Source organism: Mobilicoccus massiliensis (assembly GCF_000826525.2).
Taxonomy (GTDB): Bacteria; Actinomycetota; Actinomycetes; order Actinomycetales; family Dermatophilaceae; genus Mobilicoccus; species Mobilicoccus massiliensis.
This window is the reverse complement of sequence record NZ_LN651329.1, coordinates 1-56,199: the sequence shown is the minus strand read 5'-3', so window position 1 is coordinate 56,199 and position 56,199 is coordinate 1. Positions and strand designations below refer to the sequence as shown.

The 56,199-nt window shown below is 70.7% G+C and carries 52 protein-coding genes (1 of these 52 only partly in view); 25 read left to right on the top strand and 27 right to left on the bottom strand.

What is annotated here, in order from left to right; genetic code table 11:
* The 3 genes from BN1197_RS08100 to BN1197_RS08090 form a co-directional block, all read right to left on the bottom strand.
* Positions 1 to 19, bottom strand: the beginning of a protein-coding gene (locus tag BN1197_RS08100) for a MarR family winged helix-turn-helix transcriptional regulator (RefSeq protein WP_040158245.1). It extends 509 nt beyond the left edge of the window; only the first 19 of its 528 coding nucleotides appear in the window; the start codon lies at positions 17 to 19; its stop codon lies beyond the left edge, outside the window.
* A 93-nt stretch (positions 20 to 112) separates the two neighbouring features.
* Complete coding sequence (gene meaB / locus BN1197_RS08095; RefSeq protein WP_040158247.1) at positions 113 to 1,072, bottom strand: methylmalonyl Co-A mutase-associated GTPase MeaB; 960 nt, start codon at positions 1,070 to 1,072, stop codon at positions 113 to 115.
* A gap of 138 nt (positions 1,073 to 1,210) precedes the next feature.
* A complete protein-coding gene (locus tag BN1197_RS08090; protein ID WP_040158249.1) occupies positions 1,211 to 2,419 on the bottom strand; it encodes an acetyl-CoA C-acetyltransferase in 1,209 nt (402 codons plus the stop codon).
* Positions 2,420 to 2,655: 236 nt separating this feature from the next.
* Between BN1197_RS08090 and mce (BN1197_RS08085) the strand changes: the two genes are divergently transcribed.
* Both mce (BN1197_RS08085) and ccrA (BN1197_RS08080) read left to right on the top strand, forming a co-directional pair.
* A complete protein-coding gene (gene mce / locus BN1197_RS08085) occupies positions 2,656 to 3,093 on the top strand; it encodes a methylmalonyl-CoA epimerase (protein WP_040158252.1) in 438 nt (145 codons plus the stop codon).
* A gap of 222 nt (positions 3,094 to 3,315) precedes the next feature.
* The gene (gene ccrA, locus BN1197_RS08080; protein WP_040158254.1) at positions 3,316 to 4,653 is read left to right on the top strand and encodes a crotonyl-CoA carboxylase/reductase; all 1,338 of its coding nucleotides are present in this window, start codon (positions 3,316 to 3,318) and stop codon (positions 4,651 to 4,653) included.
* A gap of 347 nt (positions 4,654 to 5,000) precedes the next feature.
* Here the strand turns inward: ccrA (BN1197_RS08080) and BN1197_RS08075 are convergent, their stop codons facing one another.
* On the bottom strand, positions 5,001 to 5,297 hold the full coding sequence (locus BN1197_RS08075; protein ID WP_040158779.1) for a hypothetical protein: 297 nt from the start codon (positions 5,295 to 5,297) through the stop codon (positions 5,001 to 5,003).
* Between the two features lie 56 nt (positions 5,298 to 5,353).
* Here BN1197_RS08075 and BN1197_RS08070 point away from each other — a divergent pair, with 56 nt between their 5' ends.
* Positions 5,354 to 7,537: a twin-arginine translocation signal domain-containing protein gene (locus tag BN1197_RS08070; RefSeq protein WP_040158257.1), complete on the top strand. Its 2,184-nt coding sequence runs from the start codon at positions 5,354 to 5,356 to the stop codon at positions 7,535 to 7,537.
* Positions 7,538 to 7,633: 96 nt separating this feature from the next.
* On the opposite strand, the gene BN1197_RS08065 is transcribed toward BN1197_RS08070, so the two are convergent.
* Positions 7,634 to 9,409: a 3-hydroxyacyl-CoA dehydrogenase family protein gene (locus BN1197_RS08065; RefSeq protein WP_040158260.1), complete on the bottom strand. Its 1,776-nt coding sequence runs from the start codon at positions 9,407 to 9,409 to the stop codon at positions 7,634 to 7,636.
* 143 nt (positions 9,410 to 9,552) lie between these two features.
* Here BN1197_RS08065 and nucS (BN1197_RS08060) point away from each other — a divergent pair, with 143 nt between their 5' ends.
* Positions 9,553 to 10,257: an endonuclease NucS gene (gene nucS, locus BN1197_RS08060; RefSeq protein ID WP_040158781.1), complete on the top strand. Its 705-nt coding sequence runs from the start codon at positions 9,553 to 9,555 to the stop codon at positions 10,255 to 10,257.
* A gap of 233 nt (positions 10,258 to 10,490) precedes the next feature.
* Positions 10,491 to 12,041, top strand: a complete 1,551-nt coding sequence (locus BN1197_RS08055) for a gamma-glutamyltransferase (RefSeq protein ID WP_040158262.1) — start codon at positions 10,491 to 10,493, stop codon at positions 12,039 to 12,041.
* A gap of 57 nt (positions 12,042 to 12,098) precedes the next feature.
* Here BN1197_RS08055 and BN1197_RS08050 read toward each other — a convergent pair whose 3' ends face one another.
* The 3 genes from BN1197_RS08050 to BN1197_RS08040 form a co-directional block, all read right to left on the bottom strand.
* The gene (locus BN1197_RS08050) at positions 12,099 to 12,425 is read right to left on the bottom strand and encodes a hypothetical protein (RefSeq protein WP_141397248.1); all 327 of its coding nucleotides are present in this window, start codon (positions 12,423 to 12,425) and stop codon (positions 12,099 to 12,101) included.
* A complete protein-coding gene (locus BN1197_RS08045; RefSeq protein ID WP_040158267.1) occupies positions 12,422 to 13,426 on the bottom strand; it encodes a hypothetical protein in 1,005 nt (334 codons plus the stop codon). Before BN1197_RS08045 ends, BN1197_RS08050 begins: the two co-directional genes overlap by 4 nt.
* Before the next feature lie 126 nt (positions 13,427 to 13,552).
* On the bottom strand, positions 13,553 to 15,619 hold the full coding sequence (locus BN1197_RS08040; RefSeq protein WP_082043733.1) for a protein meaA: 2,067 nt from the start codon (positions 15,617 to 15,619) through the stop codon (positions 13,553 to 13,555).
* A gap of 124 nt (positions 15,620 to 15,743) precedes the next feature.
* Between BN1197_RS08040 and BN1197_RS08035 the strand changes: the two genes are divergently transcribed.
* Entirely contained in the window at positions 15,744 to 16,385 is a 642-nt protein-coding gene (locus BN1197_RS08035; RefSeq protein ID WP_040158270.1) for a cob(I)yrinic acid a,c-diamide adenosyltransferase, read from the top strand.
* Between the two features lie 111 nt (positions 16,386 to 16,496).
* Here the strand turns inward: BN1197_RS08035 and BN1197_RS08030 are convergent, their stop codons facing one another.
* The 4 genes from BN1197_RS08030 to BN1197_RS17750 form a co-directional block, all read right to left on the bottom strand.
* A complete protein-coding gene (locus tag BN1197_RS08030; protein WP_040158273.1) occupies positions 16,497 to 16,961 on the bottom strand; it encodes a DUF2550 family protein in 465 nt (154 codons plus the stop codon).
* Between the two features lie 10 nt (positions 16,962 to 16,971).
* Complete coding sequence (locus tag BN1197_RS08025) at positions 16,972 to 17,232, bottom strand: F0F1 ATP synthase subunit epsilon (protein ID WP_040158275.1); 261 nt, start codon at positions 17,230 to 17,232, stop codon at positions 16,972 to 16,974.
* Positions 17,233 to 17,381: 149 nt separating this feature from the next.
* The gene (locus BN1197_RS08020; RefSeq protein ID WP_040158278.1) at positions 17,382 to 18,038 is read right to left on the bottom strand and encodes an isochorismatase family protein; all 657 of its coding nucleotides are present in this window, start codon (positions 18,036 to 18,038) and stop codon (positions 17,382 to 17,384) included.
* 121 nt (positions 18,039 to 18,159) lie between these two features.
* The gene (locus BN1197_RS17750) at positions 18,160 to 18,747 is read right to left on the bottom strand and encodes a DUF5996 family protein (protein ID WP_052466249.1); all 588 of its coding nucleotides are present in this window, start codon (positions 18,745 to 18,747) and stop codon (positions 18,160 to 18,162) included.
* Between BN1197_RS17750 and BN1197_RS17060 the strand changes: the two genes are divergently transcribed.
* From BN1197_RS17060 to BN1197_RS07990, 5 genes are all read left to right on the top strand, one after another.
* Complete coding sequence (locus BN1197_RS17060; protein ID WP_141397249.1) at positions 18,707 to 19,318, top strand: hypothetical protein; 612 nt, start codon at positions 18,707 to 18,709, stop codon at positions 19,316 to 19,318. The two genes, BN1197_RS17750 and BN1197_RS17060, sit on opposite strands and share 41 nt — an antisense overlap.
* A gap of 343 nt (positions 19,319 to 19,661) precedes the next feature.
* Complete coding sequence (locus tag BN1197_RS17745) at positions 19,662 to 20,249, top strand: DUF5996 family protein (protein ID WP_052466249.1); 588 nt, start codon at positions 19,662 to 19,664, stop codon at positions 20,247 to 20,249.
* A 121-nt stretch (positions 20,250 to 20,370) separates the two neighbouring features.
* On the top strand, positions 20,371 to 21,027 hold the full coding sequence (locus BN1197_RS08000) for an isochorismatase family protein (protein WP_040158278.1): 657 nt from the start codon (positions 20,371 to 20,373) through the stop codon (positions 21,025 to 21,027).
* Between the two features lie 149 nt (positions 21,028 to 21,176).
* Positions 21,177 to 21,437, top strand: a complete 261-nt coding sequence (locus BN1197_RS07995) for a F0F1 ATP synthase subunit epsilon (RefSeq protein WP_040158275.1) — start codon at positions 21,177 to 21,179, stop codon at positions 21,435 to 21,437.
* Positions 21,438 to 21,447: 10 nt separating this feature from the next.
* Positions 21,448 to 21,912, top strand: coding sequence for a DUF2550 family protein (locus BN1197_RS07990; protein ID WP_040158273.1), 465 nt, complete (start codon positions 21,448 to 21,450; stop codon positions 21,910 to 21,912).
* Positions 21,913 to 22,023: 111 nt separating this feature from the next.
* On the opposite strand, the gene BN1197_RS07985 is transcribed toward BN1197_RS07990, so the two are convergent.
* Positions 22,024 to 22,665 (bottom strand): cob(I)yrinic acid a,c-diamide adenosyltransferase, encoded by a 642-nt coding sequence (locus BN1197_RS07985; RefSeq protein ID WP_040158270.1) that lies wholly within the window; start codon positions 22,663 to 22,665, stop codon positions 22,024 to 22,026.
* Positions 22,666 to 22,789: 124 nt separating this feature from the next.
* On the opposite strand from BN1197_RS07985, the gene BN1197_RS07980 reads away from it, so the two are divergent.
* The 3 genes from BN1197_RS07980 to BN1197_RS07970 all read left to right on the top strand — a co-directional run bounded on the left by BN1197_RS07980 (position 22,790) and on the right by BN1197_RS07970 (position 26,310).
* A complete protein-coding gene (locus BN1197_RS07980) occupies positions 22,790 to 24,856 on the top strand; it encodes a protein meaA (protein ID WP_082043733.1) in 2,067 nt (688 codons plus the stop codon).
* 126 nt (positions 24,857 to 24,982) lie between these two features.
* Positions 24,983 to 25,987, top strand: coding sequence for a hypothetical protein (locus BN1197_RS07975; RefSeq protein ID WP_040158267.1), 1,005 nt, complete (start codon positions 24,983 to 24,985; stop codon positions 25,985 to 25,987).
* Positions 25,984 to 26,310: a hypothetical protein gene (locus tag BN1197_RS07970; RefSeq protein WP_141397248.1), complete on the top strand. Its 327-nt coding sequence runs from the start codon at positions 25,984 to 25,986 to the stop codon at positions 26,308 to 26,310. The genes BN1197_RS07975 and BN1197_RS07970 overlap by 4 nt, the downstream gene beginning before the upstream one ends.
* 57 nt (positions 26,311 to 26,367) lie before the next feature.
* On the opposite strand, the gene BN1197_RS07965 is transcribed toward BN1197_RS07970, so the two are convergent.
* Positions 26,368 to 27,918 (bottom strand): gamma-glutamyltransferase, encoded by a 1,551-nt coding sequence (locus BN1197_RS07965; RefSeq protein WP_040158262.1) that lies wholly within the window; start codon positions 27,916 to 27,918, stop codon positions 26,368 to 26,370.
* 233 nt (positions 27,919 to 28,151) lie between these two features.
* The gene (gene nucS, locus BN1197_RS07960; protein WP_040158781.1) at positions 28,152 to 28,856 is read right to left on the bottom strand and encodes an endonuclease NucS; all 705 of its coding nucleotides are present in this window, start codon (positions 28,854 to 28,856) and stop codon (positions 28,152 to 28,154) included.
* Positions 28,857 to 28,999: 143 nt separating this feature from the next.
* Between nucS (BN1197_RS07960) and BN1197_RS07955 the strand changes: the two genes are divergently transcribed.
* A complete protein-coding gene (locus BN1197_RS07955) occupies positions 29,000 to 30,775 on the top strand; it encodes a 3-hydroxyacyl-CoA dehydrogenase family protein (RefSeq protein ID WP_040158260.1) in 1,776 nt (591 codons plus the stop codon).
* A 96-nt stretch (positions 30,776 to 30,871) separates the two neighbouring features.
* On the opposite strand, the gene BN1197_RS07950 is transcribed toward BN1197_RS07955, so the two are convergent.
* Complete coding sequence (locus BN1197_RS07950) at positions 30,872 to 33,055, bottom strand: twin-arginine translocation signal domain-containing protein (protein ID WP_040158257.1); 2,184 nt, start codon at positions 33,053 to 33,055, stop codon at positions 30,872 to 30,874.
* A gap of 56 nt (positions 33,056 to 33,111) precedes the next feature.
* Between BN1197_RS07950 and BN1197_RS07945 the strand changes: the two genes are divergently transcribed.
* Complete coding sequence (locus BN1197_RS07945; protein ID WP_040158779.1) at positions 33,112 to 33,408, top strand: hypothetical protein; 297 nt, start codon at positions 33,112 to 33,114, stop codon at positions 33,406 to 33,408.
* Between the two features lie 347 nt (positions 33,409 to 33,755).
* Here the strand turns inward: BN1197_RS07945 and ccrA (BN1197_RS07940) are convergent, their stop codons facing one another.
* Positions 33,756 to 35,093, bottom strand: a complete 1,338-nt coding sequence (ccrA, locus tag BN1197_RS07940; RefSeq protein ID WP_040158254.1) for a crotonyl-CoA carboxylase/reductase — start codon at positions 35,091 to 35,093, stop codon at positions 33,756 to 33,758.
* 222 nt (positions 35,094 to 35,315) lie between these two features.
* Entirely contained in the window at positions 35,316 to 35,753 is a 438-nt protein-coding gene (mce, locus tag BN1197_RS07935; protein ID WP_040158252.1) for a methylmalonyl-CoA epimerase, read from the bottom strand.
* Between the two features lie 236 nt (positions 35,754 to 35,989).
* Between mce (BN1197_RS07935) and BN1197_RS07930 the strand changes: the two genes are divergently transcribed.
* The 3 genes from BN1197_RS07930 to BN1197_RS07920 all read left to right on the top strand — a co-directional run bounded on the left by BN1197_RS07930 (position 35,990) and on the right by BN1197_RS07920 (position 38,917).
* Entirely contained in the window at positions 35,990 to 37,198 is a 1,209-nt protein-coding gene (locus BN1197_RS07930; RefSeq protein ID WP_040158249.1) for an acetyl-CoA C-acetyltransferase, read from the top strand.
* 138 nt (positions 37,199 to 37,336) lie between these two features.
* The gene (gene meaB, locus BN1197_RS07925; protein ID WP_040158247.1) at positions 37,337 to 38,296 is read left to right on the top strand and encodes a methylmalonyl Co-A mutase-associated GTPase MeaB; all 960 of its coding nucleotides are present in this window, start codon (positions 37,337 to 37,339) and stop codon (positions 38,294 to 38,296) included.
* A 93-nt stretch (positions 38,297 to 38,389) separates the two neighbouring features.
* Positions 38,390 to 38,917: a MarR family winged helix-turn-helix transcriptional regulator gene (locus BN1197_RS07920; RefSeq protein WP_040158245.1), complete on the top strand. Its 528-nt coding sequence runs from the start codon at positions 38,390 to 38,392 to the stop codon at positions 38,915 to 38,917.
* 68 nt (positions 38,918 to 38,985) lie between these two features.
* Here BN1197_RS07920 and BN1197_RS07915 read toward each other — a convergent pair whose 3' ends face one another.
* The gene (locus tag BN1197_RS07915; protein ID WP_040158242.1) at positions 38,986 to 39,927 is read right to left on the bottom strand and encodes a cation diffusion facilitator family transporter; all 942 of its coding nucleotides are present in this window, start codon (positions 39,925 to 39,927) and stop codon (positions 38,986 to 38,988) included.
* A gap of 50 nt (positions 39,928 to 39,977) precedes the next feature.
* Complete coding sequence (locus BN1197_RS07910; RefSeq protein ID WP_315969806.1) at positions 39,978 to 40,307, bottom strand: ArsR/SmtB family transcription factor; 330 nt, start codon at positions 40,305 to 40,307, stop codon at positions 39,978 to 39,980.
* Positions 40,308 to 40,538: 231 nt separating this feature from the next.
* Between BN1197_RS07910 and icmA the strand changes: the two genes are divergently transcribed.
* The 3 genes from icmA to BN1197_RS07895 all read left to right on the top strand — a co-directional run bounded on the left by icmA (position 40,539) and on the right by BN1197_RS07895 (position 44,286).
* Positions 40,539 to 42,278, top strand: a complete 1,740-nt coding sequence (icmA, locus tag BN1197_RS07905; protein WP_040158235.1) for a coenzyme B12-dependent isobutyryl-CoA mutase large subunit — start codon at positions 40,539 to 40,541, stop codon at positions 42,276 to 42,278.
* 113 nt (positions 42,279 to 42,391) lie between these two features.
* A complete protein-coding gene (locus tag BN1197_RS07900; protein ID WP_141397247.1) occupies positions 42,392 to 43,288 on the top strand; it encodes a M15 family metallopeptidase in 897 nt (298 codons plus the stop codon).
* 80 nt (positions 43,289 to 43,368) lie between these two features.
* Complete coding sequence (locus BN1197_RS07895; RefSeq protein ID WP_040158233.1) at positions 43,369 to 44,286, top strand: co-chaperone YbbN; 918 nt, start codon at positions 43,369 to 43,371, stop codon at positions 44,284 to 44,286.
* A 193-nt stretch (positions 44,287 to 44,479) separates the two neighbouring features.
* Here the strand turns inward: BN1197_RS07895 and BN1197_RS07890 are convergent, their stop codons facing one another.
* A complete protein-coding gene (locus BN1197_RS07890) occupies positions 44,480 to 45,370 on the bottom strand; it encodes a LysR family transcriptional regulator (protein ID WP_040158229.1) in 891 nt (296 codons plus the stop codon).
* Between the two features lie 62 nt (positions 45,371 to 45,432).
* On the opposite strand from BN1197_RS07890, the gene BN1197_RS07885 reads away from it, so the two are divergent.
* Positions 45,433 to 46,497, top strand: a complete 1,065-nt coding sequence (locus tag BN1197_RS07885; protein ID WP_052466241.1) for a YeiH family protein — start codon at positions 45,433 to 45,435, stop codon at positions 46,495 to 46,497.
* A gap of 41 nt (positions 46,498 to 46,538) precedes the next feature.
* Here the strand turns inward: BN1197_RS07885 and BN1197_RS07880 are convergent, their stop codons facing one another.
* From BN1197_RS07880 to BN1197_RS07870, 3 genes are all read right to left on the bottom strand, one after another.
* A complete protein-coding gene (locus tag BN1197_RS07880) occupies positions 46,539 to 47,372 on the bottom strand; it encodes a maleylpyruvate isomerase family mycothiol-dependent enzyme (protein ID WP_052466240.1) in 834 nt (277 codons plus the stop codon).
* 79 nt (positions 47,373 to 47,451) lie between these two features.
* A complete protein-coding gene (locus tag BN1197_RS07875; protein WP_217991171.1) occupies positions 47,452 to 47,976 on the bottom strand; it encodes a hypothetical protein in 525 nt (174 codons plus the stop codon).
* 75 nt (positions 47,977 to 48,051) lie between these two features.
* Entirely contained in the window at positions 48,052 to 49,080 is a 1,029-nt protein-coding gene (locus BN1197_RS07870; RefSeq protein WP_082043767.1) for a cation diffusion facilitator family transporter, read from the bottom strand.
* A gap of 230 nt (positions 49,081 to 49,310) precedes the next feature.
* On the opposite strand from BN1197_RS07870, the gene BN1197_RS07865 reads away from it, so the two are divergent.
* Positions 49,311 to 50,537 carry an alanine racemase gene (locus BN1197_RS07865; RefSeq protein WP_176489728.1) on the top strand — a complete coding sequence of 409 codons (1,227 nt, stop codon included), beginning with the start codon at positions 49,311 to 49,313 and terminating at the stop codon, positions 50,535 to 50,537.
* Positions 50,525 to 51,892: a D-arabinono-1,4-lactone oxidase gene (locus BN1197_RS07860; protein WP_040158224.1), complete on the top strand. Its 1,368-nt coding sequence runs from the start codon at positions 50,525 to 50,527 to the stop codon at positions 51,890 to 51,892. The genes BN1197_RS07865 and BN1197_RS07860 overlap by 13 nt, the downstream gene beginning before the upstream one ends.
* Positions 51,893 to 52,165: 273 nt before the next feature.
* Here BN1197_RS07860 and BN1197_RS07855 read toward each other — a convergent pair whose 3' ends face one another.
* The 3 genes from BN1197_RS07855 to BN1197_RS07845 form a co-directional block, all read right to left on the bottom strand.
* Entirely contained in the window at positions 52,166 to 52,498 is a 333-nt protein-coding gene (locus BN1197_RS07855; RefSeq protein WP_040158220.1) for an SH3 domain-containing protein, read from the bottom strand.
* A 252-nt stretch (positions 52,499 to 52,750) separates the two neighbouring features.
* On the bottom strand, positions 52,751 to 54,154 hold the full coding sequence (locus BN1197_RS07850) for a YcaO-like family protein (RefSeq protein ID WP_141397246.1): 1,404 nt from the start codon (positions 54,152 to 54,154) through the stop codon (positions 52,751 to 52,753).
* Positions 54,147 to 56,199, bottom strand: a 2,053-nt coding sequence (locus BN1197_RS07845) for a YcaO-like family protein (protein ID WP_052466239.1), incomplete at its 5' end; no start/stop codon positions are given. The genes BN1197_RS07845 and BN1197_RS07850, both read right to left, overlap by 8 nt.

Sequence of the window (56,199 nt, the reverse complement as noted above, 5' to 3'; positions counted from 1 at the left end):
GCGTGCGAGATGACTTCATGCAGGTCAGCCTACTGTTCACCGGACCCACGACGATCCCGGGCCCGGCGTCGTCGCCGTGCGCGACGCCCCGCGAGCCAGGCCCGGCCGACGATCAGGTGAGGGCGGCGAGCACCTCGTCGGCGGCCCGATAGGTGTCGGTGCGGCCGGCGACGACATCGCCCGCCAGGTCGTCGATGCCGTGGCCGTCGCGCAGGTCGCCCATACGCGCCCGCAGCTGGGCGAGGACGATCGACTCGATCTCCTCGGTGGCGCGGGCGCGACGGCGACGGTCGAGTTCGCCGTGTTCGGCCATCCACGCCTGGTGCTTCTCGATGCCCTCGATGACCTCCTCGACCCCCTGCATGCGGTCGGCGATGGTCTTGAGGACCGGCGGGCGCCACAGGTTGGGCTCGGTGCGATCGCCGAGGCTGATCATGTGGCGGATGTCGCGCACCGTCGCGTCGGCTCCGTCGCGGTCGGCCTTGTTGACGACGAACACGTCACCGATCTCGAGGATGCCCGCCTTGGCGGCCTGGATGCCGTCGCCCATGCCCGGGGCGAGCAGGACGAGGGTGGTGTCGGCCATGCCGACGATCTCGACCTCGCTCTGACCGACACCGACGGTCTCGACGAGGATGACGTCGCAGCCCGCGGCGTCGAGCACGCGCATCGCCTGGGGGGTCGCGGCCGAGAGGCCACCGAGGTGGCCGCGGCTCGCGAGCGAGCGGATGTAGACCTCGGGGTCGAGGGCGTGATCCTGCATGCGGACCCGGTCACCGAGCAGGGCTCCCCCGGAGAACGGCGAGCTCGGGTCGACCGCGAGCACGCCGACCCGCTTACCCTGCTTGCGCAGCGCGGTGACCAGCGCGTTCGTCGACGTCGACTTGCCGACGCCCGGGCTGCCGGTGATGCCGATGATGTGCGCGTGCCCCGTGTGCGGCGCGAGCGCGGCCATGATGTCGCGCAACGCCGGGTGCCCGTCCTCGACGAGCGAGATGAGCCTCGCCACGGCACGCGGCGAACCCTTTCGCGCGTTCTCCACGAGTGCGGGGACGTCGACCTGACGGGCCATCGGTGAACTACCTCATTCGGGGTCTCGAGTGCGGACTACAGCGACCGGCGTCGGCAGTGGATGTGCGGAAGGTACGGAAGATGCGGAGGCCGGACCGGTGAGCAGGAACCTGCCCACCGGTCCAGCATGCCCCAGCGATCAGTTCTTCGGGACCCGGACGATCAACGCGTCGCCCTGACCGCCGCCACCACACAGCGAGGCGGCACCCACGCCGCCGCCGCGGCGCGCGAGCTCCTTGGCGACGTGCAGCGTGATGCGCGCACCCGACATGCCGATCGGGTGGCCCACCGCGATGGCCCCGCCGTTGACGTTGACCTTGTCGTCCGACAGCCCGAGCGCACGCGCCGAGGCGACGCCGACGGCGGCGAACGCCTCGTTGATCTCGACGAGATCGAGGTCGCCGGGCTCGATGCCCTCCTTGCGGCAGGCCTCGACGATCGCGTTCGACGGCTGCAGCTGCAGCGTGGAGTCGGGCCCGGCGACGACGCCGTGCGCACCGATCTCGGCGAGCCACTGCAGGCCGAGCTCCTCGGCCTTGGCCTTGCTCATGACGACGACCGCGCACGCGCCGTCGCTGATCTGCGAGGCCGAGCCGGCCGTGATCGTGCCGTCCTTGCCGAAGGCCGGACGCAGCTTGCCCAGGCTCTCGGCCGTGGTGTCGGGGCGGATGCCCTCGTCCTTGGTGAACTGCACCGGGTCGCCCTTGCGCTGCGGGATGGAGACCGGCACGACCTCGTCGTCGAAGACCCCGTCCTCCCAGCCCTTCGCGGCGCGCTGGTGACTCCGCGCCGAGTAGGCGTCCTGCTCTTCGCGGCTGACCTCGGCGTCACCGCTGTTGCCGCTCTCGGTGAGGTTGCCCATGCCCTGGTCGGTGAAGGCGTCCCACAGACCGTCGTAGTCCATGTGGTCCTTCATCGTGACGTCGCCGTACTTGAAGCCCGAACGGCTCTTGGCGAGCAGGTGCGGGGCCTGGGTCATCGACTCCTGGCCGCCGGCGACGACGATGTCGAACTCACCCGCACGGATGAGCTGGTCGGCGAGCGCGATCGCGTCGAGCCCGGAGAGGCACACCTTGTTGATCGTGAGCGCGGGAACGTTCATCGGGATGCCCGCCTTGGTGGCGGCCTGGCGGGCGGGGATCTGACCCGCGCCTGCGGTCAACACCTGGCCCATGATGACGTAGTCGACCTGCTCGGGCTTCACCCCGGACTTCTCGAGTGCGGCCCGAATGGCGACGCCGCCGAGATCGGCACCGGTGAATCCCGCGAGCGAGCCGAGGAGCCGACCGATCGGGGTGCGCGCCCCATCGACGATGACGGTGGTCGGACGGTTGGATGAATCGGTCATGTGCGATGGCCTCCGTGTCGTGCCTGACTGGGTCGTCTTTGACTGGGTCGTCGGTGACAGCGCCCCCACTGTAGGGGTGTGCTCCGACAGCCTCGACGCACTGCCCGGCCCACCGGCCGGCTGTCTCGCGGTTCGGGCGGGCACGGGCGGGCACGGGCGACGTGCGGGGCGGGCCGTTCGTCCCCGATCCGCCCGCGATCGCCCTGCGCGGACGCCGGCGCTCCTACCCTGGAGACATGAGCGCACAGGGACTGTTCACGCACATCGACCATGTCGGCATCGCCGTCCGCGACCTCGACGAGGCCATCGCCTTCTACGAGGAGAAGTACGGCATGAAGATGGCCCACCGCGAGATCAACGAGGAGCAGGGCGTCGCCGAGGCGATGATGGAGGTCGGCGACTCGACCTCGTGCATCCAGCTCCTCGCCCCGCTGAACGAGAACTCCACGATCGCCAAGTTCATCGACAAGAGCGGCGTCGGCATCCAGCAGATGGCCTACCGCGTCGAGAACATCGACGAGGTCTGCGAGACGCTCAAGGAGCGCGGTCTGCGTCTGCTCTACCCCGAGCCCAAGCGCGGCACCGCGGGCAGCCGCATCAACTTCATCCACCCCAAGGACGCGGGCGGTGTGCTCGTCGAGCTCGTCGAGCCCAACCCCGAGGGCATGCACTGACCCCACCCGATCGACGCGCCGAGCAGGCGGCTCGTCCCGGCCGAGGAGGCGGGGGACGGGCCGCCTGTTCGCACCCCGGGGCGGGGCGTCGGCAGTGCTGGTGATGAAGCTCACCCGCTCCCCTACTCCCGCCTCGGCCCCCGTGCCGGGAAGGTGAACCTGAGGATCCGGCCCACGTGCCGGTCCACGTCGTTGACTCGAGGACGAGCCGAAGGAGAGGCCATGCAGGAGATTCTCGACGCCATCATGTCCGGCGACCGGAGCGAGGAGACCTACGCGGGCCTCTCGGTACCGGAGTCGTTCAAGGCCGTGGTCGTCCGCAAGGACGAGGTCGACATGTTCGAGGGGGTGCCCAGCAAGGAGAAGGACCCCCGCAAGAGCCTCCACGTCGACGAGGTTCCGCTGCCCGAGCTCGCGCCCGGTGAGGCGCTCGTCGCGGTCATGGCGAGCTCGGTCAACTACAACACCGTGTGGACCTCGATCTTCGAGCCCGTACCCACGTTCGGGTTCCTCGAGCGGTACGGCCGGTTGTCGGACGTCGCCAAGCGGCACGACCTGCCCTACCACATCGTCGGTTCCGACCTCTCGGGCGTCGTGCTGCGCACGGGCCCCGGCGTGCACCTGTGGAAGCCCGGCCAGGAGTGCGTCGCGCACTGCCTCAGCGTCGAGCTCGAGCACCACGACGGCCACAACGACACGATGCTCGACCCCGAGCAGCGCATCTGGGGCTTCGAGACGAACTTCGGCGGGCTCGCCCAGCTCGCGATCGTCAAGGCCAACCAGCTCATGCCCAAGCCCGAGCACCTCACGTGGGAGGAGGCGGCGAGCCCCGGCCTCGTCAACTCCACTGCCTACCGTCAGCTCATCAGCAAGAACGGCGCCGGCATGAAGCTCGGCGACCGCGTCCTCATCTGGGGCGCCAGCGGCGGCCTCGGCTCCTACGCCACCCAGATGGCCCTCGCCGGCGGCGCCACCCCGGTGTGCGTCGTCTCCTCGCCCGAGAAGGCCGAGATCTGCCGCCGCATGGGCGCCGAGCACGTCATCGACCGCAACGAGATGGGCTACCGGTTCTGGAAGGACGAGAAGACCCAGGACCCCAAGGAGTGGCGCCGGTTCGGCAAGGACATCCGTGAACTCACCCGCGGGCACGACGTCGACATCGTCTTCGAACACCCGGGGCGCGAGACGTTCGGTGCGTCGGTCTACGTCGCTCGCAAGGGCGGCACGATCGTCACGTGCGCGTCCACCTCGGGGTACATGCACGAGTACGACAACCGGTTCCTGTGGATGAACCTCAAGCGCATCATCTCCAGCCACTTCGCCAACTACCGCGAGGCCTGGGAGGCCAACAGCCTCATCCGCCGCCGGCTCATCCACCCGACCCTCTCCAAGACCTACCCGATGAACGAGGTCGGTCAGGCCGCGCAGGACGTGCACCGCAACGCCCACCAGGGCAAGGTCGGTGTGCTGTGCCTGGCCCCCAAGGAGGGCCTCGGCGTGACGATGCCCGAGCGCCGCGAGCCGCACCTCGACGCGATCAACCGCTTCCGCAACATCTGACGGATCGGCGATCGCCCCGACCGCCACGACCGGCCCGCCTCCCGCACTCGCGGGCGGCGGGCCGTCGTCGTCTCTCCCGTCGTCTCGTCGTCTCGTCGTCTCCCGCCGTGACCCCGGCGTAATCCTCACGTGAGCTCGCCCACTGCCTCGTGCGCGAGGGGCGTCGAGTGGCTCACCCTCGCCGAGTCGGGCACATGACCAGGACGTGCGGCGTAGTAGGCTCGGCCGGAGCCGCGCGGCGACGGGCCTTCGCCCACGACCCGGGGCCCGCGCCGCCGATCGATCGACCGGCGCGAATCTTCACGAGTTCTGAACGGCCCGGGGGTGGACGAGTGCGACCACGCGCGTCAGCGGTAGGAGCCTCGCGGTGGTCGTCGATGACGGGCGCGCCAGCACGACGTGTGCCAGTGTCGGCGTCCCGAGACACCCGCTCCGAGGCCGCTCTCGGGCCACACGACGACGTGCGACGACCCTCCGGAGAAGCTCTGCTGGCACCCCGGGCACACGTACCGGCGCCCGGGATCACGGCCCGTCACCTCTCGCACGACCCACGTCGTGCCGTCGAACTGCTCGCGCAACTCTCGGACGAACAGTCCGGGATGCAGGCCCCGCTCGTCGCGGCGGCGTCGGTTGGCTCGTGGCACGACCACATTCTGCCCACCACGGCCCACCGCTCGATCAGCCGTGTCAGGAGGACCCGATGACCGACCCCCGCCTCCCCTCGCGTCGCGACTTCATGCGGACGAGCGCTCTCGCGGCCGGGGCCGTCGCGTTGTTCTCCGGGTGCACCGGGCAGTCCCCCGCGCCGGCCACGTCGACGACCTCCACGACCTCCGCCAGGCCGACCACACCGGCGAGCCCGACGGGTTCTCCCACCCTCGACAACGACTCCTGGGCGCCCAACCCGACGAAGGTCGGAAAGCTGTCGGTCACGGCCTCCCAGCAGGGCGAACAGCTGCTGCTGCACACCCTCGACGGCGATCGGTCGTTCCTCGCCGGCGTCGGTCTCACGGCGGTGCTGCCCGGGCACCTGCCCGAGGACTTCGCGCCCAAGGCCGCCGACTACCGCCGGTGGTTGACGATGATGGGCGAGACCGGCATCCGGGCCGTGCGTCTGGACTCACTGCAGGCGCCCGCCCTCTACGACGAGCTGCTCGCCTACAACAAGGCCCACCCCGACGCCCCGCTCTACCTCGTGCAGGGGGTCACGATCGATGCGCTGCGGGCGCCGGTGGACAAGCCCGCACCCCTCGGCTCGGCGGTGCGCCGGGCCCTCAGCGCCGAGATCGCCGACACGAGTGCGGCGATCCACGGCGACCTCAGCCGCGCGTCCTCGGCGACCGGACCGACGGGGCGATGGCGCAGCGACGTGTCGCGCTGGGTGGCGGCCTGGGTCGTCGGCTCACCCTGGGATCCACGGGTCGTCCTCGCGACCGACCGCGAGAACAAGGCCCGACCGTTCTCCGGCACCTACTTCATCTCGACACCGCAGGCGAGTGCCACGGAGTCGTGGATCGCCGCCCGCATGGACGAACTCGCCACGCACGAGGCGAAGCGGGGCTCGTGTGCCCCCATCGGCGCGGCCAACCACGCCGCCACCGATCCCCTGTCCCACCCCGAGGAGCCGGTCGCGACCGACGACCAGGTGGGCGTCGACGTCAACAACATCGGGGCACGCACGGCGTGGCCTGCCGGAACGTTCGCGGCCTACCGGGCGATGCCGTACGCGCCGATGTTCCTGCGCTACCAGGCCTCCTATCAGACCGGTGACCCCTATCGCGCCTACCTGCTCGACCTGCGCGCGCATCACCAGGGCATGCCGCTGCTCATCACGGAGTTCGGTGTGCCGGCCTCGCTCGGCCAGAGCAGTACCGGCGCCAACGGGCGCACCGAGGGGTTCCTCTCCGAGCAGCAGGCGATGCGCGCGAACGCCGACATGCTGACGATGTTCCGCGAGATCGGCATCGCCGGCGGCCTCCTGCCGTCGTGGACCGACGACTGGTCGGCCACCTCGCCCCCGACCGAGCCGCGGTCGCGCCTCGTCGCCCCGGCGCGACGCGCGCTGTTCCACGACCCGCTGACGAGCGGACAGTGGTTCGGTCTGCTCGCGCACGACTCCGCGCTCGGAGGCACGAAGGTCGTGCACGAGGCGCCGGAGGACGAGATGACGAAGGTCGCCGTCGACCACGACGCCTCGTACTTCTACATCACGTTCTACTTCACACGCCGCGTCACCTCTCCGGTCGACGTGGGCTTCAGCCTCTACGACACGAGCGGTCTGCGCCTGCCCGGCGGCTCGGGCGACGCCGACTACGACGTCGCTCTGCGCCTCGTCCCCACGATGAGCACCGTGACGATGTACGTGCGCCGCACCCTCGACCCGGCGCGTCTCGACGGTCTGCCCACGCTGTACCTTCCCCGCGCCAACCTGCGCGGATGGGTCGTCGAGCAGCTCACCCTCGCGCCGCCGATGGAGGTCCCGGGCCGCCGCAACGCCGTCCCCGCGGAGATGCAGAAGGTCGGCGAGCTCGTCATGGGAACGTGGGACTCCGCGAGCCCGGCGTACACCTCGCTGGCCACGTGGCAGCTCGTGCGCCCCGACCCCGCCCTGCCGATGGAGTGGCGCCTCCGGCTGCCGTGGTCGATGCTCACGTTCGCCGACCCCGCCGGGCGCCAGGGACTCGTCCCCGACCTGGGCGAGCCCTCGCTCGTCCCCGTCACCGGCATGGACGTGATGATCGAGTCGAGCACCCCCGGCAGCCCCGCGAACTTCCACGTCGACGTGCCGGGGTGGAAGTCGGTGCCGCGCACGACCGAACGTCTCAAGAGCGGCATGGACGCCCTGCGCGACGCTCTCGCCGCCACCTCGCGCGCCACGCCCTGAACCGGTCTCGCGCCGGCCGCGCGCGAGAACGTCGACGCCCCGCCACCTCCTCGGAGGTGGCGGGGCGTCGGCATTCCGTGAGCGCGACGGCCCGGCTCAGGCGTACGTGCGGAACCCCCGCTTGGACTTGCGACCGAGATACCCGGCCTTGACCAGGTGCTCGAGCAGCGGGGCCGGAGCGAAGCCGCGCTCGCGGAACTCGAGGTACAGCTCCCTCTGGATGGCGAGCGAGACGTCGAGGCCGACGATGTCGAGCAGCTCGAACGGACCCATCGGATAACCACATCCGGCCTTCATCGCCAGGTCGATGTCGTCGGTGGTCGCGTAGTGCGCCTCGAGCATCTTGATCGCGTCGTTGAGGTAGGGGAACAACAGCGAGTTGACGATGAACCCCGAACGGTCGGCGCACTCGACGCCGCGTTTGCCGATCTTGTCGCACAGGTCGACGATCGTGGCCTCGACGTCGGCGGCGGTCGCGACCGTGGAGACGATCTCGACGAGCTTCATCACCTGCGCCGGGTTGAAGAAGTGCATGCCGATGACGTCGGCCGGGCGGGAGGTGGCGACGGCCACCTCGATGACCGGCAGCGACGAGGTTGTCGTCGCGAGGATCGCACCGGGCTTGCAGATCTCGTCGAGGTTCTCGAACATCGCCTGCTTGGTCGAGAGCTCCTCGCTGATGGCCTCGTCGACGATGTCGACGTCGGCCAGGGTCTCGAGGGAGTCGCTCGTCGTGATCGACGCGATCGCCTTCTCGCGCACCTCGTCGGTGAGCTTGCCGCGCTGCACGGCCTTGGCGAGCGACTTCTGGATCGCGCCGTAGGCCTCCTCCACGCGTCCCTTGTGCCGCGAGACCATCTGCACCGGGTAGCCGGCCTTGGCGAAGACCTCGGCGATCCCGGTGGCCATCGTGCCGCTGCCGACCACGCCGACCTTGTGAATCGGGCGGATGCCCTTGCCGTCGGCTGCGGGCCTGGGCGTCTGCGGGTCGTCGACCACCTTGCCGGAGCCGGGCTTCTCGTAGGTGTAGAACCCGCGACCGGTCTTGCGGCCCAACAGACCCGCGGTGATCATCTGCTTGAGCATCGGCGCGGGCGCGTGGAGCTTGTCGCGCCCCTCCTTGTAGATCGTGTCGAGCACGGCGTACGCCACGTCGAGACCGATGAGGTCGAGCAGCGCGAGCGGCCCCATGGGCAGGCCGCAGCCGAGCGTCATCGCGGCGTCGATGTCCTCGCGGCTCGCGTATTTATTCTCGTACATCATGACGGCCCGGTTGAGGTAGGCGAGCAGCAGACGGTTGGCGATGAAGCCGGCCTGGTCGCCGACGACGACGGGCTCCTTGCCGAGCTTCTCGGCGAGCGCACGCACGTCTTCGAGCACGTCGGGCGAGGTGATGACCGTCGCGATGATCTCGACGAGCTTCTGCACCGGGGCGGGGTTGAAGAAGTGGAGGCCGATGACACGGCTCGGGTCCTTCGTCGCCGTCGCGATGTCGGTGACCGAGAGGCTGGAGGTGTTCGTCGCGAGGATCGCGTCGTCTCCGACGATGCCGTCGAGCGTGGTGAACACCGACCGCTTGATGTCGAGGCTTTCGGGCACCGCCTCGATGACCAGCCCGCAGTCGGCGAGCGCCGACATGTCGTCGGTCGTCGTGACCCGGCCGAGCAGCGCCGCCTGATCCTCCTCGGACATCTTGCCGCGCTGCACCGCGCGGCCCGTGGAGTTCTCGAGGTGGCCCCGCCCGCGCTCGACGGCCGCGGCGTTCATCTCGACGCCGACCACCTCGAACCCGCTGCGGGCACACACCTCGACGATTCCGGCACCCATCGTGCCGAGTCCGATCACACCGATCTTCGTGATTTCGCGAGCCATGCCCGGAGTCTTCCAGACCGCGCGACGTCGTGGCCCGGTTCCGCTCCTGTGGCACTCGGCACGTCAGTCGATCGCCACCGGTCGATCGCCACCGACCGATCGCCACCGCCCCCGCGGTGTCGCCGGGGGTTAGGGTGTGCGGCGTGCGTCTGGTCATCGCGAAGTGCAGTGTCGATTACGAGGGCCGTCTGGCGGCCCACCTTCCGCTCGCGACGCGGTTGTTGCTGGTCAAGGCCGACGGGTCGGTGCTCGTCCACAGCGACGGCGGCTCCTACAAGCCGCTCAACTGGATGTCGCCGCCGTGCGCGACGGCCGAGATCGAGCCCGACGAGAGCGAGCGGGCCGACGGGGTCGAGACGGTGTGGGTCGTGCAGCACGCCAAGAGCGACGGACGGCTGCGCATCCGCATCCACGAGGTGCTCCACGACTCCAGTCACGAGCTCGGCGTCGATCCCGGCCTGGTCAAGGACGGCGTCGAGGCCCACCTGCAGAAGCTGCTCGCCGAGCACATCCACACCCTCGGCGACGGCTACCGGCTCGTGCGCCGCGAGTACATGACCGCGATCGGGCCGGTCGACATCCTCTGCCGCGACGCCGACGGCGTCCACGTCGCCGTGGAGATCAAGCGGCGGGGAGAGATCGACGGGGTCGAGCAGCTCACGCGCTACCTCGAGCTCATGAACCGCGATCCGCACCTCGTCACCGGCGGCCCGGTGCAGGGCGTCTTCGCCGCCCAGGAGATCAAGCCCCAGGCCAGGACTCTGGCCACCGACCGCGGCATCCGCTGCGTCACCCTCGACTACGACGCGTTGCGCGGCATCGACGACGTCACGGGCCGCCTGTTCTGAGATCACGAGTCCCCCTCCTCGCCGAGACAGGCGCTTTCGTCGTCTGCCGACACCGGCGAGGACAGGTCGCGCCGAAGGGGACCTGAGAAGCAGAAGCCGTCTCCGGCGCCGGTGAAGAACCGTCGTCCCCCGCACCGTCGTATCCCGCTGCTGGTGGCACACTGGCGTCCACCCGCCACGCGGGAGCCCCTCCCACCGCTTGGACACCGGGGTCGGAAGAACGAGGAAACACGATGACACGTCGGCAGGTCGCCGTCGCCACGCCGGCACACGAGGCCGCGGAGGCCGCCATGGCCGTCGTCGAGGCGGGTGGCAACGCCGTGGACGCGGCGATCGCGGCGATCTGCGTCGCGTGCGTCACCGAGGTCGGCATCGTCAGCCCGATGGGCGGCGCGTACGTCAACATCTGGGCTCCCAGGGAGCAACCGATCGTGCTCGACGGGTACGTCGAGATGCCGGGCCGCGGACGTCCGGCCGAGTGGTTCGGCACCGGACTGCGCGAATTCTGGATGGACTACTACGGCGGGATGACGGTCAACGGCGGTCATGGCTCGGTGGCGACTCCGGGGATGTTCGCCGCCCTCGACGAGGCGTCGACGCGGTGGGGAGCGCTGCCCTGGCGCGAGTTGGTCGCGCCCGCGGCCCACGTGGCGCGCAACGGGTGGGCCGCCGGGCCTTCCGCCGTGTTCTACCTCGAGGCCTCCGGCGGCAACCTCTTCGCGTTCGATCCCGGCACACGCGCGTTCATGACCCAGGGCGGCGGGGAGTACCCCGAGCTCGGCGACATCGTGCGTTCGAGCGAGCTCGCCGACTCCCTCGACACCATCGGCCGCGACGGTGCCGCCACCCTCTACACCGGCGAGATCGCGCACGTCATCGCCGCGGACATGGACGCCAACGGTGGTCTGCTCGGGCTTGAGGACCTGGCCTCCTACCGCACCGTCGCTCGCCCACCCCTGCGCACCCGGCTGCTGGACTGGGACGTGGCCGCCAACCCCGCCCCCTCGATCGGCGGCCCGGTGCTCACCGCGATGCTGCGCCTGCTCGCCGACCGGCGCGCGACGCGCGGACGTACCGACGCCTCCGACATCATCGACATCCAGTACGCCGTGCTCGACTACCGGCGTCGCGCCATCGACGCGGCCGAGGACCTCGAGATCGCCGGCCAGGAACTCCTGCGCGCGCTGCACGAACTCGGGCCGGAGGGCCTCGCGGCGGTGTCGAGTTCCCCGGAGACCATCCACGTCTCGGCGATCGACGACACGGGCCTCGCGTGCTCCATCACGACCTCGGCGGGGTACGGCTCGGGGGTCACCGTGCCGGGTACCGGGCTCATGCTCAACAACGCACTCGGCGAGCCCGAGCTCAACCGCCGCGGTCTGCACGCGCTCGCGCCGGGCACGCGGCTCGCGTCGAACATGACCCCGACGACCGCACGGCGCGACGACGGCACCCGACTCGCGATCGGCAGTCCCGGCGCCGACCGCATCACCACCGCGCTCATGCAGGTCATCGGCGGCGTGTGCCTCGACCAGAAATCGCTGCAGGAGGCGATCGACCAGCCCCGCCTGCACGTGGCGTTCGACGACGCCGGTGACGCCCGGGTGGAGTACGAGGCGGGCCCCGGTGTCACCCCAGCGGTCGAGGCAAGCCCGTTCCCGGGTGCCGCTCATGACCGGATCGCCATGTACTTCGGCGGGGTCGGCGCCGCCGGTCTGCGTCCCGACGGCACCCTGGTCGCCGCCGGTGACCCCCGGCGCACCGCCGCCACCGCGATCGGCTGACGCGGACCGGCTCGAGCGGCCGGGTGGTCGCGTGGTCGCGTGGTCAGGGTGGTCGGGCTACCGGCGGTCCACCCGCTCGATGCTGCGGCCGTCGGCGTCGATCCGGACCACGAGCTCGTCGCTCGGGTCGTGCACCGGTGGCGAGACCACGCCGGGCAGGACGAGGACGTGAAGTCCTCGGTAGAGATCCGAGAGCTCGACGAGCACGACGTCGAGGGGTCGGTCCTCGTCGAGCTCCGCCACCTCGACGTTCGCTCCCTCCGGGCGCCGTTCGGCGGCCGCATGCACGGCGGCGATCGGTGCTCCGTGGACGAGGTCGTGACGCTCCGGTGTCACGCCGGGCCCGACGACGTGGAACGTCGCCGGGCATTGGAGGTCACTCACGAAGTCCGCACCCCCGTCGCCGGGACGACGGTGGCGCGCACCGAGTCGGCCCACGCGGGCTGCCGCACCACCGGCTCCACGACATCTGCAGCCACCTGCGCGCGCGAGCGCGTGGCCATCCGGTCGGCCTCGGCCAGCACCTCCGGCGAGACGTCGGGGGCGATCTTTCGTGCGAACGGCGCCGCGGACGTGCGTCGGATCCGCTCGAGCGCCTCGAGGTCGAGCCACCGTGGACTCGGGCTCCAGGGCTCCCACACCTTGGCCGTCGTCGCCGCGAACGCGACCCGCAGCGACGGGTCGTCGCAGACGATCGACGGCACGGTCCACTCGTCGGGGATACGCACACCGCGGAAGTACTCCCCCACCCGGGGGTCGGCGTGGTCACGATGCAGGAGCGCGTCGATCGCCATCGCGCTCAACGTGATCCACTGGGCGCACTTCACCGGCAACAGAGGGGGACGCTGCGACCCGCGAGGGACGCCGACCCAGATCCTCGGCTCGCCGGGCTTGACGAGGACACGCGCGGGCGAGAAGGCGCCGAGGCGTACGGTCGCGCGCCGGAGGAGCGCTTCGTCGCCCCGCAACGCCGCGGGCGGCGTGATGATCGACCAACGAAGCTCGTGATCCGCGGGCTGCTCGGCCGACGCATCGAGCAGCGCGTCGGCGCCGAGGGCATCGACCTCGGCCTCCCAGTCCGCCAGATCGCGGATCGGGTAGTCCTGCCCCGAGACGAGCACGGCGTGGTCGCACCCGGTCAACGCCCTGGCCACGGAGAATCCCTCGAGCGCCGCGTCGACGAGGGACTGGTCACCCCACCTCGTGGGAATGCGGCTGACGAACCGCCGCCCACCGGCCTCGGTGACGGATGCGGCGTCGAGGAATTCCGGATCCCGAAAGCGGACGAGCACCTCGCTCCCCGGGCTCAGGCTCCTGACACGGCGGACGAGCCGAAGCACACCCGCGGGGTCGGTATGGCACATGAGCACGTAACAGAACGACATGGGATCTCTCCGGCGTGCGGTAGCGAGGGCCGGTGTCGAGGCGCACCGGCACGGTCAGAGCGTAGGCGCATCGAGGCGGTCGCGCGTCAAGGACGACGATGGGCGCGGCCAGCCAGTGTCGCGGAGTCAGCCGCTGAGGGCCGGTGCCGTCGTCAGGCCGTGGCGTTCGCGGATGACCTCGACGATGTGGCCGATCGAGGTCGTGAGGTCGTGGTGCTTGGGGGTGAAGACCTCGCTGACGCCCATGGCCCGCAGTCGCGCGGCGTCGGACTCCGGGATGATCCCGCCGACGATGACCGGCACGTCACCCGCGCCCGCGGCCTTGAGTCCCTCGACGATCTCGGGAACGAGCTCCATGTGCGAGCCCGAGAGGATCGAGACCCCGACCGCGTGGACGTCCTCGTCGACCGCGGCGCGCACGATCTGCGCGGGGGTGAGGCGGATGCCCTGGTAGACGACCTCGAACCCCGCGTCGCGCGCCCGGACGGCGACCTGTTCGGCGCCGTTGGAGTGGCCGTCGAGGCCGGGCTTGCCGACGAGGAAGCGCAGGCGGGTGCCCATCTCCTCGCCCGTCTTCGCGACGAGGTCGCGCACGGCGGCGAGCGTGCTGCCCGCCTCCGCCTCGCCCACGCCGACGCTGCCGGAGACACCGGTGGCCGCGCGGTACTCGCCGAACACGTCCCGCAGCGCCTGGGCCCACTCCCCCGTGGTGACGCCCGCCCGGGCGCACCGCAGCGACGCGGGCATGAGGTTGACCTGCTCGTTCGCCGCGTCCTCACGAAGCTGCGCGAGTGCGGCCTGGGCCTCGGCCTTCTTCTCGGGGTCGGCGTCGCGGGTCTCACGCCAGGTGCGCACGGCCTCGGCGGCAGCGTTCTCGACGGCGGCATCGACGGTCTGGATCGCGGTGTCGAGATCGGCGGTGAGCGGGCTGGGCTCGGTCGTCGTGAACTTGTTGATGCCGACGACGACGTCCTCACCCGACTCGATGCGCTGACGACGGCGGGCGTGCGAGGCGACGAGCTCGGTCTTCATGTACCCGGACTCGACGGCGGCGACCGCCCCGCCCATCTCCTCGATGCGCCGCATCTCGGCCTTGGCGCCCTCCACGATCTCGGCGACCTTGGCCTCGACCACCGGCGAGCCGTCGAACAGGTCGTCGTACTCGAGAAGGTCGGACTCGAATGCGAGCACCTGCTGCAGACGCAGGCTCCACTGCTGGTCCCACGGGCGCGGCAGGCCGAGCGCCTCGTTCCACGCCGGAAGCTGGACGGCGCGGGCGCGAGCGTTCTTGCTCAGCGTGACCGCGAGCATCTCGAGCACGATGCGCTGGACGTTGTTCTCGGGCTGGGTCTCGGTGAGCCCGAGCGAGTTGACCTGCACGCCGTAACGGAACCGGCGGTGCTTGGGATCCTGGACGCCGTAGCGCTCCCGGGTGAGCTCGTCCCACAGCTCGACGAAGGCGCGCATCTTGCACATCTCCTCGATGAACCGCACGCCCGCGTTGACGAAGAAGCTGATGCGCGCGACGACGTCGCCGAACTTCTCCTGCGGCACCTCGCCGCGCTCACGCACGGTGTCGAGCACCTCGATCGCCGTGGCCATGGCGAACGCGACCTCCTGGACGGGGGTCGCGCCGGCCTCCTGCAGGTGGTAGCTGCAGATGTTGACCGGGTTCCACTTGGGCATCGTGGAGACCGTGTACGCGATCGTGTCGGCGGTGAGCCGCAGCGACGGCGCGGGCGGGAACACGTGGGTGCCGCGTGAGAGGTACTCCTTGATGATGTCGTTCTGGGTCGTGCCGGCGAGCTTGGCCACGTCGGCCGTGACCTCCTCGCCCGTGCGGCCCGCGGCCTCGGCCTGTTGTTCGGCCACGACCTGATACATCGCGAGCAGCCACATCGCGGTCGCGTTGATCGTCATCGACGTGTTCATCTCGGCCAGCGGGATGCCGTCGAACAACGCCGCCATGTCGCCGATGTGCGAGATCGGGACCCCCACCTTGCCGACCTCACCGCGCGAGAGCTCGTGATCGGGGTCGTAGCCGGTCTGCGTGGGCAGGTCGAAGGCCACCGAGAGCCCCGTCTGCCCCTTCTCGAGGTTGCGGCGGTAGAGCTCGTTGCTCGCGGTGGCACTGCTGTGCCCCGCGTACGTGCGCATCACCCACGGCCGGTCGCGTTCACCCGTTGCACCCATAGCAGTGAAGGTAGCGGGGCCGGGTGAGCGAGCGGGACGACTCGCGCCGGTGACTCGCCTCACGTCCGGCGATCGGTCTCCGCCTCACCCCTGCGGCGGCGCCGCGGTCTGAGACGATCGGGCCATGGTCAACATCACACGCGTCTACACGCGCACGGGCGACGACGGCACGACTCACCTCGGCGATTTCAGCCGCACGAGCAAGACCGATCCCCGCCTCGCGGCCTACGCCGACGCGAACGAGGCCAACGCCGCGATCGGCATCGCGGTCGCGGCCGGTGACCTGCCCGAGGAGGTTCGTGCGACGCTGACCCGGGTCCAGAACGACCTCTTCGACGTGGGCGCCGACCTGTGCAACCCGCTCGTCGACGGCGAGGAGAGCGCGGAGTACCCGCCGCTGCGCGTCAAGGCCGAGTGGATCGACGAGCTCGAGGCCGACTGCGACCGCTACAACGAACAGGTCGAGAAGCTGCGCTCGTTCATCCTGCCCGGCGGCACCCCCGGTTCGGCCTATCTGCACCTCGCCTGCACGATCACCCGCCGCGCCGAACGCTCGACGTGGGCCGCGATCCACGCCTACGGCGACACCCCGGCGGCAGCGGCCAAGGACCCCGAGCACCCCGGCGGCGTCAACATCCTCACGGCCAAGTACCTCAACCGACTCTCGGACCTGCTGTTCATCCTCGCCCGGGTCGCGAACGTCGGCCGCGGCGGGGACGTGCTCTGGCAACCGGGCGGTGGGCGGGAGACACCGGCGAAGAAGTGAGGCCGCGCCGTCGCTGCAGCGACAAGGGATGACGTCGGCGAGAGATGACGCCGGTCAGGGGCCGCCATGAGAGACCGACGTGAGCGACCGAGGTGAGCGCGCCCGGCGGGCTCAGAGCGGCCAGTCGGGAACGGGCGGAGCGGATTCGACCCAGTAGCGCAGAGCCGTGTACTGCACCGGGCCTAGGGCGAGGTCGAAGGTCATCGTCGTGCCGGCCTCCGTGGTGCCCACCGTTCGCACCCGGCGGCCGCGGCCCTGGAGGTCGATGACGCTCGCGAGACCGGCGTCCTCCTCCAGCATCGAGATGGCGCTGATGTCGATCGTGCGGCGCTCCCACGTGCGAGCCGGACGCAGAGTCCAGCCGAAGAGCGGAAAGACCTGCAGTGTGGTCGCGTTCATGCGCAGGAGCGCGGGACGCCAGCGCGCGGCGCGGTCGCTGCGGTAGCCGCACATGACGACGTCGCCCTCGTGAGAGATGAGCCGACGCCGAGCGTAGACGAAGAGGACCAGCAGGAGGACGAGCAGGACGAGCCCGGCCACGATGATCTCGACGACCTCCGCGGTGGGGCTCTGCATACCTGTCGGCTCAGCGAGAGGAGACGGTCTCGGAGACGATCCTCACGACATCGCTGTCGACCGAGAGGAACCCACCGTCGACGACGAAGGCCTGGCTACCCGAGCCACCGCCCTCGATGCGCACCTCACCCTCGCGCAGCACGGTGAGCAGCGGCGCGTGGCTGGGGAGGATGCCGATGTCGCCCTCGACAGCGCGCGCGACGACACGCTCGGCGTCGCCCTCCCAGACCTTGCCGTCTGCGGCGACGAACTCGACATGCAGCTGACCCACGTGAGACCCCTTCGAAGCTCGGTGTTGGCGGCGAGTCTACCCGGCCGCCAGGACCGACCCGGGCCGGTCCGACGGGTGGGCGCCGAGGATGCGTCGCACCGTCGAGACGCGGCTGTCGCTGCTCGACTGCGGTCGCAGCTCGACGGCGGTCACTGCTTGAAGAGGTCGCCGCTCTCGTCGCCGATCTCACGCTTACGGCTGAAGTAGTCGTTGATGATCGTGCGGAACCGATCGGCGTCGGGACGGGCCCAGTTGCGCATGAGCTCACAGCCGAACGCCAGCGACGTCACCGGGTGCGCACCGGCCTGGACCATGCGGGTGATCGCGGTGTCGTGGGAGACGGTCGAGACACCGCCGACCGCGTCGATCACCGGGTAGATCTCGTAGCCCTCGTCGAGCATGTCGAGGGTGGGGAACGCGAGGCAGACCTCGGTCCACAGCCCGGCCATGACGATCGTCTTGCGGCCGGTGGCCTCGACTGCGGCTCGAAAGTCGGCGTCCTCCCACGAGTTCACGCCGGTGCGGTCGATCTGCTCCACACCGGACAGTTCGTTCATGATCTCGGGAACGGTGGCCTCGTTGACCCCCATGTCGACCGCAACCGTGGTGGCGACGGTCGGCACCTCGTAGGCGTGCGCCAGCTTCGCCAGCGTCACGGCACCGAGGTCGATCTGGGCCCTGGTGGCCGACCCCACCGTCGCGTACTGCCCCGGCTGGAAGTCGATGAAGACGATCGCGCAGTTCTGCGGCGTCAGGAGGTGGCCGTTCTGCGGGTCGCGGACGGGCTCGGGCTGGGTCTTGGGCATCGGGGTCTCCTACTGGGGTCGTGGGTCTGTGTCGTCCGAGTCGAGCGGCGGAAGCGTTCAGGTGCGAGCGGGTGGGGCCATCTGAGGCGGAGGGTCGGCCCCTGGCACGTGTGATCGCCGGTCAGGAGCGGCCGGGCCAGACGTAGCTGGCCGGGCCGGAGACGTGGGCGTCGAGTCGGTGGGGATCGAGGTCGAGGGCCTGCCGATTCCACACGCCGTTGTCGGCGGCGAGCGCGTAGGCGCGGTCGAGGAACGACAGGAGCATCGCGTCGGGGTCATCGGCGGTGCGCACGGTCTCGTAGGGCAGGATCCACTCCCCGAGGGACTCGTCGAACGTCGCGGGTGAGAGATCGGCGTCGGTGTACCCGTCGGGTTGGGGAACGGCGTAGGCATAGAACGACCCCTCGGCCGAACCACCGGGCCAGAAGCCGACGGCGGCGTTCTCCTCGTTCTCGGCCTCGGCCATGACCCACTCCGGACAGTTCGGAGGAGCCCCGCCCTCCCACGCGGGGGCGGGCCGGCCGGAGAAGCGTGTCGCCGACAGATCCATCGAGCCCCAGAAGAGCTGGACCGGGCTCGCCTTGCCACCGAAACCGGCTCGGTGGGCCTCGAAGACGTTCTGGGGTCTGCGCGAGTTCGATCGCTCGTTCGCGAAGCGACTCGAGGAGGTGGCCGCCCTGATCGATCCGTGCGACGCCGACCCCGACACTCCCCTGGTGCTCCTGCCGGTCCGGTTGGAGACGCGCTACGCCACCGAGGATCGACGTCCGGTCCTGAAGGTCCGTATCTATCCCGACGAGATCCACGTCGACGACCTGGTTCGCGGTCTGACCGACGAAGAGGCTGCGGCCGGGCAGGCGTTCTGGAGGAGCGTCTGGACCGATCCCGCTTCGGAGACGGCCTTTCCGGCGCTGGTCGCCGCCACCATGCCCGACCGCGCCGAGTGGGTCGCCCATGCCACCCGCCCGGTCAACCTGGATCAGCGCGGTGCGCTCGCTCCGGTCTTCCCGGACACTCTTCCGCGCGGATCACGCAACGTGGTGGCCCGGGCGCTACCGGATCGCTTCGTCGTCTTCGCGGTGCAGGACGGGGTGGTCCGCCGCGAACTGGGCCGACCGATCCCGCCGGATCTGCCTCTCACGCCCATTCCCATGCCGGGTGACGACGTCGTCACCCGGCATGGGAATGGGCGTGAGAGGCAGATCCGGCGGGATCGGTCGGCCCAGTTCGCGGCGGACCACCCCGTCCTGCACCGCGAAGACGACGAAGCGATCCGGTAGCGCCCGGGCCACCACGTTGCGTGATCCGCGCGGAAGAGTGTCCGGGAAGACCGGAGCGAGCGCACCGCGCTGATCCAGGTTGACCGGGCGGGTGGCATGGGCGACCCACTCGGCGCGGTCGGGCATGGTGGCGGCGACCAGCGCCGGAAAGGCCGTCTCCGAAGCGGGATCGGTCCAGACGCTCCTCCAGAACGCCTGCCCGGCCGCAGCCTCTTCGTCGGTCAGACCGCGAACCAGGTCGTCGACGTGGATCTCGTCGGGATAGATACGGACCTTCAGGACCGGACGTCGATCCTCGGTGGCGTAGCGCGTCTCCAACCGGACCGGCAGGAGCACCAGGGGAGTGTCGGGGTCGGCGTCGCACGGATCGATCAGGGCGGCCACCTCCTCGAGTCGCTTCGCGAACGAGCGATCGAACTCGCGCAGACCCCAGAACGTCTTCGAGGCCCACCGAGCCGGTTTCGGTGGCAAGGCGAGCCCGGTCCAGCTCTTCTGGGGCTCGATGGATCTGTCGGCGACACGCTTCTCCGGCCGGCCCGCCCCCGCGTGGGAGGGCGGGGCTCCTCCGAACTGTCCGGAGTGGGTCATGGCCGAGGCCGAGAACGAGGAGAACGCCGCCGTCGGCTTCTGGCCCGGTGGTTCGGCCGAGGGGTCGTTCTATGCCTACGCCGTTCCCCAACCCGACGGGTACACCGACGCCGATCTCTCACCCGCGACGTTCGACGAGTCCCTCGGGGAGTGGATCCTGCCCTACGAGACCGTGCGCACCGCCGATGACCCCGACGCGATGCTCCTGTCGTTCCTCGACCGCGCCTACGCGCTCGCCGCCGACAACGGCGTGTGGAATCGGCAGGCCCTCGACCTCGATCCCCACCGACTCGACGCCCACGTCTCCGGCCCGGCCAGCTACGTCTGGCCCGGCCGCTCCTGACCGGCGATCACACGTGCCAGGGGCCGACCCTCCGCCTCAGATGGCCCCACCCGCTCGCACCTGAACGCTTCCGCCGCTCGACTCGGACGACACAGACCCACGACCCCAGTAGGAGACCCCGATGCCCAAGACCCAGCCCGAGCCCGTCCGCGACCCGCAGAACGGCCACCTCCTGACGCCGCAGAACTGCGCGATCGTCTTCATCGACTTCCAGCCGGGGCAGTACGCGACGGTGGGGTCGGCCACCAGGGCCCAGATCGACCTCGGTGCCGTGACGCTGGCGAAGCTGGCGCACGCCTACGAGGTGCCGACCGTCGCCACCACGGTTGCGGTCGACATGGGGGTCAACGAGGCCACCGTTCCCGAGATCATGAACGAACTGTCCGGTGTGGAGCAGATCGACCGCACCGGCGTGAACTCGTGGGAGGACGCCGACTTTCGAGCCGCAGTCGAGGCCACCGGCCGCAAGACGATCGTCATGGCCGGGCTGTGGACCGAGGTCTGCCTCGCGTTCCCCACCCTCGACATGCTCGACGAGGGCTACGAGATCTACCCGGTGATCGACGCGGTCGGCGGTGTCTCGACCGTCTCCCACGACACCGCGATCACCCGCATGGTCCAGGCCGGTGCGCACCCGGTGACGTCGCTGGCGTTCGGCTGTGAGCTCATGCGCAACTGGGCCCGTCCCGACGCCGATCGGTTCCGCACGATCATCAACGACTACTTCAGCCGTAAGCGTGAGATCGGCGACGAGAGCGGCGACCTCTTCAAGCAGTGACCGCCGTCGAGCTGCGACCGCAGTCGAGCAGCGACAGCCGCGTCTCGACGGTGCGACGCATCCTCGGCGCCCACCCGTCGGACCGGCCCGGGTCGGTCCTGGCGGCCGGGTAGACTCGCCGCCAACACCGAGCTTCGAAGGGGTCTCACGTGGGTCAGCTGCATGTCGAGTTCGTCGCCGCAGACGGCAAGGTCTGGGAGGGCGACGCCGAGCGTGTCGTCGCGCGCGCTGTCGAGGGCGACATCGGCATCCTCCCCAGCCACGCGCCGCTGCTCACCGTGCTGCGCGAGGGTGAGGTGCGCATCGAGGGCGGTGGCTCGGGTAGCCAGGCCTTCGTCGTCGACGGTGGGTTCCTCTCGGTCGACAGCGATGTCGTGAGGATCGTCTCCGAGACCGTCTCCTCTCGCTGAGCCGACAGGTATGCAGAGCCCCACCGCGGAGGTCGTCGAGATCATCGTGGCCGGGCTCGTCCTGCTCGTCCTCCTGCTGGTCCTCTTCGTCTACGCTCGGCGTCGGCTCATCTCTCACGAGGGCGACGTCGTCATGTGCGGCTACCGCAGCGACCGCGCCGCGCGCTGGCGTCCCGCGCTCCTGCGCATGAACGCGACCACACTGCAGGTCTTTCCGCTCTTCGGCTGGACTCTGCGTCCGGCTCGCACGTGGGAGCGCCGCACGATCGACATCAGCGCCATCTCGATGCTGGAGGAGGACGCCGGTCTCGCGAGCGTCATCGACCTCCAGGGCCGCGGCCGCCGGGTGCGAACGGTGGGCACCACGGAGGCCGGCACGACGATGACCTTCGACCTCGCCCTAGGCCCGGTGCAGTACACGGCTCTGCGCTACTGGGTCGAATCCGCTCCGCCCGTTCCCGACTGGCCGCTCTGAGCCCGCCGGGCGCGCTCACCTCGGTCGCTCACGTCGGTCTCTCATGGCGGCCCCTGACCGGCGTCATCTCTCGCCGACGTCATCCCTTGTCGCTGCAGCGACGGCGCGGCCTCACTTCTTCGCCGGTGTCTCCCGCCCACCGCCCGGTTGCCAGAGCACGTCCCCGCCGCGGCCGACGTTCGCGACCCGGGCGAGGATGAACAGCAGGTCCGAGAGTCGGTTGAGGTACTTGGCCGTGAGGATGTTGACGCCGCCGGGGTGCTCGGGGTCCTTGGCCGCTGCCGCCGGGGTGTCGCCGTAGGCGTGGATCGCGGCCCACGTCGAGCGTTCGGCGCGGCGGGTGATCGTGCAGGCGAGGTGCAGATAGGCCGAACCGGGGGTGCCGCCGGGCAGGATGAACGAGCGCAGCTTCTCGACCTGTTCGTTGTAGCGGTCGCAGTCGGCCTCGAGCTCGTCGATCCACTCGGCCTTGACGCGCAGCGGCGGGTACTCCGCGCTCTCCTCGCCGTCGACGAGCGGGTTGCACAGGTCGGCGCCCACGTCGAAGAGGTCGTTCTGGACCCGGGTCAGCGTCGCACGAACCTCCTCGGGCAGGTCACCGGCCGCGACCGCGATGCCGATCGCGGCGTTGGCCTCGTTCGCGTCGGCGTAGGCCGCGAGGCGGGGATCGGTCTTGCTCGTGCGGCTGAAATCGCCGAGGTGAGTCGTGCCGTCGTCGCCCGTGCGCGTGTAGACGCGTGTGATGTTGACCATGGCCCGATCGTCTCAGACCGCGGCGCCGCCGCAGGGGTGAGGCGGAGACCGATCGCCGGACGTGAGGCGAGTCACCGGCGCGAGTCGTCCCGCTCGCTCACCCGGCCCCGCTACCTTCACTGCTATGGGTGCAACGGGTGAACGCGACCGGCCGTGGGTGATGCGCACGTACGCGGGGCACAGCAGTGCCACCGCGAGCAACGAGCTCTACCGCCGCAACCTCGAGAAGGGGCAGACGGGGCTCTCGGTGGCCTTCGACCTGCCCACGCAGACCGGCTACGACCCCGATCACGAGCTCTCGCGCGGTGAGGTCGGCAAGGTGGGGGTCCCGATCTCGCACATCGGCGACATGGCGGCGTTGTTCGACGGCATCCCGCTGGCCGAGATGAACACGTCGATGACGATCAACGCGACCGCGATGTGGCTGCTCGCGATGTATCAGGTCGTGGCCGAACAACAGGCCGAGGCCGCGGGCCGCACGGGCGAGGAGGTCACGGCCGACGTGGCCAAGCTCGCCGGCACGACCCAGAACGACATCATCAAGGAGTACCTCTCACGCGGCACCCACGTGTTCCCGCCCGCGCCGTCGCTGCGGCTCACCGCCGACACGATCGCGTACACGGTCTCCACGATGCCCAAGTGGAACCCGGTCAACATCTGCAGCTACCACCTGCAGGAGGCCGGCGCGACCCCCGTCCAGGAGGTCGCGTTCGCCATGGCCACGGCGATCGAGGTGCTCGACACCGTGCGTGAGCGCGGCGAGGTGCCGCAGGAGAAGTTCGGCGACGTCGTCGCGCGCATCAGCTTCTTCGTCAACGCGGGCGTGCGGTTCATCGAGGAGATGTGCAAGATGCGCGCCTTCGTCGAGCTGTGGGACGAGCTCACCCGGGAGCGCTACGGCGTCCAGGATCCCAAGCACCGCCGGTTCCGTTACGGCGTGCAGGTCAACTCGCTCGGGCTCACCGAGACCCAGCCCGAGAACAACGTCCAGCGCATCGTGCTCGAGATGCTCGCGGTCACGCTGAGCAAGAACGCTCGCGCCCGCGCCGTCCAGCTTCCGGCGTGGAACGAGGCGCTCGGCCTGCCGCGCCCGTGGGACCAGCAGTGGAGCCTGCGTCTGCAGCAGGTGCTCGCATTCGAGTCCGACCTTCTCGAGTACGACGACCTGTTCGACGGCTCGCCGGTGGTCGAGGCCAAGGTCGCCGAGATCGTGGAGGGCGCCAAGGCCGAGATGCGGCGCATCGAGGAGATGGGCGGGGCGGTCGCCGCCGTCGAGTCCGGGTACATGAAGACCGAGCTCGTCGCCTCGCACGCCCGCCGTCGTCAGCGCATCGAGTCGGGTGAGGACGTCGTCGTCGGCATCAACAAGTTCACGACGACCGAGCCCAGCCCGCTCACCGCCGATCTCGACACCGCGATCCAGACCGTCGATGCCGCCGTCGAGAACGCTGCCGCCGAGGCCGTGCGCACCTGGCGTGAGACCCGCGACGCCGACCCCGAGAAGAAGGCCGAGGCCCAGGCCGCACTCGCGCAGCTTCGTGAGGACGCGGCGAACGAGCAGGTCAACCTCATGCCCGCGTCGCTGCGGTGCGCCCGGGCGGGCGTCACCACGGGGGAGTGGGCCCAGGCGCTGCGGGACGTGTTCGGCGAGTACCGCGCGGCCACCGGTGTCTCCGGCAGCGTCGGCGTGGGCGAGGCGGAGGCGGGCAGCACGCTCGCCGCCGTGCGCGACCTCGTCGCGAAGACGGGCGAGGAGATGGGCACCCGCCTGCGCTTCCTCGTCGGCAAGCCCGGCCTCGACGGCCACTCCAACGGCGCCGAACAGGTCGCCGTCCGGGCGCGCGACGCGGGGTTCGAGGTCGTCTACCAGGGCATCCGCCTCACCCCCGCGCAGATCGTGCGCGCCGCGGTCGACGAGGACGTCCACGCGGTCGGGGTCTCGATCCTCTCGGGCTCGCACATGGAGCTCGTTCCCGAGATCGTCGAGGGACTCAAGGCCGCGGGCGCGGGTGACGTGCCGGTCATCGTCGGCGGGATCATCCCGGAGTCCGACGCCGCGCGACTGCGGGCCATGGGCGTCAGCGAGGTCTTCACCCCCAAGCACCACGACCTCACGACCTCGATCGGCCACATCGTCGAGGTCATCCGCGAACGCCACGGCCTGACGACGGCACCGGCCCTCAGCGGCTGACTCCGCGACACTGGCTGGCCGCGCCCATCGTCGTCCTTGACGCGCGACCGCCTCGATGCGCCTACGCTCTGACCGTGCCGGTGCGCCTCGACACCGGCCCTCGCTACCGCACGCCGGAGAGATCCCATGTCGTTCTGTTACGTGCTCATGTGCCATACCGACCCCGCGGGTGTGCTTCGGCTCGTCCGCCGTGTCAGGAGCCTGAGCCCGGGGAGCGAGGTGCTCGTCCGCTTTCGGGATCCGGAATTCCTCGACGCCGCATCCGTCACCGAGGCCGGTGGGCGGCGGTTCGTCAGCCGCATTCCCACGAGGTGGGGTGACCAGTCCCTCGTCGACGCGGCGCTCGAGGGATTCTCCGTGGCCAGGGCGTTGACCGGGTGCGACCACGCCGTGCTCGTCTCGGGGCAGGACTACCCGATCCGCGATCTGGCGGACTGGGAGGCCGAGGTCGATGCCCTCGGCGCCGACGCGCTGCTCGATGCGTCGGCCGAGCAGCCCGCGGATCACGAGCTTCGTTGGTCGATCATCACGCCGCCCGCGGCGTTGCGGGGCGACGAAGCGCTCCTCCGGCGCGCGACCGTACGCCTCGGCGCCTTCTCGCCCGCGCGTGTCCTCGTCAAGCCCGGCGAGCCGAGGATCTGGGTCGGCGTCCCTCGCGGGTCGCAGCGTCCCCCTCTGTTGCCGGTGAAGTGCGCCCAGTGGATCACGTTGAGCGCGATGGCGATCGACGCGCTCCTGCATCGTGACCACGCCGACCCCCGGGTGGGGGAGTACTTCCGCGGTGTGCGTATCCCCGACGAGTGGACCGTGCCGTCGATCGTCTGCGACGACCCGTCGCTGCGGGTCGCGTTCGCGGCGACGACGGCCAAGGTGTGGGAGCCCTGGAGCCCGAGTCCACGGTGGCTCGACCTCGAGGCGCTCGAGCGGATCCGACGCACGTCCGCGGCGCCGTTCGCACGAAAGATCGCCCCCGACGTCTCGCCGGAGGTGCTGGCCGAGGCCGACCGGATGGCCACGCGCTCGCGCGCGCAGGTGGCTGCAGATGTCGTGGAGCCGGTGGTGCGGCAGCCCGCGTGGGCCGACTCGGTGCGCGCCACCGTCGTCCCGGCGACGGGGGTGCGGACTTCGTGAGTGACCTCCAATGCCCGGCGACGTTCCACGTCGTCGGGCCCGGCGTGACACCGGAGCGTCACGACCTCGTCCACGGAGCACCGATCGCCGCCGTGCATGCGGCCGCCGAACGGCGCCCGGAGGGAGCGAACGTCGAGGTGGCGGAGCTCGACGAGGACCGACCCCTCGACGTCGTGCTCGTCGAGCTCTCGGATCTCTACCGAGGACTTCACGTCCTCGTCCTGCCCGGCGTGGTCTCGCCACCGGTGCACGACCCGAGCGACGAGCTCGTGGTCCGGATCGACGCCGACGGCCGCAGCATCGAGCGGGTGGACCGCCGGTAGCCCGACCACCCTGACCACGCGACCACGCGACCACCCGGCCGCTCGAGCCGGTCCGCGTCAGCCGATCGCGGTGGCGGCGGTGCGCCGGGGGTCACCGGCGGCGACCAGGGTGCCGTCGGGACGCAGACCGGCGGCGCCGACCCCGCCGAAGTACATGGCGATCCGGTCATGAGCGGCACCCGGGAACGGGCTTGCCTCGACCGCTGGGGTGACACCGGGGCCCGCCTCGTACTCCACCCGGGCGTCACCGGCGTCGTCGAACGCCACGTGCAGGCGGGGCTGGTCGATCGCCTCCTGCAGCGATTTCTGGTCGAGGCACACGCCGCCGATGACCTGCATGAGCGCGGTGGTGATGCGGTCGGCGCCGGGACTGCCGATCGCGAGTCGGGTGCCGTCGTCGCGCCGTGCGGTCGTCGGGGTCATGTTCGACGCGAGCCGCGTGCCCGGCGCGAGCGCGTGCAGACCGCGGCGGTTGAGCTCGGGCTCGCCGAGTGCGTTGTTGAGCATGAGCCCGGTACCCGGCACGGTGACCCCCGAGCCGTACCCCGCCGAGGTCGTGATGGAGCACGCGAGGCCCGTGTCGTCGATCGCCGAGACGTGGATGGTCTCCGGGGAACTCGACACCGCCGCGAGGCCCTCCGGCCCGAGTTCGTGCAGCGCGCGCAGGAGTTCCTGGCCGGCGATCTCGAGGTCCTCGGCCGCGTCGATGGCGCGACGCCGGTAGTCGAGCACGGCGTACTGGATGTCGATGATGTCGGAGGCGTCGGTACGTCCGCGCGTCGCGCGCCGGTCGGCGAGCAGGCGCAGCATCGCGGTGAGCACCGGGCCGCCGATCGAGGGGGCGGGGTTGGCGGCCACGTCCCAGTCCAGCAGCCGGGTGCGCAGGGGTGGGCGAGCGACGGTGCGGTAGGAGGCCAGGTCCTCAAGCCCGAGCAGACCACCGTTGGCGTCCATGTCCGCGGCGATGACGTGCGCGATCTCGCCGGTGTAGAGGGTGGCGGCACCGTCGCGGCCGATGGTGTCGAGGGAGTCGGCGAGCTCGCTCGAACGCACGATGTCGCCGAGCTCGGGGTACTCCCCGCCGCCCTGGGTCATGAACGCGCGTGTGCCGGGATCGAACGCGAAGAGGTTGCCGCCGGAGGCCTCGAGGTAGAACACGGCGGAAGGCCCGGCGGCCCACCCGTTGCGCGCCACGTGGGCCGCGGGCGCGACCAACTCGCGCCAGGGCAGCGCTCCCCACCGCGTCGACGCCTCGTCGAGGGCGGCGAACATCCCCGGAGTCGCCACCGAGCCATGACCGCCGTTGACCGTCATCCCGCCGTAGTAGTCCATCCAGAATTCGCGCAGTCCGGTGCCGAACCACTCGGCCGGACGTCCGCGGCCCGGCATCTCGACGTACCCGTCGAGCACGATCGGTTGCTCCCTGGGAGCCCAGATGTTGACGTACGCGCCGCCCATCGGGCTGACGATGCCGACCTCGGTGACGCACGCGACGCAGATCGCCGCGATCGCCGCGTCCACGGCGTTGCCACCCGCCTCGACGACGGCCATGGCGGCCTCCGCGGCCTCGTGTGCCGGCGTGGCGACGGCGACCTGCCGACGTGTCATCGTGTTTCCTCGTTCTTCCGACCCCGGTGTCCAAGCGGTGGGAGGGGCTCCCGCGTGGCGGGTGGACGCCAGTGTGCCACCAGCAGCGGGATACGACGGTGCGGGGGACGACGGTTCTTCACCGGCGCCGGAGACGGCTTCTGCTTCTCAGGTCCCCTTCGGCGCGACCTGTCCTCGCCGGTGTCGGCAGACGACGAAAGCGCCTGTCTCGGCGAGGAGGGGGACTCGTGATCTCAGAACAGGCGGCCCGTGACGTCGTCGATGCCGCGCAACGCGTCGTAGTCGAGGGTGACGCAGCGGATGCCGCGGTCGGTGGCCAGAGTCCTGGCCTGGGGCTTGATCTCCTGGGCGGCGAAGACGCCCTGCACCGGGCCGCCGGTGACGAGGTGCGGATCGCGGTTCATGAGCTCGAGGTAGCGCGTGAGCTGCTCGACCCCGTCGATCTCTCCCCGCCGCTTGATCTCCACGGCGACGTGGACGCCGTCGGCGTCGCGGCAGAGGATGTCGACCGGCCCGATCGCGGTCATGTACTCGCGGCGCACGAGCCGGTAGCCGTCGCCGAGGGTGTGGATGTGCTCGGCGAGCAGCTTCTGCAGGTGGGCCTCGACGCCGTCCTTGACCAGGCCGGGATCGACGCCGAGCTCGTGACTGGAGTCGTGGAGCACCTCGTGGATGCGGATGCGCAGCCGTCCGTCGCTCTTGGCGTGCTGCACGACCCACACCGTCTCGACCCCGTCGGCCCGCTCGCTCTCGTCGGGCTCGATCTCGGCCGTCGCGCACGGCGGCGACATCCAGTTGAGCGGCTTGTAGGAGCCGCCGTCGCTGTGGACGAGCACCGACCCGTCGGCCTTGACCAGCAACAACCGCGTCGCGAGCGGAAGGTGGGCCGCCAGACGGCCCTCGTAATCGACACTGCACTTCGCGATGACCAGACGCACGCCGCACACCCTAACCCCCGGCGACACCGCGGGGGCGGTGGCGATCGGTCGGTGGCGATCGACCGGTGGCGATCGACTGACGTGCCGAGTGCCACAGGAGCGGAACCGGGCCACGACGTCGCGCGGTCTGGAAGACTCCGGGCATGGCTCGCGAAATCACGAAGATCGGTGTGATCGGACTCGGCACGATGGGTGCCGGAATCGTCGAGGTGTGTGCCCGCAGCGGGTTCGAGGTGGTCGGCGTCGAGATGAACGCCGCGGCCGTCGAGCGCGGGCGGGGCCACCTCGAGAACTCCACGGGCCGCGCGGTGCAGCGCGGCAAGATGTCCGAGGAGGATCAGGCGGCGCTGCTCGGCCGGGTCACGACGACCGACGACATGTCGGCGCTCGCCGACTGCGGGCTGGTCATCGAGGCGGTGCCCGAAAGCCTCGACATCAAGCGGTCGGTGTTCACCACGCTCGACGGCATCGTCGGAGACGACGCGATCCTCGCGACGAACACCTCCAGCCTCTCGGTCACCGACATCGCGACGGCGACGAAGGACCCGAGCCGTGTCATCGGCCTCCACTTCTTCAACCCCGCCCCGGTGCAGAAGCTCGTCGAGATCATCGCGACGGTCATCACCTCGCCCGACGTGCTCGAAGACGTGCGTGCGCTCGCCGAGAAGCTCGGCAAGGAGCCCGTCGTCGTCGGCGACCAGGCCGGCTTCATCGCCAACCGTCTGCTGCTCGCCTACCTCAACCGGGCCGTCATGATGTACGAGAATAAATACGCGAGCCGCGAGGACATCGACGCCGCGATGACGCTCGGCTGCGGCCTGCCCATGGGGCCGCTCGCGCTGCTCGACCTCATCGGTCTCGACGTGGCGTACGCCGTGCTCGACACGATCTACAAGGAGGGGCGCGACAAGCTCCACGCGCCCGCGCCGATGCTCAAGCAGATGATCACCGCGGGTCTGTTGGGCCGCAAGACCGGTCGCGGGTTCTACACCTACGAGAAGCCCGGCTCCGGCAAGGTGGTCGACGACCCGCAGACGCCCAGGCCCGCAGCCGACGGCAAGGGCATCCGCCCGATTCACAAGGTCGGCGTGGTCGGCAGCGGCACGATGGCCACCGGGATCGCCGAGGTCTTCGCCAAGGCCGGCTACCCGGTGCAGATGGTCTCGCGGCACAAGGGACGCGTGGAGGAGGCCTACGGCGCGATCCAGAAGTCGCTCGCCAAGGCCGTGCAGCGCGGCAAGCTCACCGACGAGGTGCGCGAGAAGGCGATCGCGTCGATCACGACGAGCGACTCCCTCGAGACCCTGGCCGACGTCGACATCGTCGACGAGGCCATCAGCGAGGAGCTCTCGACCAAGCAGGCGATGTTCGAGAACCTCGACGAGATCTGCAAGCCCGGTGCGATCCTCGCGACGACAACCTCGTCGCTGCCGGTCATCGAGGTGGCCGTCGCCACCTCCCGCCCGGCCGACGTCATCGGCATGCACTTCTTCAACCCGGCGCAGGTGATGAAGCTCGTCGAGATCGTCTCCACGGTCGCGACCGCCGCCGACGTCGAGGCCACGATCGTCGACCTGTGCGACAAGATCGGCAAACGCGGCGTCGAGTGCGCCGACCGTTCGGGGTTCATCGTCAACTCGCTGTTGTTCCCCTACCTCAACGACGCGATCAAGATGCTCGAGGCGCACTACGCGACCACCGACGACATCGACCTGGCGATGAAGGCCGGATGTGGTTATCCGATGGGTCCGTTCGAGCTGCTCGACATCGTCGGCCTCGACGTCTCGCTCGCCATCCAGAGGGAGCTGTACCTCGAGTTCCGCGAGCGCGGCTTCGCTCCGGCCCCGCTGCTCGAGCACCTGGTCAAGGCCGGGTATCTCGGTCGCAAGTCCAAGCGGGGGTTCCGCACGTACGCCTGAGCCGGGCCGTCGCGCTCACGGAATGCCGACGCCCCGCCACCTCCGAGGAGGTGGCGGGGCGTCGACGTTCTCGCGCGCGGCCGGCGCGAGACCGGTTCAGGGCGTGGCGCGCGAGGTGGCGGCGAGAGCGTCGCGCAGGGCGTCCATGCCGCTCTTGAGACGTTCGGTCGTGCGCGGCACCGACTTCCACCCCGGCACGTCGACGTGGAAGTTCGCGGGGCTGCCGGGGGTGCTCGACTCGATCATCACGTCCATGCCGGTGACGGGGACGAGCGAGGGCTCGCCCAGGTCGGGGACGAGTCCCTGGCGCCCGGCGGGGTCGGCGAACGTGAGCATCGACCACGGCAGCCGGAGGCGCCACTCCATCGGCAGGGCGGGGTCGGGGCGCACGAGCTGCCACGTGGCCAGCGAGGTGTACGCCGGGCTCGCGGAGTCCCACGTTCCCATGACGAGCTCGCCGACCTTCTGCATCTCCGCGGGGACGGCGTTGCGGCGGCCCGGGACCTCCATCGGCGGCGCGAGGGTGAGCTGCTCGACGACCCATCCGCGCAGGTTGGCGCGGGGAAGGTACAGCGTGGGCAGACCGTCGAGACGCGCCGGGTCGAGGGTGCGGCGCACGTACATCGTCACGGTGCTCATCGTGGGGACGAGGCGCAGAGCGACGTCGTAGTCGGCGTCGCCCGAGCCGCCGGGCAGGCGCAGACCGCTCGTGTCGTAGAGGCTGAAGCCCACGTCGACCGGAGAGGTGACGCGGCGTGTGAAGTAGAACGTGATGTAGAAGTACGAGGCGTCGTGGTCGACGGCGACCTTCGTCATCTCGTCCTCCGGCGCCTCGTGCACGACCTTCGTGCCTCCGAGCGCGGAGTCGTGCGCGAGCAGACCGAACCACTGTCCGCTCGTCAGCGGGTCGTGGAACAGCGCGCGTCGCGCCGGGGCGACGAGGCGCGACCGCGGCTCGGTCGGGGGCGAGGTGGCCGACCAGTCGTCGGTCCACGACGGCAGGAGGCCGCCGGCGATGCCGATCTCGCGGAACATCGTCAGCATGTCGGCGTTCGCGCGCATCGCCTGCTGCTCGGAGAGGAACCCCTCGGTGCGCCCGTTGGCGCCGGTACTGCTCTGGCCGAGCGAGGCCGGCACACCGAACTCCGTGATGAGCAGCGGCATGCCCTGGTGATGCGCGCGCAGGTCGAGCAGGTAGGCGCGATAGGGGTCACCGGTCTGATAGGAGGCCTGGTAGCGCAGGAACATCGGCGCGTACGGCATCGCCCGGTAGGCCGCGAACGTTCCGGCAGGCCACGCCGTGCGTGCCCCGATGTTGTTGACGTCGACGCCCACCTGGTCGTCGGTCGCGACCGGCTCCTCGGGGTGGGACAGGGGATCGGTGGCGGCGTGGTTGGCCGCGCCGATGGGGGCACACGAGCCCCGCTTCGCCTCGTGCGTGGCGAGTTCGTCCATGCGGGCGGCGATCCACGACTCCGTGGCACTCGCCTGCGGTGTCGAGATGAAGTAGGTGCCGGAGAACGGTCGGGCCTTGTTCTCGCGGTCGGTCGCGAGGACGACCCGTGGATCCCAGGGTGAGCCGACGACCCAGGCCGCCACCCAGCGCGACACGTCGCTGCGCCATCGCCCCGTCGGTCCGGTCGCCGAGGACGCGCGGCTGAGGTCGCCGTGGATCGCCGCACTCGTGTCGGCGATCTCGGCGCTGAGGGCCCGGCGCACCGCCGAGCCGAGGGGTGCGGGCTTGTCCACCGGCGCCCGCAGCGCATCGATCGTGACCCCCTGCACGAGGTAGAGCGGGGCGTCGGGGTGGGCCTTGTTGTAGGCGAGCAGCTCGTCGTAGAGGGCGGGCGCCTGCAGTGAGTCCAGACGCACGGCCCGGATGCCGGTCTCGCCCATCATCGTCAACCACCGGCGGTAGTCGGCGGCCTTGGGCGCGAAGTCCTCGGGCAGGTGCCCGGGCAGCACCGCCGTGAGACCGACGCCGGCGAGGAACGACCGATCGCCGTCGAGGGTGTGCAGCAGCAGCTGTTCGCCCTGCTGGGAGGCCGTGACCGACAGCTTTCCGACCTTCGTCGGGTTGGGCGCCCAGGAGTCGTTGTCGAGGGTGGGAGAACCCGTCGGGCTCGCCGGTGTGGTCGGCCTGGCGGAGGTCGTGGAGGTCGTCGACGTGGCCGGCGCGGGGGACTGCCCGGTGCACCCGGAGAACAACGCGACGGCCCCGGCCGCGAGAGCGCTCGTCCGCATGAAGTCGCGACGCGAGGGGAGGCGGGGGTCGGTCATCGGGTCCTCCTGACACGGCTGATCGAGCGGTGGGCCGTGGTGGGCAGAATGTGGTCGTGCCACGAGCCAACCGACGCCGCCGCGACGAGCGGGGCCTGCATCCCGGACTGTTCGTCCGAGAGTTGCGCGAGCAGTTCGACGGCACGACGTGGGTCGTGCGAGAGGTGACGGGCCGTGATCCCGGGCGCCGGTACGTGTGCCCGGGGTGCCAGCAGAGCTTCTCCGGAGGGTCGTCGCACGTCGTCGTGTGGCCCGAGAGCGGCCTCGGAGCGGGTGTCTCGGGACGCCGACACTGGCACACGTCGTGCTGGCGCGCCCGTCATCGACGACCACCGCGAGGCTCCTACCGCTGACGCGCGTGGTCGCACTCGTCCACCCCCGGGCCGTTCAGAACTCGTGAAGATTCGCGCCGGTCGATCGATCGGCGGCGCGGGCCCCGGGTCGTGGGCGAAGGCCCGTCGCCGCGCGGCTCCGGCCGAGCCTACTACGCCGCACGTCCTGGTCATGTGCCCGACTCGGCGAGGGTGAGCCACTCGACGCCCCTCGCGCACGAGGCAGTGGGCGAGCTCACGTGAGGATTACGCCGGGGTCACGGCGGGAGACGACGAGACGACGAGACGACGGGAGAGACGACGACGGCCCGCCGCCCGCGAGTGCGGGAGGCGGGCCGGTCGTGGCGGTCGGGGCGATCGCCGATCCGTCAGATGTTGCGGAAGCGGTTGATCGCGTCGAGGTGCGGCTCGCGGCGCTCGGGCATCGTCACGCCGAGGCCCTCCTTGGGGGCCAGGCACAGCACACCGACCTTGCCCTGGTGGGCGTTGCGGTGCACGTCCTGCGCGGCCTGACCGACCTCGTTCATCGGGTAGGTCTTGGAGAGGGTCGGGTGGATGAGCCGGCGGCGGATGAGGCTGTTGGCCTCCCAGGCCTCGCGGTAGTTGGCGAAGTGGCTGGAGATGATGCGCTTGAGGTTCATCCACAGGAACCGGTTGTCGTACTCGTGCATGTACCCCGAGGTGGACGCGCACGTGACGATCGTGCCGCCCTTGCGAGCGACGTAGACCGACGCACCGAACGTCTCGCGCCCCGGGTGTTCGAAGACGATGTCGACGTCGTGCCCGCGGGTGAGTTCACGGATGTCCTTGCCGAACCGGCGCCACTCCTTGGGGTCCTGGGTCTTCTCGTCCTTCCAGAACCGGTAGCCCATCTCGTTGCGGTCGATGACGTGCTCGGCGCCCATGCGGCGGCAGATCTCGGCCTTCTCGGGCGAGGAGACGACGCACACCGGGGTGGCGCCGCCGGCGAGGGCCATCTGGGTGGCGTAGGAGCCGAGGCCGCCGCTGGCGCCCCAGATGAGGACGCGGTCGCCGAGCTTCATGCCGGCGCCGTTCTTGCTGATGAGCTGACGGTAGGCAGTGGAGTTGACGAGGCCGGGGCTCGCCGCCTCCTCCCACGTGAGGTGCTCGGGCTTGGGCATGAGCTGGTTGGCCTTGACGATCGCGAGCTGGGCGAGCCCGCCGAAGTTCGTCTCGAAGCCCCAGATGCGCTGCTCGGGGTCGAGCATCGTGTCGTTGTGGCCGTCGTGGTGCTCGAGCTCGACGCTGAGGCAGTGCGCGACGCACTCCTGGCCGGGCTTCCACAGGTGCACGCCGGGGCCCGTGCGCAGCACGACGCCCGAGAGGTCGGAACCGACGATGTGGTAGGGCAGGTCGTGCCGCTTGGCGACGTCCGACAACCGGCCGTACCGCTCGAGGAACCCGAACGTGGGTACGGGCTCGAAGATCGAGGTCCACACGGTGTTGTAGTTGACCGAGCTCGCCATGACCGCGACGAGCGCCTCACCGGGCGCGAGCTCGGGCAGCGGAACCTCGTCGACGTGGAGGCTCTTGCGGGGGTCCTTCTCCTTGCTGGGCACCCCCTCGAACATGTCGACCTCGTCCTTGCGGACGACCACGGCCTTGAACGACTCCGGTACCGAGAGGCCCGCGTAGGTCTCCTCGCTCCGGTCGCCGGACATGATGGCGTCGAGAATCTCCTGCATGGCCTCTCCTTCGGCTCGTCCTCGAGTCAACGACGTGGACCGGCACGTGGGCCGGATCCTCAGGTTCACCTTCCCGGCACGGGGGCCGAGGCGGGAGTAGGGGAGCGGGTGAGCTTCATCACCAGCACTGCCGACGCCCCGCCCCGGGGTGCGAACAGGCGGCCCGTCCCCCGCCTCCTCGGCCGGGACGAGCCGCCTGCTCGGCGCGTCGATCGGGTGGGGTCAGTGCATGCCCTCGGGGTTGGGCTCGACGAGCTCGACGAGCACACCGCCCGCGTCCTTGGGGTGGATGAAGTTGATGCGGCTGCCCGCGGTGCCGCGCTTGGGCTCGGGGTAGAGCAGACGCAGACCGCGCTCCTTGAGCGTCTCGCAGACCTCGTCGATGTTCTCGACGCGGTAGGCCATCTGCTGGATGCCGACGCCGCTCTTGTCGATGAACTTGGCGATCGTGGAGTTCTCGTTCAGCGGGGCGAGGAGCTGGATGCACGAGGTCGAGTCGCCGACCTCCATCATCGCCTCGGCGACGCCCTGCTCCTCGTTGATCTCGCGGTGGGCCATCTTCATGCCGTACTTCTCCTCGTAGAAGGCGATGGCCTCGTCGAGGTCGCGGACGGCGATGCCGACATGGTCGATGTGCGTGAACAGTCCCTGTGCGCTCATGTCTCCAGGGTAGGAGCGCCGGCGTCCGCGCAGGGCGATCGCGGGCGGATCGGGGACGAACGGCCCGCCCCGCACGTCGCCCGTGCCCGCCCGTGCCCGCCCGAACCGCGAGACAGCCGGCCGGTGGGCCGGGCAGTGCGTCGAGGCTGTCGGAGCACACCCCTACAGTGGGGGCGCTGTCACCGACGACCCAGTCAAAGACGACCCAGTCAGGCACGACACGGAGGCCATCGCACATGACCGATTCATCCAACCGTCCGACCACCGTCATCGTCGATGGGGCGCGCACCCCGATCGGTCGGCTCCTCGGCTCGCTCGCGGGATTCACCGGTGCCGATCTCGGCGGCGTCGCCATTCGGGCCGCACTCGAGAAGTCCGGGGTGAAGCCCGAGCAGGTCGACTACGTCATCATGGGCCAGGTGTTGACCGCAGGCGCGGGTCAGATCCCCGCCCGCCAGGCCGCCACCAAGGCGGGCATCCCGATGAACGTTCCCGCGCTCACGATCAACAAGGTGTGCCTCTCCGGGCTCGACGCGATCGCGCTCGCCGACCAGCTCATCCGTGCGGGTGAGTTCGACATCGTCGTCGCCGGCGGCCAGGAGTCGATGACCCAGGCCCCGCACCTGCTCGCCAAGAGCCGTTCGGGCTTCAAGTACGGCGACGTCACGATGAAGGACCACATGGACTACGACGGTCTGTGGGACGCCTTCACCGACCAGGGCATGGGCAACCTCACCGAGAGCGGCAACAGCGGTGACGCCGAGGTCAGCCGCGAAGAGCAGGACGCCTACTCGGCGCGGAGTCACCAGCGCGCCGCGAAGGGCTGGGAGGACGGGGTCTTCGACGACGAGGTCGTGCCGGTCTCCATCCCGCAGCGCAAGGGCGACCCGGTGCAGTTCACCAAGGACGAGGGCATCCGCCCCGACACCACGGCCGAGAGCCTGGGCAAGCTGCGTCCGGCCTTCGGCAAGGACGGCACGATCACGGCCGGCTCGGCCTCGCAGATCAGCGACGGCGCGTGCGCGGTCGTCGTCATGAGCAAGGCCAAGGCCGAGGAGCTCGGCCTGCAGTGGCTCGCCGAGATCGGTGCGCACGGCGTCGTCGCCGGGCCCGACTCCACGCTGCAGCTGCAGCCGTCGAACGCGATCGTCGAGGCCTGCCGCAAGGAGGGCATCGAGCCCGGCGACCTCGATCTCGTCGAGATCAACGAGGCGTTCGCCGCCGTCGGCGTCGCCTCGGCGCGTGCGCTCGGGCTGTCGGACGACAAGGTCAACGTCAACGGCGGGGCCATCGCGGTGGGCCACCCGATCGGCATGTCGGGTGCGCGCATCACGCTGCACGTCGCCAAGGAGCTCGCGCGCCGCGGCGGCGGCGTGGGTGCCGCCTCGCTGTGTGGTGGCGGCGGTCAGGGCGACGCGTTGATCGTCCGGGTCCCGAAGAACTGATCGCTGGGGCATGCTGGACCGGTGGGCAGGTTCCTGCTCACCGGTCCGGCCTCCGCATCTTCCGTACCTTCCGCACATCCACTGCCGACGCCGGTCGCTGTAGTCCGCACTCGAGACCCCGAATGAGGTAGTTCACCGATGGCCCGTCAGGTCGACGTCCCCGCACTCGTGGAGAACGCGCGAAAGGGTTCGCCGCGTGCCGTGGCGAGGCTCATCTCGCTCGTCGAGGACGGGCACCCGGCGTTGCGCGACATCATGGCCGCGCTCGCGCCGCACACGGGGCACGCGCACATCATCGGCATCACCGGCAGCCCGGGCGTCGGCAAGTCGACGTCGACGAACGCGCTGGTCACCGCGCTGCGCAAGCAGGGTAAGCGGGTCGGCGTGCTCGCGGTCGACCCGAGCTCGCCGTTCTCCGGGGGAGCCCTGCTCGGTGACCGGGTCCGCATGCAGGATCACGCCCTCGACCCCGAGGTCTACATCCGCTCGCTCGCGAGCCGCGGCCACCTCGGTGGCCTCTCGGCCGCGACCCCCCAGGCGATGCGCGTGCTCGACGCCGCGGGCTGCGACGTCATCCTCGTCGAGACCGTCGGTGTCGGTCAGAGCGAGGTCGAGATCGTCGGCATGGCCGACACCACCCTCGTCCTGCTCGCCCCGGGCATGGGCGACGGCATCCAGGCCGCCAAGGCGGGCATCCTCGAGATCGGTGACGTGTTCGTCGTCAACAAGGCCGACCGCGACGGAGCCGACGCGACGGTGCGCGACATCCGCCACATGATCAGCCTCGGCGATCGCACCGAGCCCAACCTGTGGCGCCCGCCGGTCCTCAAGACCATCGCCGACCGCATGCAGGGGGTCGAGGAGGTCATCGAGGGCATCGAGAAGCACCAGGCGTGGATGGCCGAACACGGCGAACTCGACCGTCGCCGTCGCGCCCGCGCCACCGAGGAGATCGAGTCGATCGTCCTCGCCCAGCTGCGGGCGCGTATGGGCGACCTGCGCGACGGCCACGGCATCGACGACCTGGCGGGCGATGTCGTCGCCGGCCGCACCGACACCTATCGGGCCGCCGACGAGGTGCTCGCCGCCCTCACCTGATCGTCGGCCGGGCCTGGCTCGCGGGGCGTCGCGCACGGCGACGACGCCGGGCCCGGGATCGTCGTGGGTCCGGTGAACAGTAGGCTGACCTGCATGAAGTCATCTCGCACGCTCGCGTTCGACCCGATCCGCCGGGCGGCCGTGCTGTGGGAGCGCACGTGGGGGCGAGCCTCGGCGCCGCAGTCGATGGCGACGGCCACCTCGGTCATGCGGGTGCAGCAGTTGCTGCTCGCCGACTTCGACGCCGAACTGGCCGAGTTCGACCTCACCTTCCCTCGGTTCGAGGCGCTGGTGCTGTTGACCTTCAGCCGGGAGGGGCGGCTGCCCATGAGCAAGGTGGGGGAGCGGCTCATGGTGCATCCGACCTCGGCGACGAGCGTGATCCAGCGACTCGCGTCGCAGGGCTTCGTCGAGCGCGTGCCCAACCCGCTGGACGGGCGCGGCACGCTCGCGGTCATCACCCCGGCGGGCCGCGCCGTCGCCGAGCGGGGTATGGCCAAGCTCGTCGACTCCGGGTTCGGGGTCGCCGCGCTCACGGGCCCCGAACGGGTCGAGTTGTTCCGGCTGCTCGAGAAGATCCGCCGCCACCACGGCGACTTCGACGCGCTGGAAGGTGCGTAGGTCGCGGCCTGCGGCCCTGACCGGCCACGCGCGCCGGTGGATCAGAGCTCACGGGTCATGCTCGCGGGTCACGGGTACCGGCACGCCTCGGGTTCGTGCGCGGCGATGCGCTCGGTCTCCATCTGGAACGTCGAGTGGTGGATCGACACCTCGAAGTGCTCCGCGACACACGCCCTGATGTCCTCCAGCATCTCCGCGGCGTGGCCGTCGGTGAAGCAGGTGTCGTCGACGACGACGTGGGCGGTGAGTGTCGGCAGACCGGTGGCCACGGTCGAGGCGTGCAGGTCGTGGACGTCCTTCACGTGATCGAGGGCGAGGATGTGGCGGCGGACCTCCTCGAGGTCGAGCCCTGCGGGCGCGAACTCCATGAGCACGCTCGTCGTCTCGCGCAGGAGGACGAACGCGCGAGGGAGGATGAGGGCGGCGATGAAGAGGCCCGCGACGGCGTCGGCCTGCTGGAAGCCGGTCGTCGAGATGACGATGGCCGCGACGATGACGCCGAGCGAACCGAGCGCGTCGTTGAGCACCTCGAGGAACGCCGCGCGCATGTTGAAGTTCGCGCCGCGACTCGAGGCGAGGACCGTGATCGCGACGACGTTGGCCGCGAGCCCCACGGCACCGAAGAACAGCAGTTCGCCGGCGGGGATCTCGGGTGGCTCGAGGAGGCGCCGGACCCCCTCGACCGCGGCGTAGACGCCCACGGCGGTGAGCAGAGCCGCCTGACCGAGCGCCGCGATGACCTCGATACGACGAAAGCCCCAGGTGCGCCTGGCATCGGCCGGCCGAAGCATGAGCGTGGCGGCGACGAGCGCCACGAGCAGGCCCGAGGCGTCGGTCAGCGCGTGGACCGTGTCGGTGAGCAGGGCGAGGCTGCCCGTGACCACCGCTCCGATCCCCTGAGCGACGACGATCGTCGCCGTGAGGCCGAAGGCGATCCAGAGCCTGCGGCGGTGATCCCCGGGGCGGCCGGCCTCGGGGACAGTGGGCCGGTGGTCGTGTCCTGCGCCCATGTGGATCCTCCTCCGGGTGTCGTGAGCGATGTGCGGGTGGGTGTCGTCGGTCAGGGGGTGTGCAGGTGCGGGCACAGCACCGCCTCGGAGCCGGTGGCGCGCAGGATGTCCCGGGCCGCGGCGATGAGCGTGCGCAGCCGCGCCGGGTTCTCGAGCGCGTACCAGGTCGCTCGGCCCTCGGGTCGCTGCGTCACCAGGCCGCACTCGTGCAGGAACGCGATGTGCTTGCTCACGGTCGACTGCGCGAGTCCGAGATGCTCGACGAGATCGCGCACCCGGTGCTCGCCGGAGGCGAGGTGCTGCAGGATGGCCAGCCGCGTGGGCTCGCCGAGGGTGTCGAACAGGTGCGCGTAGGCGGCGGTCGCCGTGTCGTCGAGCACGGGGGGCTCTTCTCGTATCGCCATTAGACGATCATATCGCTGTGTGGCGATGAAAGCGAGGCCCACCCGAGCTGTCGTGGCCGTGATTCTCGCGTCCCACGACGCTCCGCGCCCCTCCGATCGCGTGGATCGATTCGAGAAATCGGAGATCGGGTCTGGATAAGTACTAGGACTTCCTAGTACTTTGGGGGCATGACGATGACGGAGCCACAGCAGACGCAGCAGCAAGCCATGTCCGGTCGCGAGCGCTGGCAGCAGCGTTTCGACAACTCCCGGGTCCGTCAGGCGGACTTCACGACGCTCTCGGGTATGGAGGTCGACCCGGTCTACGGCCCGACCCCCGAGCAGGAGGCCGCCGACCCCGACTTCGAGCGCATCGGCTGGCCGGGCGAGTTCCCGTTCACCCGAGGCCTGTACCCCACCGGCTACCGCGGACGCACGTGGACCATCCGCCAGTTCGCGGGCTTCGGCAACGCCAAGCAGACCAACGAGCGCTACAAGATGATCCTCGGCCGCGGCGGCGGCGGTCTCTCGGTGGCGTTCGACATGCCCACCCTCATGGGACGTGACTCCGACGACGCGATGAGCCTCGGCGAGGTTGGTCACTGCGGCGTGGCCATCGACTCGGCCAACGACATGGACATCCTGTTCTCCGACATCCCGCTCGGCGACGTCACCACCTCGATGACGATCTCGGGCCCGGCCGTGCCGGTGTTCTGCATGTACCTCGTCGCCGCCGAGCGTCAGGGCGTCGACCCCGGCGTGCTCAACGGCACGCTGCAGACCGACATCTTCAAGGAGTACATCGCGCAGAAGGAGTGGCTGTTCTCTCCGGAGCCCCACCTGCGCCTCATCGGCGACCTCATGGAGTACTGCAACGCCGAGATCCCCGCGTACAAGCCGCTGTCGGTCTCCGGCTACCACATCCGTGAGGCGGGCGCGACGGCCGCGCAGGAGCTCGCGTTCACGCTCGCCGACGGCTTCGGCTACGTCGAGCTCGGCCTCTCCCGCGGTCTCGACGTCAACTCGTTCGCGCCCGGCCTGAGCTTCTTCTTCGACTCCCACGTCGACTTCTTCGAGGAGATCGCCAAGTTCCGCGCGGCGCGTCGCATCTGGGCGAAGTGGCTGCGCGACGTCTACGGCGCGACCAGCGAGAAGGCGCAGTGGCTGCGCTTCCACACCCAGACCGCGGGCGTCTCGCTCACCGCGCAGCAGCCGCTCAACAACGTCGTGCGTACCGCCACCGAGGCGCTCGCCGCAGTGCTCGGCGGCACGAACTCCCTGCACACCAACGCGCTCGACGAGACCCTCGCGCTGCCCACCGAGCAGTCCGCCGAGGTCGCGCTGCGCACCCAGCAGGTCATCATGGAGGAGACCGGCGTCGTCAACGTCGCCGACCCGCTCGGCGGCTCGTGGTACGTCGAGGCGCTCACCGACAAGATCGAGGCCGAGGCCGAGCGCATCTTCGACTCGATCCTGCGCATGGGCACCAGCGGTCTGGGCTCGGCCGACAAGGAGGCGCTCGCCGAGGTCGTGCGCGCCAACGCCGGCAACAAGGGCGACGACGCGGTGTGGCCGATGACCTCGGGCATCCTGCGCGGCATCGAGGAGGGCTGGTTCTCCTCCGAGATCGCCGACGCGGCCTTCCAGCACCAGATCGCGCTGGAGAAGGGCGACAAGAAGGTCGTCGGCGTCAACTGCCACACCGACTCCGTCGCGAACGAGCTCGAGATCCTGCGCGTCAGCCACGAGGTCGAGAAGGAGCAGGTGCGTGAGCTCGACACGCGGCGCGCCGCCCGCAACGAGGACATCGCGGCCGACGCCCTGGCCCGGATGGTCGAGGTCTCCCGCACCAAGGAGAACATGATCCCGGCCATGCTCGACGCCGTGCGTGCCGAGTGCACCCTGGGTGAGATCTGCAACGCCCTGCGCGACGAGTGGGGCATCTACCGCGAGCCGGCCCGCTTCTGAGCGAGGTCGCGCACACGGATCGTGGCCCGGATCGAGGAGATGTCGTCGATCCGGGCCACGTTGTTCAAGTGTGTCGGCTTCATGTGGGCCGGCCCGTCGCCGAAGGGAACGACATGCGACGCCTTCCCCTCGTCCTCGGCCTCGTGCTGATTCCCGCCCCCGTGGTCGCGACGGCCCCGACGCCGGCCGCCGCCTCCGGCGCGGGCCGGGTCACGGTCTCGACCACCCGTGTCTCCCAGGACACCCTGCGCGATCCGGTGTTGCGCGGCACCGCCCCCGCCGGCAGCCGCCTCACGGTGCAGGTCCGACTCGGTGGTCGTTGGCGCGCCAACCGCCACCTCACCGCCGGACGGGACGGGAGGTACTCGGTGCCCCTGTCGTACGGCCGGGGAGCAGTCGCGACCTTCTCGCACCGCGTCGTCTCCGCCCAGGGGGCGGTGAGCCCGCTGGTCACGCTGAGGCGCACCGCGGTGCTCGCGCCTGCGGTGCGCCGGACCACCCGCGCGGACGTGGCGAAGACGTGGCGTCCGGGATGCCCCGTGCACTACTCCAGGCTCTCCACCGTCGAGATGAACCACTGGGGCTTCGACGGCCGCATGCATCGTGGCCGCATCGTCCTCGCCTCGACGGCGACGACGAGTGCGCTGCAGGCGTTCCAGGTCGGCATCTCCTCGAAGTTCCCCATCGCCGCGATGCGCGAGGTGTCGGCGTACGGCGGCAGCGACGAGCGGTCCATGGCCGCGAACAACACCTCTGCGTTCAACTGCCGGGCCATCACGAACGGCAAGGGGTGGTCGAAGCACTCCTTCGGCCGCGCGATCGACGTCAACCCCGTGCAGAACCCGTACATCTACAAGGGCACCGTCTCGCCCGCCGCGGGTCGGGCCTACCGGAACCGGGCCGACGTGCGGCCCGGGATGATGGTCGCGTCCAACCCGTTGACGAGGGCCTTCACGAGTCGTGGCTGGACGTGGCTGTCGAGCTACGACTACCAGCACGTGGAGAAGTAGGGCGCGTTCTCGCTCGTGATCGCTCGGTCGGAGCGCTGCCCGACTGTGCCCGGCGACGGTGGTTCGGCAAGAATGCAGACATGACCGAACAGCCTCCGATCCGTTCCTCCGCTCTTCGTGGTGCCGTCGACCTCTCCTCACTGGGTAAGGGTCCGAAGAACGACGCGCCCGGGTCGTCGCAGCCCGGCTCGATCCGGGTGGACGCCGACGAGGCGTCGTTCGAGGAGCTCATGCTCGGCACCCGCGAGGTTCCCGCGCTCGTCGTCGTCTGGTCGGCGTCGCACCCGGAGACCGAGGCCGCCGTGCGCAACGCGGTCACGGCGGCGGAGCGGCTGCAGGGGCGCCTGCGCGTCGTCGCGGTCGACGCCGACGCGCAGCCCCGGCTCGCGCAGGCGTTCCAGGTGCAGCAGTTGCCGTTCACCCTGGGTGTCATCGCCGCCCAGCCGGTGCCGCTGTCGCCGGGCGTCATCCCCGTCGACCAGCTCCTCCCGGCGCTCGAGCAGCTTCTCGAGGTCGCGGCCCAGAACGGTGTGACCGGTCGCGTCGTCGCCGGCGAGGGGGAGCAGGAGCCCGAGCCCGAGCCGCTCTCACCCGAGCACCAGGCCGCGTACGACGCGATCGAGGCCGGTGACTACGGCGCTGCGGCGGCGGCTTACGAGGCCGCGCTCAAGAAGAACCCCAAGGACGCCGACGCGGCGGCCGGTCTCGCTCAGGTCTCGCTCATGCAGCGCACCGAGGGCGCCGATCTCGCCTCCGCGCGCGATGACGCGGCGTCTCGGCCCGACGACATCGACGCCCAACTCCTCGTCGCCGACCTCGACGTGCTCGGCGGGCATGTCGAGGACGCGTTCTCGCGGCTCGTCGACCTCGTGCGCCGTACCGCCGACGAGGACCGCGAGAAGGTCCGCACCCGTCTGGTCGAGCTCTTCGAGGTCGTCGGTGCGCAGGACGAGCGGGTCGTCAAGGCTCGTCGCGCGCTCATGAGCGCACTGTTCTGAGCCTCCGGACGTTCCGCCGGCCACCCGGGTCCACTCGGGCCGAGTGGAGCGCGGAGGACGTGGAAGATGGGATGGCAGCGGGAACGGGGTGATCACCCCCATCCGGCTGCCATCACGTCTTCCATCCCATCTGCCGTCACGGTAGGAGACACCACCGGGTGGGACGGGCGAGGCGCGTAGACCGGCTCGCTCGTCAGACGCCGCGGGCGTGGAGTACGAAGTCCCACGCCACTCCGGTGAATCGGCGGGTCGGGCGCCAGATCGCGCGCAGCTCGCGCCGCAGTGACGCCCCGGCCAGGGGCACGACTCGCACGAGGCCCTCGCGCCGGGCCGCCTCGATCGCGTGCGTCGACACGACGGCCGGGCCGATGCCGGCGGCGACGCTCTGCACGATCGCCGCCGTACTCGACAACTCCATGACCGGCGCCGCGACCTCGCGACCGGCGAGAAGGTCGTCGATGGTCTGCCGGGTGCCGGAGCCGGGCTCACGGACCACCAGCGGTGTGACGGCGAGTTCGTCGAGTGTCACCTGCGCCCGGTGCGTCCACGAATGTCCCGGGGCGACGATGACGACGAGCTCGTCGCGGTCCACCACCGTTCCGTGCAGCGTCGGCGGGCGGCCCGGCGACTCGATGAAGCCGACGTCGAGCTCGCCGGATTCCACCGCGGCGACGACGTCGGTCGAGTTCATCACCCGAACACGTACCTGCACGTGCGGATGGACCTCGCGAAACGAGGTCAGCCAGCGGGGGACCAGGTGTTCGCCGATCGTCAGGCTCGCGCCGACGAGCAGGTGTGAGTCGAGATCCTCGCGCAGGGAGTCGGCGCCCGCGGCGAGAAGGTCGAGGGCCGCGAGCACCGGCTCGGCCCAGTCGACGACGAGCCGGCCGTGTGCCGTCAACCGCGATCCGGTGGGACTGCGGTCGATGAGAGACAGCCCGAGATCGCGTTCGAGCCGCGCGAGAAGGCGGCTGGCGTTGGGCTGGGCGAGACCGAGCGATCGTGCGCCCGCCCCGACGCTGCCGGTCTCGGCCACCGCGGCGAGCAGGGCGAGACCGGCGATGTCCGGGCGGCGCGAGGTCATGCACGAATGATATGGGCTCATTCGAAAGAGGGTGCTAGCGCCGCCGGAGGCGCAGGAGCAGCGTGGACGGGGTGACATCCGTACGCAGAGACCGCCCCGCCACGTCGGGTCCGACACCACGCGCGACGACGCCGACGCGCCGTCTCGCCCCGGGGCTCGCGCTCGCCACCGCAGCGGCGCTCGTCGCGTATGGGGTGAACCTCCTGCTGCCGACGGTCAGCGCGCTGCTCGTCGCGATCCTCATCGGCGTCGCGCTCACCAACCTCGTGCGTCTACCCGAGGCCACCGCGCCGGGCCTCGCGATCGCCTCGAAGCGAGTGCTGCGCGTCGGCATCGTCCTGCTCGGCCTTCAGGTCTCGTTGCTCGACATCGCGGGGCTCGGGGCCGGGATCGTCGGTGTCGTCCTCGCGGTCGTCGTGGGCGGTCTCGTCGTCGCCGAGGTGGTCGGGCGCCGGCTCGGGATCGTCCCCGCGCAGCGCAGCCTCATCGGGGCCGGGTTCTCCATCTGCGGCGCCGCGGCCGTCGCGGGCGTCGAGGGCGTCATCGACGACAAGCGTGAGGAGGACGTCGTCACCGCGCTCGCCCTCGTCGTCCTCTTCGGCACCCTGATGATCCCGCTCGTGCCGCTGCTGGTGACGCTCCTCGGCCTCGACCAGCAGACCGCCGGGCTGTGGGCCGGCGGATCGATCCACGAGGTGGCCCAGGTCGTCGCCGCCGCCGGGATCATCGGTGGCCCGGCGCTCAAGACGGCCGTCGTCGTCAAGCTCGCACGAGTGCTCATGCTCGCGCCGGTCGCCGTGTGGTTCGGGTGGCAGACGCGGCGGCGTGCCGGCGCGGTCACCGCCGACGCGGACGGCGAGCGCCACCTGCCCCCGCTCGTGCCACTGTTCGTCGTGGGGTTCCTCGTCGCCGTCGTCGTGCGCACGACGGGGGTCGTGCCGGCCGAAGTGCTCGACGTGCTCAAGGTCGCGCAGACCCTTCTGCTCGCCGCGGCGATGTTCGCGCTCGGCTGCGGTGTGCGCTTCGCGACGCTCAAGACCGTGGGCGGGCGGCCGTTCGTGCTCGCGACCGCGACCACCGTCGCCGTCGCCCTCATCGCGCTCGGCGGGGTGCTCCTCGTCTCGTGAGGCGCACCGGTCGCGGCACGGTGCCGGTCGCGCCCGCCCGCTCAGCCACCCGGCCGGGAGGCCAGAACGCGCTCGAGTTCGGCGACCAGCACGAGGTCGCCGGTGCGGTGGATCGCCCCGATCGGGGGGCGTCCCCAGAAGGTGCACACGAGATCCTCGGCCGTGCCCGTGACGATCGCCGAGGGACGCACGGTGCCGTCGGCCGGGTCATGGTCGGCGACGTCGATGCCCGAGGCGTTGGGACCGACCGTGACGAGCCACGTCGTTCCGGTGTCGGAGGCGACGACCCGCAGGCGGCGGGTGTCCTCATCCCGACCGTTGTCGCGCGTACCCGACGCGGCCGGGCAGAACGTCGCGATCAGACGCAGCACCTCGTCGACACCATCTGCTGCGAGCATCGGATCGACGAGGGTGCGGGCGCTGCCGTCGGGCGCCGCGGTGAGTTCGGCGTCCATGCGATGGATACAGGCCTCGTGCGCCTGACGGCGGAGGACGAAGCCCACCGTCTGCTCCGGAGACCATGACCACGCCGGTTCGTCCGGCGAGCGGTCCCGCAGCGCGTCGACGAGCCGGGCCGTGGCGTCACGCAGCAGCTCGAGCAGGGCTTCGTGGCTCTCGGCACCCGGCAGCGGATCATGCTCTCGCAGCGCGTCGACCTGGGCCTTCTCGGTCAGGCCCTCCCGCACGACCCCTCCCCAGAAGTGCTGGACGACCGCAAGGTGATGGATGAGCTCGTCGGTGTTCCAGGCGGGGCAGGTCGGCACGCGGGCATCGCCGGGGATGTCGGTGAGCGCCTCGGCGAATCGGGCAGAGTTCGACTCGATCGCCTCGAGATACCGGTCCGGGGTCAGTCCCGTCGAGGTGTGCTCGCTCATGTGGACCACCCTTCCACCCGCGGTGTCGTCGTGCACCCTCTTCGCGCGCTCGGTGCTCGACGTCGGGCTCGCCGCCGCCTCACGGTGCGTCGGGTCGCGTCACCGTGCCGTCGGCATCGCCGGATCGCTCGTCGGGCGCCTCGACCACCGCCTCGTCGGCACGACGCACGATCTGCGCCGCGATGGCCTCGGCGTCGTCGTCGGAGACGCCCAGACCGACGGCGTCGGTGTCGAACTCGTCGCCGAGTCGGACGAGGTGTACGGGCGTGGGGGAGGCGAAGTCGAGATACGCCTCGAGATGCTCCAGCGGCACGTCCTCGGCGACGACCGCGTCGTACCCGGCCAGGCGAAAACTGTCGGCGAGCGCGATGCCCGCGGTGTAGCGCAGGAAGCGCCGTTCCATCTCGTCACGACCGCTCGCCCCGGCGTCGGAGCTCGAGAACATCGCCGCGACCACGGCACCGTCGACGGAGGCGGCGCGAGGAAGCGCCGCCGACAGCGCGCGGGCCACGTCGTCGGCGCCGGGGCCGGTGATGAGGAAGAACCGGCCCTCGGTGCTGTCGGTGCTGTCGGTGTTGGCTGTGTTGTCATCGGAGGGGTTCACGGAGTCGGGATCGCTGCTCACAACGCGCCTTTCGTCGGGGACTTCACCCTGCCACGAGCCACCGACAAGCCGCCGTCAGCCGGCCTGCGGATCGGGGTCGGCCAGCGGCTTCCAGCCGGGAGCCGAGAGGGTGAGGAAGGCGCGGGCGACAAGCGGAGTCGCTTCCAGGCGGTCCTCGATGGCCTGGATGCGGGTCTGCAGCACGGATTCGGTGTCGTCGAGGGAGAGGTCGACCGCCGCGATGATCAGCACCTTCGACGGTCCGACGTACTCCATGTGGAGGAACGTCACCACGTCGATCTCGGGGTTGTCGTAGAGGGCCGCGAGGACCTTCTCTCGCGTGGCCGCGCTGACCTGTTGGCCGACGAGGAACGCGACGTTGCGCTGGATGAGAACGAAGGCGACGACACCGAGCAGGACGCCGACGAGGATCGACCCGATCGCGTCGTAGATCGCGTCGCCGGTGATCTCGTGGAGAGCGAGTCCGCCCGCGGCGAGCAGGATGCCGATCAACGCGGCCGCGTCCTCGAAGAACACGGCCCGCAGCGTCGTCTGCGACGTGTCGAGGATGTACCGCATCGGGTGCAGCCCCGCCTTATGAGCCGAAGACCGCGTCTGCCTCAGCGCCTGCGAGAACGAGACCCCCTCGAGAACGAACGAGATGGCGAGCACGATGTAGCTCAGCAGGTAGTCCGCACCCTCGCCCTCGGCGTGCAGCTCCGAGATGCCGTGCGTGATCGACAGGATCGAACCCGCGACGAAGAGGCCGAACGCCGCGATCATCGACCACACGTACGCGGCGCGTCCGTAGCCGAAGGGGTGGGACTCGTCGGCCGGCTTGGTCGCGCGGCGTTCGGCGATGAAGAGGAAGATCTCGTTGCCGGTGTCGGCCCAACTGTGCGAGGCCTCCGCCACCATGGACGCCGAGCCCGACACCACGGCCGCCACCGTCTTCGCGATCGCGATGAGCGCGTTCGCCCCCAGCGCGATGAGGACGGTGAGCAGGCTGCCGGAGGACTCGCCCTTGCCCCCGCTCCCGCCGGTCGTCGTGGAAGCCGTGTCGGAGGCCGCCGCGTGCCCGCCTCGTTCCTTCGAGTTCGTCACGGACGACGACGCTACCGCGACTCCGCGTGACCGGCGCTTCGCGGCGTGGGCGCGGACCGGCCGGGGGCTCTCGGTTCGTTCGGGCTGGGGCGTGAGGCGCATCCAGGCGCACCGCGGGGGCGGCTCGGCCGCGTTCGTGCGAAGTCCGTGCGGGGCTTGACACGGCGTGGTCCACTGGTCGTTGTTACCGGCACGTCACCGCGCGGTGAGTTCGCACCGGGGAGGTCCGTATGGTCGGCAGGCGCATCGCCGCGTCGGGTCGGGTCGGGCATGCCATGGCCGCCCTCGACGCGCTGACCTCGGCGCTCGAGCCGCCGTTCGCCGTCGTCGATCTCGACGCGTTCGACCGCAACGCCGCCCGACTGGTCGAACGCGCGGCCGGCACGCCGATCCGGGTGGCGAGCAAGTCGGTGCGGTGCCGTTCTCTGATGATTCGCGCGTTGCGGCACGAGGGGTTCCGCGGAGTCCTCGCGTTCTCCCTGCCCGAGGCGCTGTGGCTCGTGGCTGGCGAGGGGGAGACTCTTGCCGCCGGCCACGACGTCCTCGTCGCCTACCCGAGCGTCGACCGCTCGGCGCTCGCCCGCCTCGCCGCGGACGAGGAAGCGCGCCGCCGGGTCACCGTCATGGCCGACTGTCACACCCACCTCGATCTGGCGAGCGCCGCGATGCGCGAGCACGGCCGCGGTGACGCGCCGCTGCGGGTGTGTCTCGACGTCGACGCCTCCTACCGCATCGGTCGCGTCCACGTCGGCGCCCGGCGTTCTCCGCTGCGCACCGAGAGCGACGTCGTGCCGCTGCTGCGACGCCTGGTGGACTCCGACGTCCTCGCCCCGGCGGGGCTGATGTTCTACGACGCGCAGATCGCGGGGATCGCGGATTCGAATCGCCTCATCCGCGAGGTCCAACGACGCTCGGCGGCCGAGTTGGCCGGGCGGCGCAGGCGCATCGTCGACGCCGCCAGGGCTGTCGCCGGCTCCGCTCTCCTCGTCAACGCCGGCGGCACCGGCAGCCTGCACGTCATGGGCATCGACACCGTGGTCACCGAACTCGCCGCCGGATCAGGGCTGTTCGCACCGCACCTCTTCGACGGCTACAGCTCCTTCGCCCCCGAGCCCGCCGCGTTCTTCGTCGCTCCCGTGGTTCGGCGGCCCGCACCGCGCATCGTCACCGTGCTCGGTGGTGGGTTGGTCGCCTCCGGTGCGGCCGGCAGGTCGCGGTTGCCCAAGCCGTGGTGGCCCGAGGGGCTGCGCCTCATCGGCGCCGAGGGTGCGGGCGAGGTGCAGACCCCGCTCGTCACGCCACATGAGACGGGTCTCGACGTCGGTGATCGCGTGTGGTTCCGCCACGCCAAGGCGGGCGAACTCTGCGAACGCTTCGATCATCTGCACCTCGTCGCCGCCGGAGACCTGGCAGGCACCACCCCCACCTACCGAGGAGAAGGACGATGCTTCGGATGAACGACGCACCCGGTTCGTGGTCCAACTGGGCCGGCAACGTCACGTGCCGCCCTGGCCGCGTCGAGTACGCGACGACGGCGATCGAGGTGGCCGACGTGCTGCGGCGCGCACGTGATGCAGGGCGGCGGGTGCGTCCGGTCGGATCGGGGCACTCGTTCACCCCCTGCGCCGAGACGGACGACGTCATGCTCGACGTCGCCGCCATGACCGGCCTCGACGGGGTCGAGCACCTGGAGGCGGCCCCGCCCGGAGCCCGACCCGAGACGTGCGCCCGCGTATGGGTGCGGGCCGGCACGACGCTGGGCGCGCTCAACAGCGTGCTCGCCAGTCTCGGGCTGGCGATGCCCAACCTCGGCGACGTCGACGGGCAGACGCTCGCCGGGGCGGTCTCCACCGGCACGCACGGCACCGGTCTGCACTTCACCGGGCTGGCCGGCTTCGTCTCGGCGCTGCGCCTCGTTCTTGCGGACGGTTCGCTGGTCGAGTGCTCCCGGGAGGAGCAGTCCGACCTGTTCCACGCCGCGCTCGTGGGGCTGGGTGCGTTCGGCGTCGTCGTCGCGTTGCGGGTCGACTGCGTGCCCGCGTTTCGCATGCGAGCCGAGGAGCGGCCGGAGAGCCTCGACGCCGTGCTCGATCGCATCGAGACGTTCCCCACGGAGGCCGACCACGTCGAGTTCTTCTGGTTCCCCGGCACCGATCGCGTCGCGGCCAAGTTCAACACCCGTCTGGCCGCCGACGACGACAGCGGCCGACCGCTGCCGGCGTGGCGGCGTCGCCTCGAGGACGAGCTGTTGTCGAACGACCTGTACGAGGGCGTCAACCGGCTCGGAGCCACGATGCCGCGGCTCGTCCCGGCCCTCAACGCGATCAGCGCGAGGTCGCTCTCGGCCCGCACGTACACGGCCGCTTCGGCCGACGTCTTCGTCTCGCCGCGACGCGTGCGGTTCCGGGAGACCGAATACGCCCTGCCCATCGAGGCCGCCGGCGAGGTCGTTCGCGAGCTCCGCCGTGAGCTCGATCGTCGTCGGATGCCGGTGACGTTCCCGCTCGAGGTGCGCTTCGCCGGCGCCGACGACGCATGGCTGTCGACCGGCTTCGAACGTCGCAACGTCTACGTCGCCGCCCACCAGTACGTGCGTGCCGACCACCGGGCGTACTTCGAGGTCGTCGAGGACGTCTTCGCCGCGTACGAGGGACGGCCGCACTGGGGCAAGATGCACCGCCTCGACGCCGCTCGACTCGGTGAGCTCTACCCACGATTCGCCGACGCCTGCCGCGTCCGGGCCCAGGTCGACCCCGACGGACTCCTACGCAACCCCTACCTCGACCGCGTCCTGGGCCCCATCGACGCCTGAGCACCCAACGCGCCGAGACAGCCGTCGTTTCCGCCTCACGTCTCGGGATTCGGTCACGAGTCTCGTCGATTCCGGAAACGACGGCTGTCTCGGCGGTGGTGTGGGCCGGTGGGGCCCCGAGCGCCGGCGCACGCGCGCAGAGCCCGACATGGAAGATGGGATGGCAGCGAAAGTGGGGTGAACACCCCAGATCTGATTCCATCCCATCTGCCACCTTGTGGATTCACGCCGACAGGGCGGTCTGGGGCGGCGGCTGTCCCGTCAGGGCGGGACTCACGTCAGCGCCGAATGCGGCACCCAGCCCTCCCGGCCGTCGCGGTCGCGACACCACGACCAGGCACTCGGATCGTCGGAGCGCAGGACCTCGACGAGATCGCCGGTCCCTACGGGAAGCTCCTGTGTGTCGTAGTCGTCGCAGACGATCGCCTCGGGCCGCGACGCGTCGAGGTGTCGCTCCGGCACCCAACCCTCACCGTTCGTGGTGACGACGAAGACGAACGCCGGCCACTCGGGCGAGCGCTCACCGACACGCACGCATTCGCCCGGCCGAACGCGGATCGCCCGACGACTCGGGATGTCGTGGTCGTGCAGCACGCGGATACTCACGATCGTGCCTCTCGGGTGGGCAACACTGCGATCACGTCCATCCGTTCGACGAGGCCGGTGACGGCTCGGGGTCGGAGACGTGCGCTGACCCGAGATCCCAGTCGCGGAGACGACCTTCCCGGCGCTCGTTCGGCACCGGCGCCTGGTGCGCGCTTCACGAAGCTCCGAGCATGCCGGGCGCGGGATCCCGTCATGGCCACATCCTGGCAGCGGAGACGCCGTCGGAGGGGTCGAGCGGTCCTGGTGGCCCGCTTACCAGCCGGGAAACGGTGGGACGCCATCGGTGCGTCGCGGGAAGGCCGGCGCGGCCACCCGACTCAGCCCGGGCGCGAGAACTCGGACGCAGCGCCACCCGGTCGGGGCGACATCGGGCGTCGTCAGGTCGACGACCCACCAGGGGCGGTCTCCCCGGGCCGGGGCCGAGTCGGGGAGCGGTTCCTCCCACCGCCGCAGCCCGGAGACGAACTCGAGAGTCCTTGCGACGCTACGGGGGTCGAGACCGACCTGGAGCGAGGCCAGCGGATCGGTGCCGGCACGCAGCGCCGCGGAATCGGGGGTCGGGGCGTCACCGAGGTAGGCCCGATCGGCGCGATGGGGCAGGACGCCGGGCGGTGGCCCACCCGAGAAGCGCCCCGGATCGTCGAGGAGGGTGCGAGCGAGCGAGTGCTGCCAGAGCGCACGGGCCGAGGCCTCCGCCGGCGTCGGTGCGGCCCCGAGGGTGACGACCGGCGACTCCCGCGTCGAGAACTTCGGCATCGAAGACCCCTCCATCGAAGACCCTGCCACCGAGGCCTCCGCCGGCGTCGGTGCGGCCCCGAGTGTGACGACCGGCGACTCCCGCGTCGAGAACTTCGGCATCGAAGACCTCTCCATCGAAGACCCTGCCACCGAGGCCTCCCGCACCGACGACTCCGGCACCGAAGCCTCCCGCACCGAGGACCCAGGCAACGAACAGGCCACCGCGAGGGCGACCCGGCGGCCTCCGGAGGCGGGCAGCGAGCGGACATCGACCGTGACGCCGGGACCCTCCGGGACAGGGGCCGTCTCGATGGCCGCCGGCACCCGGCCCTCCCACCAGGTCACGAGCGCGTCCTCGCAGATCAGTGCGGCCCACGCCGCGTCGATCGCGGCGTCGAGGCCGATTCCCGCACCGAGGCCGCTCATGTTCATCGGACCGATGGGCGGCTCGTCGGGGTGGGCGTCGAGAAAGCGCACCGGCACCTGTGCGTACGGAACCCACCCCGCCACCGGCCCGCCGCTGTCGCCGTGCCGCCACCCGCGGCACCACCGCATCACGTCGGCGGGCCCGGCCCGCACGAACGGTGACGCCGGATCGTCGACGACCTCCGCGGCGGGCCCGTCGAGCTCCTCGACCCGCAACACCGGCGCACCCTCTGCCCGCAACGCGTCCCACGAGGCGGAGCGGACCTCGAGCTGACCGCCGTCCTCACCGCACCACGTGCGCACGGCCGCTGCCACGCGCACCGCCGGATCCGGCCCGCCGCCGCCGACGAGCTGCGGCGCCGGCGCCCACGCGTCGACGCCTTCCCGGGGCGGCATCCGCACCTGGTCGTGCACGAACGCCTCGGGCAGCCCGAAACGGCCCGGGACGCGGTGCACCTCGAGCGGGGTCGCGAACAACGACACCTCAGGCATGGGGCATCGGAAAGTGATTGAGCTCGTCCTCGTCGAGAAGCCGGTCGGTCCATCCGAGCCGGTGGGCCAGCTCGGGGACCCGGCCGCGACCGAGGAACGGGAAGGCCGCGGGCGCGTTGCCGATCGTGCCGGGCACGAGCACGCGCACGACGGCCATCCCCGTACTCGCCACGTCGGGGGTCGTGAGATCGACCACAACGACCTCGTAGCCGGCCGATTCGACGGCGGCCCGGTAGGCGCCCAGCGAGCGCTCCGACAGGGCCGACGTCGCCGACATCGGCCGACTCGCGGGCGGCTCCAGCAGATGCCGCATCCGCTCCGCGGCCCGCGGGTCGAGGTACACCTGCTGCTGGACCATGAGGTCGTCGCAGTCGTGCATGTCGGCGCGGAAGTCGTCGAGGTACGCGCGGTCGGCGCGCCACGGCTTGAACGCCCGGCCGTTGAGCTCTCCGCTCGCCATGACGCCCCAGTGCAGGCCGTCCATGCGAAGCAGGTCACGCGACCCCTCCTGCAGGGTGAGCGCCTCGGTCCACGCCTTCGCCGCCGCGACCTGCGCGTCGTGCCGCGCGGAGAACCCGATGTTGACGAGCCGGTCGACGTCGTCGTGCACCGTGGCCCCGACGACCGGTACGGGGATGTCGCAGTCGATGTGGATCAGTCCGTGCCGCTGCCGACGCGGATCGGTTCCGTCCCAGAGCTGCTCCAACTCGTCGGTCGCCACGAGACCCGGCAGCACGTGACCGCTCAGCCACCAGAGCATCGTCGCGTGGCGCTCGACGACCTCCTCGAGCCCGCTCATCACGGCGAAGTCGAGGTCCGGTCCTGCGGCGATGCCGGCGAACGCGCAGAAGTTCGTCAACGGCGAGCCGGCGTAGCCCGCCGCGTACCAGTTGACGTAGACGAGCGAGGCCGGCACGAGCACCTCGGTGTCACGGCTCAGCGAGCGCCCCGGAACCCAGTGCACCCGGGTCTGCCGGGTCAGGGGGACGAAGGGAAAACCGCGTGCCGCGTACTGACGGTCCGAGTACAGCACGAGCGTGTCCGGATCGAGCGCGGGGATGCCGCGTCGTCGCAGCTCGTCCCACGAGGCGTGGCGGACGGGCAGGGTGTCGAGGATGTTCGCGCAGTAGCGCTCGATCGACTCCCCGAGCGGAGAACGGCCCGCGAGGTCGGCGTCGCCGAAGACGGACCCCTGGCACAGCGTGTTGTTGGCCCACCTGCTCACGGCCCGGATGTCGGCGACGTCGCACTGCCGCGTGACGAGTGACGCGGGCACCGACGCATCGTGGGTGATCGTGCGGGTCCGCACGACGAGGCCCGTGAGCTCGTCGACGAGATCCTCCGGCCGGTGCACGCGGTGGCGGGTCACGGATCCGGGCATCGGCAGCACCGGGTGCTCGGTGACGACCGGATCCCCGGACTCCCAGCGGACGCGGAGGAGGACGTCGCCGGCACTCCTCGCGCCGAGCATGAGAGCGAGCAGGAGCAGACCCGGGACGTCGGCGGGCGCCGGGCCGCAGTCGCCGGTCAGGGAAGGGGTGCGCAGCGCGCGGTGGACGCGCCGATCGTAGGCGGCGGCGCAGCGACGGCCGACGAGGTCCTCGTAGGAGGCACCCTCGCCCGGGGTGACCCGCGGTCCGGCGAGGACGACACCTCGCCCGAGCTCGACCGGCAGCCAGTCCACCCGCATGTCGTGGCACCAGCGGTCGACGTCGACGAGGTCGGGGTCGCTCGGTCCGTGGGTGAGGACGACGAGCAGCCGCCTCGTGCCGAACGCCTCGTTGACCGCCGCGCGGCCGGTCGCCGCGGAGAAGCGCACGTCCCATCCGAGCGCCTCGACCTCCGGCCGGATCGCCTCGGCCACGGCCGTGTCTCCGGCGACGAGCAGCGGCGTCGCGGGCGGCGCCAGGCGCGCGGCCACGTCCTGCACTCCGACGGCGAGCGTGCCCGGTTCGAACGCCCCGCAGCCGACGAGCTTCTCGCGCACTCCGGCAGCGGCCCGCGCGAGGTCGGGATCGAGCGCGCCCGCCGGCGGTGCCTCGGTC

Excerpts from the sequence above, each read along its gene's own strand:
- meaB (WP_040158247.1), bottom strand. The coding sequence starts at position 1,072 with ATGGCCCGTCAGGTCGACGTCCCCGCACTCGTGGAGAACGCGCGAAAG.
- BN1197_RS08090 (WP_040158249.1), bottom strand. The coding sequence starts at position 2,419 with ATGACCGATTCATCCAACCGTCCGACCACCGTCATCGTCGATGGGGCG.
- mce (WP_040158252.1), top strand. The coding sequence starts at position 2,656 with ATGAGCGCACAGGGACTGTTCACGCACATCGACCATGTCGGCATCGCC.
- ccrA (WP_040158254.1), top strand. The coding sequence starts at position 3,316 with ATGCAGGAGATTCTCGACGCCATCATGTCCGGCGACCGGAGCGAGGAG.
- BN1197_RS08070 (WP_040158257.1), top strand. The coding sequence starts at position 5,354 with ATGACCGACCCCCGCCTCCCCTCGCGTCGCGACTTCATGCGGACGAGC.
- BN1197_RS08065 (WP_040158260.1), bottom strand. The coding sequence starts at position 9,409 with ATGGCTCGCGAAATCACGAAGATCGGTGTGATCGGACTCGGCACGATG.
- BN1197_RS08055 (WP_040158262.1), top strand. The coding sequence starts at position 10,491 with ATGACACGTCGGCAGGTCGCCGTCGCCACGCCGGCACACGAGGCCGCG.
- BN1197_RS08045 (WP_040158267.1), bottom strand. The coding sequence starts at position 13,426 with ATGTCGTTCTGTTACGTGCTCATGTGCCATACCGACCCCGCGGGTGTG.
- BN1197_RS08040 (WP_082043733.1), bottom strand. The coding sequence starts at position 15,619 with ATGGGTGCAACGGGTGAACGCGACCGGCCGTGGGTGATGCGCACGTAC.
- BN1197_RS08035 (WP_040158270.1), top strand. The coding sequence starts at position 15,744 with ATGGTCAACATCACACGCGTCTACACGCGCACGGGCGACGACGGCACG.
- BN1197_RS08030 (WP_040158273.1), bottom strand. The coding sequence starts at position 16,961 with ATGCAGAGCCCCACCGCGGAGGTCGTCGAGATCATCGTGGCCGGGCTC.
- BN1197_RS08020 (WP_040158278.1), bottom strand. The coding sequence starts at position 18,038 with ATGCCCAAGACCCAGCCCGAGCCCGTCCGCGACCCGCAGAACGGCCAC.
- BN1197_RS08000 (WP_040158278.1), top strand. The coding sequence starts at position 20,371 with ATGCCCAAGACCCAGCCCGAGCCCGTCCGCGACCCGCAGAACGGCCAC.
- BN1197_RS07990 (WP_040158273.1), top strand. The coding sequence starts at position 21,448 with ATGCAGAGCCCCACCGCGGAGGTCGTCGAGATCATCGTGGCCGGGCTC.
- BN1197_RS07985 (WP_040158270.1), bottom strand. The coding sequence starts at position 22,665 with ATGGTCAACATCACACGCGTCTACACGCGCACGGGCGACGACGGCACG.
- BN1197_RS07980 (WP_082043733.1), top strand. The coding sequence starts at position 22,790 with ATGGGTGCAACGGGTGAACGCGACCGGCCGTGGGTGATGCGCACGTAC.
- BN1197_RS07975 (WP_040158267.1), top strand. The coding sequence starts at position 24,983 with ATGTCGTTCTGTTACGTGCTCATGTGCCATACCGACCCCGCGGGTGTG.
- BN1197_RS07965 (WP_040158262.1), bottom strand. The coding sequence starts at position 27,918 with ATGACACGTCGGCAGGTCGCCGTCGCCACGCCGGCACACGAGGCCGCG.
- BN1197_RS07955 (WP_040158260.1), top strand. The coding sequence starts at position 29,000 with ATGGCTCGCGAAATCACGAAGATCGGTGTGATCGGACTCGGCACGATG.
- BN1197_RS07950 (WP_040158257.1), bottom strand. The coding sequence starts at position 33,055 with ATGACCGACCCCCGCCTCCCCTCGCGTCGCGACTTCATGCGGACGAGC.
- ccrA (WP_040158254.1), bottom strand. The coding sequence starts at position 35,093 with ATGCAGGAGATTCTCGACGCCATCATGTCCGGCGACCGGAGCGAGGAG.
- mce (WP_040158252.1), bottom strand. The coding sequence starts at position 35,753 with ATGAGCGCACAGGGACTGTTCACGCACATCGACCATGTCGGCATCGCC.
- BN1197_RS07930 (WP_040158249.1), top strand. The coding sequence starts at position 35,990 with ATGACCGATTCATCCAACCGTCCGACCACCGTCATCGTCGATGGGGCG.
- meaB (WP_040158247.1), top strand. The coding sequence starts at position 37,337 with ATGGCCCGTCAGGTCGACGTCCCCGCACTCGTGGAGAACGCGCGAAAG.
- BN1197_RS07920 (WP_040158245.1), top strand. The coding sequence starts at position 38,390 with ATGAAGTCATCTCGCACGCTCGCGTTCGACCCGATCCGCCGGGCGGCC.
- BN1197_RS07915 (WP_040158242.1), bottom strand. The coding sequence starts at position 39,927 with ATGGGCGCAGGACACGACCACCGGCCCACTGTCCCCGAGGCCGGCCGC.
- icmA (WP_040158235.1), top strand. The coding sequence starts at position 40,539 with ATGTCCGGTCGCGAGCGCTGGCAGCAGCGTTTCGACAACTCCCGGGTC.
- BN1197_RS07900 (WP_141397247.1), top strand. The coding sequence starts at position 42,392 with ATGCGACGCCTTCCCCTCGTCCTCGGCCTCGTGCTGATTCCCGCCCCC.
- BN1197_RS07895 (WP_040158233.1), top strand. The coding sequence starts at position 43,369 with ATGACCGAACAGCCTCCGATCCGTTCCTCCGCTCTTCGTGGTGCCGTC.
- BN1197_RS07890 (WP_040158229.1), bottom strand. The coding sequence starts at position 45,370 with ATGACCTCGCGCCGCCCGGACATCGCCGGTCTCGCCCTGCTCGCCGCG.
- BN1197_RS07880 (WP_052466240.1), bottom strand. The coding sequence starts at position 47,372 with ATGAGCGAGCACACCTCGACGGGACTGACCCCGGACCGGTATCTCGAG.
- BN1197_RS07865 (WP_176489728.1), top strand. The coding sequence starts at position 49,311 with ATGGTCGGCAGGCGCATCGCCGCGTCGGGTCGGGTCGGGCATGCCATG.
- BN1197_RS07860 (WP_040158224.1), top strand. The coding sequence starts at position 50,525 with ATGCTTCGGATGAACGACGCACCCGGTTCGTGGTCCAACTGGGCCGGC.
- BN1197_RS07850 (WP_141397246.1), bottom strand. The coding sequence starts at position 54,154 with ATGCCTGAGGTGTCGTTGTTCGCGACCCCGCTCGAGGTGCACCGCGTC.